At 44.2% G+C, this 57671-nt stretch carries 56 protein-coding genes, 1 riboswitch and 1 other annotated feature; of the genes, 15 read left to right on the forward strand and 41 right to left on the reverse strand.

Features of this window, described 5'->3' with window-relative positions; translation table 11 throughout:
• Genes C1T29_RS16935 through rmgP form a run of 4 tightly spaced genes read right to left on the reverse strand, consistent with a single transcriptional unit; the run spans position 1 to position 3893 of the window.
• The gene (locus C1T29_RS16935) at positions 1–1287 is read right to left on the reverse strand and encodes a Gfo/Idh/MocA family protein (protein ID WP_103749893.1); all 1287 of its coding nucleotides are present in this window, start codon (positions 1285–1287) and stop codon (positions 1–3) included.
• 11 nt (positions 1288–1298) lie between these two features.
• Positions 1299–1802 (reverse strand): lipoprotein YteS, encoded by a 504-nt coding sequence (locus C1T29_RS16940; protein WP_103749892.1) that lies wholly within the window; start codon positions 1800–1802, stop codon positions 1299–1301.
• Positions 1799–2920 carry an unsaturated rhamnogalacturonyl hydrolase gene (rmgQ, locus tag C1T29_RS16945; protein WP_142393712.1) on the reverse strand — a complete coding sequence of 374 codons (1122 nt, stop codon included), beginning with the start codon at positions 2918–2920 and terminating at the stop codon, positions 1799–1801. Before rmgQ ends, C1T29_RS16940 begins: the two co-directional genes overlap by 4 nt.
• Positions 2921–2927: 7 nt before the next feature.
• Positions 2928–3893 carry a polygalacturonan/rhamnogalacturonan ABC transporter permease gene (gene rmgP / locus C1T29_RS16950; protein WP_014665041.1) on the reverse strand — a complete coding sequence of 322 codons (966 nt, stop codon included), beginning with the start codon at positions 3891–3893 and terminating at the stop codon, positions 2928–2930.
• Positions 3894–4107: 214 nt separating this feature from the next.
• On the opposite strand from rmgP, the gene C1T29_RS16955 reads away from it, so the two are divergent.
• Positions 4108–6423, forward strand: a complete 2316-nt coding sequence (locus C1T29_RS16955) for a helix-turn-helix domain-containing protein (RefSeq protein ID WP_103749890.1) — start codon at positions 4108–4110, stop codon at positions 6421–6423.
• 40 nt (positions 6424–6463) lie between these two features.
• Here C1T29_RS16955 and C1T29_RS16960 read toward each other — a convergent pair whose 3' ends face one another.
• From C1T29_RS16960 to C1T29_RS17010, 11 genes are all read right to left on the reverse strand, one after another.
• The gene (locus C1T29_RS16960; RefSeq protein WP_103749889.1) at positions 6464–7960 is read right to left on the reverse strand and encodes an extracellular solute-binding protein; all 1497 of its coding nucleotides are present in this window, start codon (positions 7958–7960) and stop codon (positions 6464–6466) included.
• A 23-nt stretch (positions 7961–7983) separates the two neighbouring features.
• Positions 7984–8844, reverse strand: a complete 861-nt coding sequence (locus C1T29_RS16965; RefSeq protein WP_080478349.1) for a carbohydrate ABC transporter permease — start codon at positions 8842–8844, stop codon at positions 7984–7986.
• Between the two features lie 207 nt (positions 8845–9051).
• Positions 9052–9813, reverse strand: a complete 762-nt coding sequence (locus C1T29_RS16970) for an NAD-dependent epimerase/dehydratase family protein (protein ID WP_095432457.1) — start codon at positions 9811–9813, stop codon at positions 9052–9054.
• Between the two features lie 76 nt (positions 9814–9889).
• On the reverse strand, positions 9890–11077 hold the full coding sequence (locus C1T29_RS16975) for a biotin biosynthesis cytochrome P450 (protein WP_095432458.1): 1188 nt from the start codon (positions 11075–11077) through the stop codon (positions 9890–9892).
• 68 nt (positions 11078–11145) lie between these two features.
• The gene (gene bioB, locus C1T29_RS16980; RefSeq protein ID WP_095432459.1) at positions 11146–12153 is read right to left on the reverse strand and encodes a biotin synthase BioB; all 1008 of its coding nucleotides are present in this window, start codon (positions 12151–12153) and stop codon (positions 11146–11148) included.
• Positions 12154–12155: 2 nt separating this feature from the next.
• Positions 12156–12851 carry a dethiobiotin synthase gene (gene bioD / locus C1T29_RS16985; RefSeq protein WP_095432460.1) on the reverse strand — a complete coding sequence of 232 codons (696 nt, stop codon included), beginning with the start codon at positions 12849–12851 and terminating at the stop codon, positions 12156–12158.
• Entirely contained in the window at positions 12848–14017 is a 1170-nt protein-coding gene (bioF, locus tag C1T29_RS16990) for an 8-amino-7-oxononanoate synthase (protein WP_014665048.1), read from the reverse strand. Before bioF ends, bioD begins: the two co-directional genes overlap by 4 nt.
• Positions 14007–15353 (reverse strand): adenosylmethionine--8-amino-7-oxononanoate transaminase, encoded by a 1347-nt coding sequence (bioA, locus tag C1T29_RS16995; protein WP_095432461.1) that lies wholly within the window; start codon positions 15351–15353, stop codon positions 14007–14009. Before bioA ends, bioF begins: the two co-directional genes overlap by 11 nt.
• Positions 15343–16119, reverse strand: a complete 777-nt coding sequence (gene bioW / locus C1T29_RS17000) for a 6-carboxyhexanoate--CoA ligase (protein ID WP_095432462.1) — start codon at positions 16117–16119, stop codon at positions 15343–15345. The genes bioA and bioW overlap by 11 nt, the downstream gene beginning before the upstream one ends.
• Positions 16120–16308: 189 nt before the next feature.
• Positions 16309–16791, reverse strand: coding sequence for a hypothetical protein (locus C1T29_RS17005; RefSeq protein ID WP_252408514.1), 483 nt, complete (start codon positions 16789–16791; stop codon positions 16309–16311).
• A gap of 73 nt (positions 16792–16864) precedes the next feature.
• Positions 16865–17764: a dienelactone hydrolase family protein gene (locus C1T29_RS17010; RefSeq protein ID WP_095432463.1), complete on the reverse strand. Its 900-nt coding sequence runs from the start codon at positions 17762–17764 to the stop codon at positions 16865–16867.
• Positions 17765–17981: 217 nt separating this feature from the next.
• On the opposite strand from C1T29_RS17010, the gene C1T29_RS17015 reads away from it, so the two are divergent.
• Genes C1T29_RS17015 through melA form a run of 5 tightly spaced genes read left to right on the forward strand, consistent with a single transcriptional unit; the run spans position 17982 to position 23379 of the window.
• Positions 17982–19016: a LacI family DNA-binding transcriptional regulator gene (locus C1T29_RS17015; protein WP_071581115.1), complete on the forward strand. Its 1035-nt coding sequence runs from the start codon at positions 17982–17984 to the stop codon at positions 19014–19016.
• Between the two features lie 33 nt (positions 19017–19049).
• The gene (locus C1T29_RS17020; protein WP_095432464.1) at positions 19050–20330 is read left to right on the forward strand and encodes an ABC transporter substrate-binding protein; all 1281 of its coding nucleotides are present in this window, start codon (positions 19050–19052) and stop codon (positions 20328–20330) included.
• Positions 20323–21234: a carbohydrate ABC transporter permease gene (locus tag C1T29_RS17025; protein WP_069150108.1), complete on the forward strand. Its 912-nt coding sequence runs from the start codon at positions 20323–20325 to the stop codon at positions 21232–21234. The genes C1T29_RS17020 and C1T29_RS17025 overlap by 8 nt, the downstream gene beginning before the upstream one ends.
• Entirely contained in the window at positions 21231–22061 is an 831-nt protein-coding gene (locus C1T29_RS17030) for a carbohydrate ABC transporter permease (protein WP_069150109.1), read from the forward strand. Before C1T29_RS17025 ends, C1T29_RS17030 begins: the two co-directional genes overlap by 4 nt.
• 19 nt (positions 22062–22080) lie before the next feature.
• Complete coding sequence (melA, locus tag C1T29_RS17035; protein ID WP_095432465.1) at positions 22081–23379, forward strand: alpha-galactosidase MelA; 1299 nt, start codon at positions 22081–22083, stop codon at positions 23377–23379.
• Between the two features lie 21 nt (positions 23380–23400).
• Here melA and C1T29_RS17040 read toward each other — a convergent pair whose 3' ends face one another.
• The 3 genes from C1T29_RS17040 to C1T29_RS17050 form a co-directional block, all read right to left on the reverse strand.
• A complete protein-coding gene (locus C1T29_RS17040) occupies positions 23401–23712 on the reverse strand; it encodes a rhodanese-like domain-containing protein (RefSeq protein ID WP_014665058.1) in 312 nt (103 codons plus the stop codon).
• A 115-nt stretch (positions 23713–23827) separates the two neighbouring features.
• Positions 23828–26242, reverse strand: a complete 2415-nt coding sequence (gene leuS / locus C1T29_RS17045) for a leucine--tRNA ligase (protein WP_095432466.1) — start codon at positions 26240–26242, stop codon at positions 23828–23830.
• 109 nt (positions 26243–26351) lie between these two features.
• Positions 26352–26566, reverse strand: a binding site (T-box leader).
• 102 nt (positions 26567–26668) lie between these two features.
• Positions 26669–27004 carry a DUF4257 domain-containing protein gene (locus tag C1T29_RS17050; RefSeq protein ID WP_003223352.1) on the reverse strand — a complete coding sequence of 112 codons (336 nt, stop codon included), beginning with the start codon at positions 27002–27004 and terminating at the stop codon, positions 26669–26671.
• Positions 27005–27407: 403 nt separating this feature from the next.
• Here C1T29_RS17050 and C1T29_RS17055 point away from each other — a divergent pair, with 403 nt between their 5' ends.
• Complete coding sequence (locus C1T29_RS17055; protein ID WP_208945500.1) at positions 27408–28193, forward strand: YtvA family blue-light photoreceptor; 786 nt, start codon at positions 27408–27410, stop codon at positions 28191–28193.
• Positions 28194–28225: 32 nt separating this feature from the next.
• Here the strand turns inward: C1T29_RS17055 and C1T29_RS17060 are convergent, their stop codons facing one another.
• Positions 28226–29419 carry an MDR family MFS transporter gene (locus tag C1T29_RS17060; protein WP_095432467.1) on the reverse strand — a complete coding sequence of 398 codons (1194 nt, stop codon included), beginning with the start codon at positions 29417–29419 and terminating at the stop codon, positions 28226–28228.
• 188 nt (positions 29420–29607) lie between these two features.
• Between C1T29_RS17060 and C1T29_RS17065 the strand changes: the two genes are divergently transcribed.
• On the forward strand, positions 29608–30354 hold the full coding sequence (locus C1T29_RS17065; protein WP_095432468.1) for an LMBR1 domain-containing protein: 747 nt from the start codon (positions 29608–29610) through the stop codon (positions 30352–30354).
• Positions 30355–30390: 36 nt separating this feature from the next.
• On the opposite strand, the gene bceB is transcribed toward C1T29_RS17065, so the two are convergent.
• The 12 genes from bceB to C1T29_RS17125 form a co-directional block, all read right to left on the reverse strand.
• A complete protein-coding gene (bceB, locus tag C1T29_RS17070; RefSeq protein WP_095432469.1) occupies positions 30391–32331 on the reverse strand; it encodes a bacitracin ABC transporter permease BceB in 1941 nt (646 codons plus the stop codon).
• A complete protein-coding gene (gene bceA, locus C1T29_RS17075; protein WP_014477722.1) occupies positions 32321–33082 on the reverse strand; it encodes a bacitracin ABC transporter ATP-binding protein BceA in 762 nt (253 codons plus the stop codon). Before bceA ends, bceB begins: the two co-directional genes overlap by 11 nt.
• Before the next feature lie 101 nt (positions 33083–33183).
• Entirely contained in the window at positions 33184–34188 is a 1005-nt protein-coding gene (gene bceS, locus C1T29_RS17080; protein ID WP_095432470.1) for a two-component sensor histidine kinase BceS, read from the reverse strand.
• On the reverse strand, positions 34181–34876 hold the full coding sequence (gene bceR, locus C1T29_RS17085; RefSeq protein WP_095432510.1) for a two-component response regulator BceR: 696 nt from the start codon (positions 34874–34876) through the stop codon (positions 34181–34183). The genes bceS and bceR overlap by 8 nt, the downstream gene beginning before the upstream one ends.
• Positions 34877–34972: 96 nt before the next feature.
• Positions 34973–36283, reverse strand: coding sequence for an ABC transporter permease YtrF (gene ytrF / locus C1T29_RS17090; protein WP_095432471.1), 1311 nt, complete (start codon positions 36281–36283; stop codon positions 34973–34975).
• Positions 36273–36968, reverse strand: a complete 696-nt coding sequence (ytrE, locus tag C1T29_RS17095; protein ID WP_003229129.1) for an ABC transporter ATP-binding protein YtrE — start codon at positions 36966–36968, stop codon at positions 36273–36275. Before ytrE ends, ytrF begins: the two co-directional genes overlap by 11 nt.
• A gap of 14 nt (positions 36969–36982) precedes the next feature.
• A complete protein-coding gene (gene ytrD, locus C1T29_RS17100; protein WP_095432472.1) occupies positions 36983–37960 on the reverse strand; it encodes an ABC transporter permease YtrD in 978 nt (325 codons plus the stop codon).
• 29 nt (positions 37961–37989) lie between these two features.
• The gene (ytrC, locus tag C1T29_RS17105; protein ID WP_095432473.1) at positions 37990–38973 is read right to left on the reverse strand and encodes an ABC transporter permease YtrC; all 984 of its coding nucleotides are present in this window, start codon (positions 38971–38973) and stop codon (positions 37990–37992) included.
• Complete coding sequence (gene ytrB, locus C1T29_RS17110) at positions 38967–39845, reverse strand: ABC transporter ATP-binding protein YtrB (protein WP_024572828.1); 879 nt, start codon at positions 39843–39845, stop codon at positions 38967–38969. The genes ytrC and ytrB overlap by 7 nt, the downstream gene beginning before the upstream one ends.
• Entirely contained in the window at positions 39838–40230 is a 393-nt protein-coding gene (ytrA, locus tag C1T29_RS17115) for a GntR family transcriptional regulator YtrA (RefSeq protein ID WP_095432474.1), read from the reverse strand. Before ytrA ends, ytrB begins: the two co-directional genes overlap by 8 nt.
• Before the next feature lie 33 nt (positions 40231–40263).
• The gene (locus C1T29_RS17120; RefSeq protein ID WP_003229119.1) at positions 40264–40401 is read right to left on the reverse strand and encodes a hypothetical protein; all 138 of its coding nucleotides are present in this window, start codon (positions 40399–40401) and stop codon (positions 40264–40266) included.
• A 153-nt stretch (positions 40402–40554) separates the two neighbouring features.
• Positions 40555–40827, reverse strand: a complete 273-nt coding sequence (locus C1T29_RS17125; protein ID WP_014665073.1) for a YtzC family protein — start codon at positions 40825–40827, stop codon at positions 40555–40557.
• A 164-nt stretch (positions 40828–40991) separates the two neighbouring features.
• On the opposite strand from C1T29_RS17125, the gene C1T29_RS17130 reads away from it, so the two are divergent.
• Positions 40992–41957 carry a tRNA modification radical SAM protein MnmL/YtqA gene (locus C1T29_RS17130; RefSeq protein WP_069840175.1) on the forward strand — a complete coding sequence of 322 codons (966 nt, stop codon included), beginning with the start codon at positions 40992–40994 and terminating at the stop codon, positions 41955–41957.
• The gene (locus C1T29_RS17135) at positions 41954–42538 is read left to right on the forward strand and encodes a tRNA 5-(aminomethyl)-2-thiouridylate-methyltransferase MnmM (RefSeq protein WP_069840176.1); all 585 of its coding nucleotides are present in this window, start codon (positions 41954–41956) and stop codon (positions 42536–42538) included. Before C1T29_RS17130 ends, C1T29_RS17135 begins: the two co-directional genes overlap by 4 nt.
• Here the strand turns inward: C1T29_RS17135 and tbcS are convergent.
• Entirely contained in the window at positions 42528–43631 is a 1104-nt protein-coding gene (gene tbcS / locus C1T29_RS17140) for a tetraprenyl-beta-curcumene synthase (RefSeq protein WP_040082058.1), read from the reverse strand. The genes C1T29_RS17135 and tbcS overlap by 11 nt on opposite strands.
• 20 nt (positions 43632–43651) lie before the next feature.
• The gene (gene ytpA, locus C1T29_RS17145; RefSeq protein WP_071581102.1) at positions 43652–44431 is read right to left on the reverse strand and encodes a phospholipase YtpA; all 780 of its coding nucleotides are present in this window, start codon (positions 44429–44431) and stop codon (positions 43652–43654) included.
• A gap of 48 nt (positions 44432–44479) precedes the next feature.
• Between ytpA and C1T29_RS17150 the strand changes: the two genes are divergently transcribed.
• Positions 44480–44995, forward strand: a complete 516-nt coding sequence (locus C1T29_RS17150; RefSeq protein WP_095432476.1) for a gamma carbonic anhydrase — start codon at positions 44480–44482, stop codon at positions 44993–44995.
• 251 nt (positions 44996–45246) lie between these two features.
• Here C1T29_RS17150 and alaP read toward each other — a convergent pair whose 3' ends face one another.
• The 3 genes from alaP to metK all read right to left on the reverse strand — a co-directional run bounded on the left by alaP (position 45247) and on the right by metK (position 50024).
• On the reverse strand, positions 45247–46638 hold the full coding sequence (gene alaP / locus C1T29_RS17155; RefSeq protein WP_095432477.1) for an alanine permease AlaP: 1392 nt from the start codon (positions 46636–46638) through the stop codon (positions 45247–45249).
• Positions 46639–46774: 136 nt separating this feature from the next.
• On the reverse strand, positions 46775–48673 hold the full coding sequence (gene asnB, locus C1T29_RS17160) for an asparagine synthase (glutamine-hydrolyzing) (protein WP_014665080.1): 1899 nt from the start codon (positions 48671–48673) through the stop codon (positions 46775–46777).
• Positions 48674–48821: 148 nt separating this feature from the next.
• Positions 48822–50024, reverse strand: coding sequence for a methionine adenosyltransferase (gene metK / locus C1T29_RS17165; protein WP_014665081.1), 1203 nt, complete (start codon positions 50022–50024; stop codon positions 48822–48824).
• A 167-nt stretch (positions 50025–50191) separates the two neighbouring features.
• Positions 50192–50330, reverse strand: a riboswitch (SAM riboswitch).
• A 196-nt stretch (positions 50331–50526) separates the two neighbouring features.
• Between metK and pckA the strand changes: the two genes are divergently transcribed.
• Entirely contained in the window at positions 50527–52110 is a 1584-nt protein-coding gene (gene pckA / locus C1T29_RS17170; RefSeq protein WP_014665082.1) for a phosphoenolpyruvate carboxykinase (ATP), read from the forward strand.
• 37 nt (positions 52111–52147) lie between these two features.
• Here pckA and C1T29_RS17175 read toward each other — a convergent pair whose 3' ends face one another.
• Both C1T29_RS17175 and C1T29_RS17180 read right to left on the reverse strand, forming a co-directional pair.
• The gene (locus C1T29_RS17175) at positions 52148–52390 is read right to left on the reverse strand and encodes a DUF2584 domain-containing protein (protein WP_040082053.1); all 243 of its coding nucleotides are present in this window, start codon (positions 52388–52390) and stop codon (positions 52148–52150) included.
• A 51-nt stretch (positions 52391–52441) separates the two neighbouring features.
• Positions 52442–53215 (reverse strand): alpha/beta hydrolase family protein, encoded by a 774-nt coding sequence (locus C1T29_RS17180; protein WP_095432479.1) that lies wholly within the window; start codon positions 53213–53215, stop codon positions 52442–52444.
• 150 nt (positions 53216–53365) lie between these two features.
• Between C1T29_RS17180 and C1T29_RS17185 the strand changes: the two genes are divergently transcribed.
• From C1T29_RS17185 to C1T29_RS17195, 3 genes are read left to right on the forward strand one after another with little or no spacing between them, the layout of a single operon-like run.
• Positions 53366–54370 carry an ABC transporter substrate-binding protein gene (locus tag C1T29_RS17185; RefSeq protein ID WP_095432480.1) on the forward strand — a complete coding sequence of 335 codons (1005 nt, stop codon included), beginning with the start codon at positions 53366–53368 and terminating at the stop codon, positions 54368–54370.
• A gap of 12 nt (positions 54371–54382) precedes the next feature.
• On the forward strand, positions 54383–55165 hold the full coding sequence (locus tag C1T29_RS17190; protein ID WP_014665086.1) for an ABC transporter ATP-binding protein: 783 nt from the start codon (positions 54383–54385) through the stop codon (positions 55163–55165).
• Complete coding sequence (locus C1T29_RS17195) at positions 55140–55952, forward strand: ABC transporter permease (RefSeq protein WP_103749888.1); 813 nt, start codon at positions 55140–55142, stop codon at positions 55950–55952. The genes C1T29_RS17190 and C1T29_RS17195 overlap by 26 nt, the downstream gene beginning before the upstream one ends.
• Positions 55953–55981: 29 nt before the next feature.
• Here the strand turns inward: C1T29_RS17195 and ytkD are convergent, their stop codons facing one another.
• The 3 genes from ytkD to C1T29_RS17210 all read right to left on the reverse strand — a co-directional run bounded on the left by ytkD (position 55982) and on the right by C1T29_RS17210 (position 57661).
• Positions 55982–56458 (reverse strand): RNA deprotection pyrophosphohydrolase, encoded by a 477-nt coding sequence (gene ytkD / locus C1T29_RS17200; RefSeq protein ID WP_014665088.1) that lies wholly within the window; start codon positions 56456–56458, stop codon positions 55982–55984.
• A gap of 204 nt (positions 56459–56662) precedes the next feature.
• Complete coding sequence (locus C1T29_RS17205; RefSeq protein ID WP_014665089.1) at positions 56663–57067, reverse strand: phage holin family protein; 405 nt, start codon at positions 57065–57067, stop codon at positions 56663–56665.
• 156 nt (positions 57068–57223) lie between these two features.
• On the reverse strand, positions 57224–57661 hold the full coding sequence (locus C1T29_RS17210) for a Dps family protein (protein WP_003229083.1): 438 nt from the start codon (positions 57659–57661) through the stop codon (positions 57224–57226).
• Positions 57662–57671: the final 10 nt, after the last annotated feature.

The following is a 57671-nucleotide window of genomic DNA, read 5'->3' on the forward strand; positions in this document are numbered from 1 at the left end:
CTATACATTCTGCATCTGAAAAAGCTCTTTAATCCCGATCGGCCTCTTTTCGGCAACCGAGCGCCACATTCCCTCACCAACCGCGATGGAGTAGGCTCCGGCTTCAGCCCCGGCTAAAATATCATAGCGGCGAAGCGGGTCTTTCCCTAAAAAAAGATCCTCAAGCAAAAGCGGATCGCCTCCGCCATGCCCTCCCTCATTTTTGACCACTTGTATCGTCTGCTTTGATTCAAAAAGCGGATAGTATTCGATTGTCTGCTCAGGAAAAGCAAACGGAATTCTGGAAGGTTCGTGAAATTCATTTGATTCGATCCGCCCTTTTGTGCCGTTGATCGTCAGCCGGTAGCCTTCATACGGGGCCGAAAATAAAATCGAATAGCTTAATAGTGCACCGCCATCATATTTGACTGTCGCCACGTACGTATCCTCGATGTCAATTTCTTCGTCAAAAATACACGCGTCAGGCCTGTATGCAGTATATAAGCTGGACTGGTCTCCTGCTTGGAGATGATCATCCTTTACAGAAGCTTTGGAGGAACGGGGATGCCACCTAGAATAGTAATGGCACTTTTCTTTGACCCGGCACGTCCCGCAAAAACGCCCGTCTTCTTCCGGCAAGGGGTTCCACTCACTGTCCGGCCCATAGTAATTCAAGGCGCCGTAAGCAAACACCTCCTCCGGATTTTGCCCGAGCCACCAATTGACGAGATCGAAATGATGCGTTGATTTATGGACCGAAAGACCTCCGGAAAGCGGTCTCGACCGGTTCCAGCGTTTAAAATAGCTGGCGCCATGATACGTATCAATATACCAATTTAAATCAACGGAGGTGACCCTGCCTATTTTTCCTTCCAGAATCATTTCTTTGATTTTCCGATGAAACGGGCTGTAGCGATAGTTAAACGCGACGATGACTTTTCCTTCGCTTTTGGCCTCCGCTTCAAGCACCCGATTCGCATCCTGCACTGTCGTCACCATTGGTTTTTCAGTAATCACATCTTTATTCCACTGAAGGCTTTTTACAATATATGTGACATGCGTATCGTCCCTGCCTGCTACAATGACGATATCAGGCTTTGACACGCGCATCATCTCGTCAAAAGCATCTTCGTTAAACACGGGCACGTGGGCCAGCTCGGAAAATTTCTCCTTGCAAACGGCAAAACGTTTCGGATCGGCATCCAGCAATCCGGTAATCTCATAATGAGTTGAAAACCGCTCCATCAGCGGCTTGATAAACATACTGAGAGCTCTGCTGCTCACTCCGCAAATGACGATATTCTTCAATGTTCTCACCTCTATCGGGCTTCAGTTAGTTGGGAAATCAGCTGCAGCGCTTCCTCTGTTTTTTCAGCATACACAGGGATAAACGCTGCCATATCGCGATTCAATCGAAAAGAATAGCCGTTCAGCTGTTTTTCCCCTTTTTCGATCTGAACGGCATAGATTGTTTTCTCTCCTGTTTTTTTATTAACCGTTGTATAAGGAGATGTTTTTTCAGGAGACAATCCGTTTAACGGCTGAAAATTTTCCGGATCATCGAAAGCTTGAAACATGTCTTCAGGCACGATGAAAACATCTCCCTCATGGGCTGTAATTTCCGTCAGCAGTTTTTCTGGAAAAGCTGGAAGGATATCGACCTTCCCGGCATTCTGCCCAGCGGCCATTTTTATGTTTTCCTGTACGCCAGCCTTCATATCAGAAAAGAGAATGACATGCATTCCGTCCGGCCTGCTTGAGCATGATGCCAAAAAGAGTACTAAGACGATTACCCACAAAGCCGTACGTATCCTTTTTGTCATTTTCCCGCTGACCTAAATAGAGGCTCCAGTTCTGTCATGGCCAAAATAAACGCGCCGGCTCCGTGCAGATCGTTTGTGCTTCTTTCGCGGCTGACATAATAGTCATAGAAACCGGCTGATGTTCCGACACATATGTCTTTGACGAGAAACGCTCCGTCTTCTGTTGTTTCGGTTTTATGCTGAATCAAGCCTTGATACGCTTTTAGTAGTGTTGTTTCGTAAGCTCTGTCTAGATAGCCTTTATTGATTCCTTTCGCAAGTGCGTACATGTACAGGCAGGACCCTGAGCTTTCCAGCCAGTTATCAGACCTGTCTCCCTTATCAACGATCTGATACCATAGCCCTGTCTCCTTGTCTTGATAGCGGGAGATGCTTTCCATCATGTCCTGCAGCGTGTTTTTCCACACATGACGGTTCGGATGCTTCTTCGGCAGCTCTTCAATCATGTCAGCAAGAGACATGACGTACCAGCCGATGGAACGTGCCCAAAATTCCGGTGAACAGCCTGTCTCTTCATTGGCCCAAGGCATTTTTTTCGCTTCATCCCAGGCGTGATAAAAGAGTCCGGTTTTTGAATCCTTCGTATGCTTTCTCATCAATGACTCCTGCAGCACGACCTGATCAAACAGCTCCGGCTCCTGCTTCAGATTCGCGTATTTCAGTGCGAACGGCCCCCCCATGTATAAGCCGTCAAGCCACATTTGGTAAGGATAACCGTCTTTGTGCCAAAAACCATCCTCAGACGTCCGGTTCAATGTTCCATATAAGCCGCGGAGCCTTTTTGCCGCTTTGACATACCGCTCATCCTTCGTCTGTTCGTATAATGGAAAAAGAATGAGACCCGCTTGAATAGCGTCCAGCTCATCTCTCCTAAATAATAGATTGCCATAATCATCGATTAAGAGATCTGCATAAGCCTTCGCATACTCAAAATACCGCTTTTCCCCGGTTGCTTCCCATAACCGCAATACACCGCATAAGAAAACGCCTTGATGGTAATGCCAGCGGTTTGCAGGCGGCAGCTCCTCGACAGTGTACGTGTTCATAATCGTATTTGCCAATGCCTCCGCGTACGTAAGAGGCGATTTTACAGCGATTGATTGATCCATTGATCCCATCCCTTTCCTAATAAATTCCTTCCTCGCCAAATTTCTTCGCCAAACGATTCGCAAGCATGACCAAAATCAGCCCGACTGCCGCTTTAAATACGCCGACTGCTGTACTGTAGCTGAATTGGCCCTGTTTCAGCCCGGCAGTATAAACGTACGTATCAAAAATTTCCGCTACTTCCCTATTCGTTGCATTTAACAGCAAATACACATGCTCGAAGCCAAGCTCCAGCGTGTCTCCGATTTTCAAAATCAGCAAAACGACGATAACGCTTTTAATGGCGGGCAGCGTAATATGCCACATTTGCCGCAGCCGTCCCGCTCCGTCCATTTTCGCCGCTTCATACAGCTGAGGGTCAACCGCTGTAATGGCCGCCAGATAAATGATCGTCGACCATCCAGCTTCCCTCCAGATAACCTGAAGAATATACAGGGGCCTGAACCATTCTTCGTTCAGCAGAAAATTGATTTTTTCACCGCCAAAAAACACAATCAGTTCATTAATCAAGCCTCCGTCTACCGTTAAAAGCACAAACGATAGCGATACCACAATGACCCAAGACATAAAATGCGGGATATAAATCAGCGTCTGAACAAATTTTTTAAAGAGAGCAATCCGCACTTCGTTCAATAGAAGCGCCAGCAAAATCGGCACCGGAAAAAATATGGCCAGGTTCAACGCAAATAACACGAGCGTGTTTTTTAACAAGAGAAAAAATGTAGGCTCAGTAAACAGCCTGATAAAATGCTTCAGCCCGACCCACTCACTGCCCAAAATGCCGAGGAATGGCTGATAATCCTGAAATGCAATCACAATCCCCCACATCGGGACATACTTAAAAAGCAAAAAATAAATACACCCAGGCAAAATCATCAAGTACAAATATTTTTGCTGGATCAGCTTACTTAGTAAGCGCTTTCTTTTTTCTTTTTTAAAAATGACTGCATCAACAGCCGGCGCTTGCGCTTCTGCTGTTTTCATTTTTTTCAAGCCTCCTTTCACAGGTTCTTGCATTCACTGTAGCTCAGCAGGCAAAAGTCCGTCTACAATCATATGATCACATCCTGTTTTATCCCTTTATGATCAATGGTTCAGCAGTTCCACCTGAAATAAAGACACCGATATTAGAAAATGATTATTGACAATATATATCAATCTTTGGATTAATTGTATTAAGGTGAAGTGGATTTAGGAAATGGGGGGTTTTATGAAAAGAAGCCAATACAAGTTTTACTACAAGCTGATCACGTTTTTCTGCCTGCTCAGCACCATTCCGGTTATTTTGGTTGGATTGTTTTCGTACGAGCACTCTCAGAAAACGGCTATTTCCAACGTTTCGGAGGAAAAATTCGACACACTCCAGCAGACCCAGCAAAGCATCGAGCATATCTTGAAAACCGTTGATCACTCTTTGACCCACTATGTGAGTTCGCCGCCTCTCCTTCGCACTCTGTCCGAGTCTTTGCACTCTGACCAATTTCAAATCTATAACCAAGTGAACCAAGAGCTCAATTATCTGCAAAGCTTTGATACCGACCTGTCCAATCTGACGTTAGTCAGTTATACGAAAAAATGGCACATGAACAATTCCGGTTTGTACCGCTTAAACACAGACACTCTTCATGAAGCAGCATCAGCATACACGAAACACAAAGCGAGCCGCTCATATTGGACACTTGAGGAAAACAATCATTTGATTTCCACAAAAGAAGGCACATCAGAAAACTGCCGTTACAATATCAATTTAATTAAGCAGCTTCCTTTGAACAGCACAAATACAAAAGGATTAGCAGCCGCAAGCATCCCGAGCTGTTCGCTTGTCAAAAATATGCCTGACTATTCTAACGCCAAAAACCTGTTTATCATGGATGAAAAAGGCCGCATCATCCTGCATAACAATATGTCTGACGTCGGAGAATCTCTTCATAACGACGGTTTTGTCCAAAAAATGCTGGCGCAAACCGCTAATAGCGGTCAGTTTGAAACAGTTATTGACCGGATTCATTATAAAGTCACCTATCAAAAATCCGATTATAACACGTGGACTTATTTTTCTCTCGTTTCCCTGCCTGAGCTAAAAAAAGAAGCCAAGTCAATCGGCTGGATCACTTTTACAGTATGCCTTATTTTGTTAACGCTTTCATTATTGTTTTCTTGGCTGGGTTCCCGCCATTTTTACAAGCCGATCAGGGTGCTTTACGAATCATTCGCAAGGCATGGTGCCATACAAGAAAAACAGCCGCCTCAAAATGAATTTGAGTTAATTGAACAGAGCTTTAAGCAGCTGAAGGACAGAAATGATGACCTTGAAGAAACGATGAAGCAGCAAGCCACTCACCTGCAGCAATATTTTATGGTCAGGCTTATGCTCGGAAAACTGACGGATGAGGAGGTTAATAACCGCTTTGAAAGCCTCGGCTTAAAGCAAAATTGGCGGCACCTTGCCCTGCTTGTGCTCCAAATTGACACACTGAATCATACACCTTATGAGAAAAAAGATATGGATTTGCTTTTGTTTGCCGTCAACAGCCTGATTGAGCGCAGCATCCCGACAGACAAACATCTTGCCCCCGCCGTGGTGGACAAACAGCAGGCAACGATTTTGATCAATCAAAGCGGGACAAAGGAGGAATTCATGGCTGAGCTGAATGAGACTGCAAGGATGATTCAGGAAAAAGCGGAAGCTGAGCTGCAGCTGTCTGTCAGCATCGGCATCAGCCAGCCGTTTGATGCGCTGACAAAGGCGAAAACAGCCTACGCTGAAGGTTCGGAGGCGTTGAAATACCGGCTCAAAGCAGAAAACAAATCGATTATCTTTTATGAAGACCTGGACCAGAAAAAAACCTTCAAAACCCATTTTCCCAAGCAGCTTCAGCATGAGCTGTTCGATGCCGTCAAAGCAGGAGACAAGGAGAAAGCGGACAAATGCCTGCACGCGATTTTGCAAGCCATTTTCACCCAGAACACTAACCTGTACCAATTTCAGATCGCCATCGCGCGCTTTTTGAACCATGTGATTGAGCTGATGCATGTGCTCGGAATCGAATTGTTTGAGCTTGAAGAAAACAAAATGCTGTATGACCAGATTTTCGAGCTGAAAACGTTCGAGGATACCGAAAACTGGCTCAAAAATGAGTTTATTGATCCGATGACAGACAAAGTGAACGCCCGCGCGGATGCCCAGTACAAAAATATTTCCGACAACATCATTCATATCATCCACCATGAGTTTGAATCTGAGTTGACACTGGATGAAATCGCACGCAGGCTCCATTACAACCCAAACTATTTAAGCAGCATTTTCAAAAAAGAAATGGGTATTTCATTCAGCGAGTATGTCTCAAGCTACCGACATCATATGGCGAAAAGCTGGCTTGCCGAAACCGACATGGCGGTCAAGGACATTGCGGAAAAACTAAAATATAAAAACTCGCAAAATTTTATCAGGTCATTTAAAAAGCTGGAGGGAATTACACCGGGAAACTATCGCCAGCAAAAAAGAAGTATGTAAAAAACCCAAAACACGCAAGCGGTTTTGGGTTTTTCCAATGTTATTTTGATTGTTTAAACGCTTCTTCGTATTCCTGAATAATTTGTTTTCCTCCGCTTGACTCCCATTTTTCCACTTCTTTATCGAACTGGCTTTCTGTGATGTCGCCAATCATATATTTATAGGTCGCATCATCAATGATTTTCTTCAGTTCATCCCCCCGTTCCGACTCCGCCGCGGAATACAGGCTTTCAGCAGGATTAGAGACGATGATCTTTTCATTGTCCTCAGTCAGCTCCTCATATGCCGTCCGAAGCGGATCTCCCGTGTTTTTTAAGTAGGCTTTATCAATGGCTATTAAGGCGGACAGCGGCTGAATATCAGTCTGCCAGTCTTTTACCTGGCTTTCTTTGCGTGTGAACGTTTTGTCCTCTCCTTTGTTGTAGTGCACGCCGTCGATGCCATAAGTCATCAGGCTATAGACGTCTTCTTCGGCAATTCGGTCAAAAAATGCCAAGATCCGTTTAAGCTCAGCTTCCGTTTTCACGCTCGTTTTCGGGAAAGCAAACACGCCGTTATGGCCTCCTGATGCCCATACCCGCTCTTTCCCATCTGGGCCTTTTATGCGGTTGATGATCTCAAGCTTCATCGATTTATCAGAAGCATGGTCGCGCAGATTGACGGCATCTACCATATTGCCAATATAAATGCCGGCTTTTCCTTGAGAAAAAAGCTCCTGCTGCTGGGTTTTGCTTGTGACGGGAAAATCCTTATTCATATACCCGTTATCACGCAGCTTTTTCATATAATTCATCGTGTCTTTATATTCCTGTGTCATGAAATCAGGGGTGAATTTGCCGCCTGATTCCTTCCAATCTGTCGGCATGCCTTCATACGAGCCAATCGTTTTAAACGCGCCGTAAATCAAGTCATTACGGTCTGCCAGCCCGAACGTATTATCTTTCCCATCCTTGTCCGGGTCGTCCTCCGTAAATGCTTTGGCCACTTCATAAAGCTCATCTAGCGTTTCCGGCGTTTTCAAATTCAAATTGTCCAGCCAGTCCTTCCGAATGACGATCCCCTGTCTTGAAAGCGGACGCTCTCTGTATATCCCGTAGAGCTTGCCATCGATGGTTACGTTTTTATTAATGAGTTTGTTCATTTTGTTTAAGTTAGGATAATCCTTGATATAATCGCCGATTTCCCAGAACATTCCTGACCGGAAGGCATTCATGACTGACGAATTTTTAATATCCTGGATGGTCACGATTTGCGGAAGATTGCCGGCTGCAAGCGCCGCATTCAGCCTGTCTTCTTTCACCGCGTCTGGAACCCAGGTAATGTCGAGTTCTGTATTTGTCAGCTTTTCAATTTCTTTAATCGCCCTGTCTTTCGGCGGCTGCTGGTGATACAAAATCGCCATCCAAGACAGCTTGACCTTTGAATCCGATTCAGCTTTGCCTTCAGCCGCAGACTGATCAGCCCCTTTACAACCCGCCAGCACTCCGCCGAGTGCCAGTACAAGCAACATGAAAAGCACCCTCCATTTGTTTCCCATCGTACCCCTCCGTTTCATATTTTTTATCCTTTAACAGATCCCAGTAAAGCTCCTTTTGCAAAATGCTTTTGTATAAACGGATAGACAAGCAGAACCGGGATGGTCGCCACCACTATGACCGCCATTTTAATCGTTTGCTCAGGCGGCGGGCTGCCCGAACCCATCTCTGACATATCCCCCTGCATGCCGCTTGATACAATGACGATTTGGCGCAGAAGCACCTGAATCGGCCATTTTGCTGAATCATTTAAGTACAAAATCGCTGTCATATACGTGTTCCAATACGTGACCGCATAAAACAATGAAATCGTTGCGATCGCAGGCAGAGACAGCGGCAGCACGATTTTAAAGAAAATGCCCAGGTCATTGCACCCATCGATTTTCGCGGACTCTTCCAGGCTTGCCGGGATATTTTGAAAGAAGTTTTTCAGAATGATCAGGTTAAAAGCATTAATGGCTGTCGGCAAAATGAGCGCCCAGTAAGAATCGAGCAATCCAAGCGATTTGACCACAAGAAAAGTCGGAATCATGCCGCCGCTGAACAGCATCGTAAATACAACGAGAAACATGAGCGGCTGCCGTCCGATTAATTCACGGCGGGATAACCCGTAAGCCATCAATGATGATAAAAACATGCTGACTGCAGTACCTATCACTGTCACAAACACAGAAACAAGCAAACTCTTATAAATAATATCTGTTGAAAAAATGTAGCGATAAGCATCTAGCGAAAAAGTGGTCGGTATTAAAATAAATGTTTTCGACACAACTTCTTCTACTGTGGCGAAGGATGCTGCGATGACATGAATGAACGGAAGTACGCATATTAAAGCGAACATCAGCAAAAACCCGTAAATCAACATATCAAACAAGCGACTTTTCAGTGAATGTACGATAGCTCCCACCTCTCTTTTGTAAGCGTTATCATTCTTTCCTAAACAAGCTGCAGCATGTGACGATATCGTGTCTAAAATGTAGCAAATCTGTGATTGCCATGTCTATAATCATTTGAACAGAGCCCCAGGCCGGGCGGGGAACCCCGCACATGAAAGCCAATGACAAAAGAAAAAGAGCATAATCTTAGAAAATGATTATGCTCCGTTCTCCTTCTCGCTCAGAAGCTCGGCCGTATTGATTTGCGGCGAAAATCCAAGTTCATTGACAGCAGATTCAATAGACCATGGCCGGCCCGGATTATCAGAGACGGCGTAATAAGTGCCGTACCGGATATTGGTTTCAATGGCGGCTTTAAAAATTGACAGCAGATCGGCGTGAGAAAGCAGTGTCTTTTTCGTCCGTTCTTTTTCATGCAGCGTATCCATTTCATCTGTGACGACTGTTCCGATTCGAAGGTTGATCACTGAAAGCTTATTTTCCAAATAAAACAAATGGCCGATCTGTTCAGACGTCAGCTTTAATACACCGTACAAGTTTTTTGACAGCGGATAATCGCTTGTTGTGATTTCCCGTCCTAAGAGCGAGTGCCCGTCTTTTTCGTATACATCTGTGACATGATTGCTGCTGGCGAACACGAGCTTATGAATGCCGAGCTCTGCTGCTGCGCGGCACAGATAATAGCTTGCCCTATAGAAAACATCCGTCATTTTTTCAAACTCAGCGATGTCCATGACATCGTATTTGATTTTGACAGCCAGTAAATTTAAGATCACATCGGTATCTTTCGGAATCTTCTTCAAGAGATCCTCGTAATTTGCGGCGTCAGCCTGAATGAAGGAGGCTGTGCCATCGAAATGATCTTTATCAAGCACTGTCACTTCATAATCTGAAATAAGCCCTTCAGCAAGCAGTCTCCCTATCACACCATTTCCGCCGGCAATCAGCACTTTTTTCACTGTGTTCACTCCCCTTTTTTATAGATTGCCCATTTTCGGCGGGGCTGACACTTTTTTGGCACTCACATTCTTAGGCTTATTCAAAAGTCACCGGCAGCTCTTCAAGCTGCCGAAATCCAAATAGCGGCCGATATCGCCATTCAGAATCTGCGAGCTTCAGGCTGGGCATTCGCTGCAGAAGGGTGTTGATCGCAATTTGCGCTTCTAATCGTGCCAGCGAGGATCCTAAGCAAACATGATGGCCATGTCCGAATGAAAGATGCGGATTAGGGCTTCTCGTAATATCGAAGACATCGGGGCGTGTGAATATGCTTGGATCTCGATTAGCCGCCCCTAACAAAAGATAGACTTGTTCTCCTTGACGGATTGTCACCCCGCTGATGTCAATATCCTCTACCGCAACTCTGGCTGTCATTTGCGTGGGGCTTTCATATCGCAGAGATTCCTCGACTGCTGTACCAATAAGATCTGGATTTTCTCTCAGTTTCAAAAGCTGTTCTGGGTGCTGCAGCAGACAAAGGACTGAATTGCTGATGAGATTGACCGTTGTCTCATGTCCGGCGATCGCCAGCAATATGCACGTAGATGCTGCTTCCTCTTCCGTCAGCTTATCCTTTTCTTTCCCCTTCAAGAGCATGCTGATCATATCCTGTTGAGGATGGTGTTTTCGCTTTTGAATCAGCTCTCTGAAATATGCCATAGCCTGTACAGCAATATGATTGCCCTCTGTTAATCCCTTTCTTGACCGGGTAAAATCAATCGTTTGAATGAGACTCGCAGCCCATTCCTTTAATTGCTCCCGATCTTCCTCCGGCACACCTATAATGTTAGCGATGACGAAGCTTGCTAACGGAAAAGCAAAGTCCGAAATGATCTCCATCTTTTTTTCACCTTGCACCTGATCGAGCAACTGGTGAACAGCTTCAATGATGTACGGCCGATAACACTCTGTTGTTCGCGGCGTAAATGCTCCGCTAGCAAGCGTCCGCAATCGTCGATGATCAGGCTGATTCTGAAACAGCATCATTTGATTTTGCACATGTGTAAGGTCCTGATATTTGGCTGATCTTTCAGGCAGCGGTGTGCGGACTTTGAATCTCGCATCTTTCAAAATAGCTGCCGTTTCTTCATATCCCGTGACATACCAGCCCGGATATTTAAAGAAACTCCCTTTATATATAGGATGAACAGCTCGCAATGTGTCGTAAAAAGGATATGGATTTTTCAAAAACTCAGAGGATGCATGTAAAGATGCAATTGTCATGTGATCTTCTCCTTTCTGTTCAAAAATAAAAGCAATCGACATCACACCGATTGCTTTTATTGATTCTTTCAGCTTTTCGCGCTTAAACTGGCCTTCATTTCTTCGACTGATTCAACTTCAAAGCCTAAATCACTCAGCATTTTATGATCCTCCGTCTCCTCTTGCCCGGCAGTTGTTAAGTAGTCTCCGACAAAAATGGAGTTTGCGGCGTAAAGCCCTAATGGCTGCAATGAGCGGAGGTTGACCTCTCTTCCTCCGGAAATGCGAATTTCTTTTGATGGATTGATAAAACGGAACAGCGCCAGCACTTTTAAACAATACAGCGGGTTTAATTCGTTTACGCCTTCTAACGGCGTGCCATCAATCGCATGCAAAAAATTCACCGGAATGGAATCCGCGTCAAGAGCCTTTAAGCTTTTGGCGATGTCAATGACATCCTGTTTTGTCTCCTTCATTCCGATAATGGCGCCTGAACACGGAGACAGTCCCGATTCTTTGGCGATTTCAACCGTATTGACCCTGTCATCGTATGTATGTGAGGTCGTGATGTTTGAATGGTTTCTCTGCGAGGTATTCAAATTATGATTATAACGGTCTACTCCTGCCTCTTTGAGCCGCTTCGCCTGCTCTGGCTTTAACAGTCCGAGGCACGCACAAACCTTCAATCCATATGTCTCTTTAATTTCCTGTACCGCATCTACGACCTGATCTACTTCTCTGTTGGACGGCCCTCTGCCGCTTGCCACGATACAATATGTGCCGATATTCAGATCGTGCGCCCGCTTTGCGCCTTCAAGCAGCGTTTCCTTATTCACCATCCTGTAAGACTCAATTGGCGCTTTCGAAATGGCAGACTGTGAACAATAGCCGCAGTTTTCCGGGCAGAGCCCTGATTTCGCATTCATAATCATATTGAGCTTTACTTTTTTTCCATAAAAGTGCTTTCTGATGTGAAAAGCCCCGTGCATTAATAGCAAAATATCTTCATCCGGACAATTTAATATTGAAAGCGCCTCTTCGTCTGTCACTTCTGCTCCAGCCAGCACCCGGTCTGCGAGTTCCATCCATTGATTCATTCTCATACCCCCACTTGATTCATCAGTAATGATAGATTGATATGGTCTTTTACCATATGTAGAACCGTTTCTTTCGTCACGTTGGCAAGCTTTGGCGTAATCCCTAAAACCGGCACACCGCATAAGCGTTCAATCATCTCAGGATTGGTTTTTTCATCTTGATCGGGAGAATCACTGATTCCATTGATGATAATTCCGGCGATTGGAAGTCCCATGCTTTCTGCATATTTGACAGTTAAAAAGGTATGATTAATGGTTCCAAGGTGCGGACGCGCCACAATAATCATGGGAAGCTGTAACGCTTTTATGACATGACTGACCAAATAATCCTCTCCCAATGGCACAGAAATACCGCCCGCACCTTCTACGATGAAGCATTCATGTTTTTCTTTAATCCGCTCCCAATGGCTTAAAACCTCTTCCATGCTGACAGTCTTTCCCTCGAGTTTCCCTGCAACGTATGGTGCAAGGGGCGCTTTGAAGGCAAAAGGCGTAATGTCTTCATGAGAGAGACCGGTCTGCGACATGTCTTTCAGCAGACTTGTATCACTATCTGGATGATGGCGCGATATACCGCTTAGAAATGGTTTATACACCCCAACATCTTTGTTATGTTCTCGCAATAATGCGGCGATTCCGCTGGATATAACCGTTTTCCCCACTTCTGTATCTGTTCCTGTCACAAAAAAACCCCTCAAATGATGTGCAGCTCCTTTCCGATTGAATGAAATGTTTGCAGCAAATGATCAATATCACCCGTACTGTGATCCGACGTGATTGTGATTCGAATCCGGCTTTCACCTGGCGCAACGGTCGGCGGCCGAATGGCAGGAGCATAAATTCCCTTGCCCTGCAGCTTTTCAGAAAATATGACCGTTTTATGGGCATCGCCGATGACCACGGGAATAATCGGCGTATGATCTCCTTTCACGGCATAACCCATATTCTTCAGACTGGTTCTGATCATGCTGATATAAGAAAATAAAAGCTGCCGTTTTTCCCTGCTGGCTTCAATCATGTTGAAAGCCTCGTGAGCAGCCGCACAGCTGGCTGGCGGAATAGCGGTTTGAAAGATAAATGTTCTGGCATGGTTCAGCAAAAAGTCGATGGAGACCGCTGATCCTGCCGCAAAACCTCCTTCCGCGCCAACAGCCTTGCTCAAGGTGCCGATCACAATGTCGGGACAAACACCAAAATATTCACTCGTTCCTCGCCCTGAATCACCCAAAACTCCTGTTGCGTGGGCATCATCAACGACCACGAAGGCATGATAGCGTTTCGCAAGCGAGATGATCTGGTCAAGAGGAGCAATCGTGCCATCCATGCTGAATACTCCGTCTGTTACGATAAAACGGCGCTGATAACGCTGCGTTTCATTCAGCTTGTTTTCAAGATCATTCATATCAATATGCCGATAAACAACTGTATCAGCCTTAGAAAGTCGGCAGCCATCGATCAGACTTGCATGATTGAGCTGGTCACTTAAAATGACATCTTCCTTTTCTGGCAAAGATGAAAGGACACCGACATTGGCCAAATAACCGCTCGAAAACAATAGCGCCGCTTCTGTCCGTTTAAAGCAGGCAATCTTCTTTTCTAGCTTTTCATGCCAGATCGAATTGCCCGTCGTTAAACGTGAGCCGCTACTTCCTGTCCCAAATTGCTGCAATGCTGTTTGGGCTGCATCGATCAAACGTCTATCGCTTGCGAGTCCTAAATAATTGTTTGAGGACCAGACCGTTTGATTCTTGCCATCAATGTTCCTCTCCGGAACCGGCGCTCCATCCATTGACCGCAGGTTACGATGTACGCCGGCTTCCTTCATTCTGTCTAACCGCTCGTTCAGCCATGAATCAATCTTCAAGACTCGTAACCTCATGGATCGCTTGTTTCATAATGGCAACCATTTCCTCGAGCTCCTCAGCTGTACTGGCGAGAGGAGGCAGAAATGCAATCACGTCCCCAAGCGGCCTTGTCAGCATTCCCAGCTCTCGCATTTTTAAGGAAACTTTGTATCCAACCCGCCGATCAGCCGGATAAGGCTCTTTGGTATCCTTCGACTGAACAAGCTCTGCACCGCACATAAAGCCAAGCTGCCGAATATCTCCCACGTGAGGAAGAGCATGCAGATCTTGAAGAAGGAAACGAAGCTGTTCACTTTTTTTCGCTACTTGTTCCACAATGTTTTCAGATTCAAATAATGCCAGATTTTCAAGCGCAACTGCACACCCAAGCTGATTGCCTGTATAGGAATGGCCATGGAAAAAGGTTTTTAGGTTTTCATAATCATCATAGAATGCCTTATAGATGTCTTCCGTGGCAAACGTAACAGCAATTGGCAAATAGCCTCCTGTAATGCCTTTACCTGCAGCCATCAGATCAGGCTGGACATTCTCGTGCTCGCACGCAAACATTTTTCCTGTACGGCCAAAGCCTGTAGCAACTTCATCAACAATCATTAAGACATCGTATGTTGTACACAGCTCTCGCACCCCTGCCAAATATCCTTCCGGCATCACGATCATACCGGAAGCCCCTTGTACCATTGATTCTATGGAAAGCGCGGCAATTTCCTCGTGATGTTCCTTAAGCAGCTGTTCGAGCTCTTTCAGGCACTGATCACGGCACTCATCAGGATCACCGCTTTCAGAGCGATACACATAAGGAATCGGAGCCTTGTAACTCTCGAACATCAACGGGCCGTATACGTGGTGGAACAGTTCAATTGAACCAACACTGACGGCGCCAATCGTATCACCGTGATACCCGTTTTTCATGGCGATAAATTTTTGTTTTTGGGGCTTCCCGATGTTCTTCCAATACTGAAACGCCATTTTTAAGGCTATTTCCATCGCTTCTGCACCGCTGTCTGAATAAAAGACCCGCGTAAGCTTTTTTGGGCTGATGTTGATTAATGCTTCAGCAAGCTGGGTTGCAGGAACGTTGGTCATGCCTAATAACGTGGAGTGCGCGATTTTTCCGAGCTGCTTTTTTATGGCGTCATCTAATTCCTTTTTACGATGCCCGTGGACATTTAGCCAAACTGAAGAAAAACCGTCATAGTATTCCTTGCCGTTTATGTCTTTGACTTTGATTCCCTTGCCGCTTTCGATGATTAAGGGGTTTTCATCATAATCTTTCATTTGGGTAAATGGCAGCCAGAGATGTTTTTTACTTTTTTCTATCAAATCATGAGTCATAATCTTCCTCCCACTCTATTAAAATAGGCTGTTTCTCCAGATCATGTATGTACGTGGTTACATCTTTGACGCCATCAATAAAAAAGACTCGGCAGCCCGCTTCAGCTCCATATTCTTTCATTGCTGTAATACGCTGATAGCCCAGTTTTTTACCCGCAACATAGCCTGTTATGTAATCTGGATCATCCGACCAGCATAATTCTGCAATGGCTGCCGGGTGCCAGCTTACCTTTGAAGCAAGCGCAAGGGCCTCTTTTATTCTTGAATGTGCCGGCACGTGACTGCGAAGCGCCCATTTTTCAAAATTAACGTCCGGCCAGTCCATTCTGGAGACCCGCACGCCTTTTTCTTTTGTTTGATCCATTCGCCTGCCTGTGTGAATATCAAACAGCACCGCTCCCCTGACATCGGACCATTCAGGGATTTGTTCATATGCTTTGTCAATCACGTCTCGTGAAACGCCTTCTTTTTCCAATAACAATCGGGCGAGCTTTTGTCCTTCTTCCGGGGAGCTCACTTCATTCGTATGAACAGGCAATGGCTGAATGGTTTTTATCGGTTCATGAACCTCTTCAAATTGAATTTGCATAAAATCAGGTTTTCCTCTTGAATGGGATAACCCTTTTTCTAATAAGGCATTGACTGTACGCTTCATCTCATGGAAAGGAATAAGCCGTTCTCCGCCGGATATATGCTTTCCGCCGTCTTCATGAGATCCATTCACAGAAGCTCTCATTCTGACACTATAAAGTGTTTCTTCTTGCATGTTTCCTCGCCCTTTCACTGATAACTGAAGAACGTATATCACATCCTATTCTAATTGTTAACCATTTATAAATAAAAGTTAACAATTAGAATATTATTATTCACATACGATTCTGTCAATATAGGAATTGTAGGGCCGGTCCCTGAAACGAGCAAAAAAAGACCGTTTTACAGTAAAACGGTCCTAGCCTTAGATGTCTATTCCTCTGCGTTTTTTTTGATTTCGATACTTGATGAACAGGCCGATTCCATTGACCATCATCAGCCCAAAAATCGTATTGCCTAACGGTGCCCAGCCATTCTCACCTGTGAATAATAAGGACAGGGCCACCTTCCCAACAAGTGTCACATTCAATAGGATTAAACCAAATACAAGTGACCGCTTCCAGAAAGCAGCCAAAATAAAACCGAGAAAAACCAGCATGAAAGCAATTGTTAAAACAGCCGAGACCGGACTGCTTAAAAGCATTTGCTCGAATTCCAGCACTTTTTTCATTTGCAGATCAATCTTCTTAGGTTCCGGAAACCAGACCATACTGCTCATCATCAATACAAAAGTGACGAGGACACCTTTCCAGCTGCGCTTATACGCAGCATAAACCAATACTAATAAAAAAAGGGGTCGAATATACCAGCTGAATGGATTGAGATGCCGCCGGAAAGCCCAATCCATTATGTCTTGTCATTCCATTGGTTCCACTTCCCTCGCTTCAATTCTGCGCCTTTCCGCCTGTTTCCTGTAACCGTCACAGCCATGTTTGCAAAAAACGGACTGCTTTATGCCTCATGACTGCTGTTTCGAAATGTCCTGAAGCAGAACGGACCACCCGGTAGCAATCAGAAGCTCCCTGTCCAGCATATACATCTGCCAGTTCTTTTTCGATTTTGTCCACGCCCTCGGCCGGCGTTAACCGATCGTGTATTCCAACAAGACTAAGGTGCGGGCGCGGCGCGATCAGGCTTTGGATCTCCGATGCGGAAAAATGCTTTGCAAGCGATGGAACGTAATAATAAAAGCCGTGCCTGTCAAGATTCTGTGTTTTGATCAGCACGTGATGATCTACCTGGCTGCACAAATCAACACACACCTTAATCCGGTCATCGAGCGCAGCTGTCCACCACGCCATCAACCCTCCCATAGACATGCCGATGGTACCGATCCTGTCAGGCTGAATATCAGAGCGTGACTGCATATAATCTAACGCTCTTAAACTGTCATAAATCATCATCCCCCACATCACTTTTCCGGTCAGGAGCATTTCTTTAAAAATCTCGCTTTCCGCTTTTCCCCGCCGATCTCCAAATCCCCAATGATCAATCGCAAGCACGCCGTATCCGAGAGAAGTAAGCTCATCAGAAAAAGAAGGCGTTTTCAAATAATCCGCTCCCTCAATCAGTTCACTTTTCCCCCTGTCATACCGTCCCCCATGTGAATGCTGAAACAATACGGCTGGGCAAGCTCCTTCTGTTATCCTCGGCTTCACAAAATAAGCGGGCACCTTTTCAAGTCCATTTAAATCGAGCAGGAGCGTTTCAACGATATTTTCTCCTCTTTCTTCAATACGTAATGTCTCAACACTTATTGGCCTCCGGTCAGGCAAATCACCAAGCAATCGAAACAGTTGCTCTCTTCTTTCAGCTCTCATCCCATCACCCTTCCTTATTCGCTTACTTCACATTTACGAGACAGATCTGGGTTCCCCTTTATTTTTCCAAAACAATTCACATATTTTACTAAATATTTAGTAAATATAGCGAAATATTCTGAAATTAATTATTGTAACCGCTTACTTTCATATGATAGTATCAATTTATCAAAAACAGGTGAGTTAATATTTTACTAAATAGATGAGAGGGATTCCCATGGTTCGTATTAAAGATATCGCTTTGAAAGCTAATGTTTCCAGTGCAACTGTTTCCAGAATTTTAAATGAAGATGAGTCGCTTTCTGTTGCGGGCGAAACGAGACAAAGAGTCATCAATATCGCTGAAGAGCTTGGTTATCAAACCGTTGCCAAACGCCGAAAAGCCCGTGGGCAAAAACCGCGGGCCCAGCCGCTGATCGGCGTGCTGAGCTGTCTGTCCCCTGATCAGGAAAGGCAGGACCCTTATTTTTCTTCCATTCGCAAAGGCATTGAAAAGGAATGCTTTGAACAGGAAATTTTTATTACAAACTCAATTCATCTCGGCTCCTTTCAGGAACATATCTTTCGGGAATTGAATGGTGTCATTGTCATCGGCCGTGTTCATGATGAAGCGGTTAAGCATATTAGCGGAAAGCTGGAGCATGCCGTATTCATCAATCATTCTCCTGATCCGCAAGCATACGATTCGATTAGCATCGATTTTGAATCGGCTTCACGCCAGGCGATTGATCACCTTTTCGACTTAGGCTACAAACGGTTAGGCTACATTGGCGGACAGGAAAAAGAGCATACGCTGAAGGACGGCCAAAGCATTCGCAGAACCATTGAAGATAAACGCCTCACCGCTTTTTTGGAGTCAGCCGCCCCCCAGCCTGAGCATGTGCTGATTGGAGAATACAGCATGCGTGAGGGCTATCGCCTGATGAAAAAAGCAATCGCTCAAGGCCATCTGCCTGAAGCATTCTTTATTGCCAGCGATTCCATGGCGATCGGTGCATTAAAAGCGCTCCAAGAAGCCGGGCTGCAAGTGCCGCGGGATACTGCAATCGTAAGCTTTAACGGGATTGAGGAAGCTGAATTTGCCAGCACGCCTTTAACGACGGTGAAGGTATACACAGAAGAAATGGGCCGGACAGGCGTAAAACTGCTGCTTGACCGTCTTAAGGGACGAACCCTTCCCCACCATGTCACCCTGCCCACAACATTAATCGTAAGACAAAGCTGCGGATGTACAGCTAAGGAGGTGACATAAGCAAATATTCATCACGATGATAAGGAGGAAAAGATGAAACACACTTTTGTTTTATTTCTCTCTCTTATTCTGCTTATTCTGCCCGGATGCTCAGCAGAGAAAAGCTCAGAAGATACCGCAAAAAAGACGTTAACCATTTATTCCACAATGTCAACCGACAGTGAAAGAGATACGTTCAGAAAACTGGCGGCAGCATTCGAAAAGGAACACAGTGACATTCATGTCAGCCTTCATTTCCCAGGCAATGACTATGAAAATATGATGCGTGTCAGAATGGCGGCCAATGATTTGCCTGATTTATTCGATACACATGGCTGGGGGAAAATCAGGTACGGAGAATATACAGCGGATCTCCGGAAGATGGAATGGACTCAAGATCTCGATCCCAATTTAAACAGCATCCTCAAAAATAAAAGCGGAAAGGTGTATGCCTATCCGATCAATCAGGCAAAAGACGGCCTGGCGTATAACCGTAATATTTTAGACCGTTATGGCATTGCCCCGCCGGAAACCATGGATGACTTTATCAAAGCGCTGAGAACGATTAAAGAAAAGAGTAAGGGAAAGATTGTGCCCTTCTGGTTTGCCGGCTATGACAAAAGCTCATTCGCTCAATATTACGACCAATTCGCTACACCTCTTCTCATCACAGACCCTGCCCATAATGAAAAAAAACAGCTCATCAACGGCACTTTTCAATGGAGTAAATTCACTTATTTATCAGAAACCCTCAAACAAATGCAGAAGGAAAAATTGATGAATATCGACGCCGTCACGGCAAAAAAATCACAGCTTATTGAATTAATGGCCCAAAACAAAATCGCCTTTACAATGCAAGGCGGCACACTCGGCCAAGACGTTGCCCAGATCAATCCGAACGTCAAGGTCGGCATTATCCCGACACCTGCCATACATCCCGGTGATGACCCAATATGGATTGGCGGTGAACGCTACACGCTTGCAGCATGGAAAGATTCGCCTCACTTAGAAGAGGCAAAAGAATTTATCGCATTTATGGCCCGCCCGGCCAATGCCAAACAAATGGCTGAGGCCACATCGCTTCCTTCAGGGCTGACCAATGTGAAGGCTGATATTTTCTACGCAAATGATTATGAGCATTATCAAAATGTCAAAGTTGAGCCTTACTTCGACCGTTTATACTTGCCAAACGGAATGTGGGATGTCCTGGGCACGGTCGGACAGGAGCTTACGGCTGACATTTTGGCGCCTCAAGATATTTCGAAGAAGCTGGGAAGAGAATATAAACGACTTCGGGAGCAATCGGAAACACAGGGGGCTGAAAACAATGAGTGAGATCGCAAGGGACGTTCATGTGAAACAGGTTAAGCCAAAAAAGCAGTCCTCACTTTGGTGGATGTACATTCCTGCTTTGCTTTCCGTTCTGGTCTTTATGATTTACCCGTTTGTGAAAGGCACATTGATTACCTTTACAAACTGGAACGGCTTTTCACAAGTCTACCAATGGGTAGGATTCGCGCAATATGAAAGGCTGTTTTCTGACCCTGACACGTGGCACATCTTAAAAAACACCCTGCTTTATGGGCTTGGCAGCACTTTTTTTCAAAATGTGGTCGGGCTTCTGTACGCTCTCCTCTTGAATCAAAGCATTAAAACGAAAGCGCTAACAAGAACAATTGTCTATTTGCCGGTGATGATCAGTCCGCTCATTATGGGCTACATTTGGTACTTTTTCTTCTCCTATGACGGAGGCGCGCTCAACGATTTGCTCGGTGTCTTCGGCATCAGCCCTATTAATGCGCTCGCCAGCCCATCGCTCAATCCATGGATTATTGTCATGATTAACACCTATCAATATGTCGGGATCGCTATGGTTGTCTACTTAGCCGGGCTGCAAAGCATTCCGAAAGATTACTATGAAGCAGCACAAATGGATGGCGCGAAAAAAGGCCAGCAGTTTTTCACCATCACGCTGCCGCTGTTAATGCCCTCCATTACCATTAATATGGTCATTAACATTATCGGAGGCTTAAAGCTGTTTGACGTCATCATTGCGCTCACCGCGGGCGGTCCCGGAAATGCATCACAATCCATGTCCACGTTTATGTATGATTTGTATTTCAAGCGACAGGATGCCGGCTATGCTGCAACACAAGGCATATTTATGGCATTTGTCATTTTGATCATCAGCTTTTGCGCGCTTGCGTACTTTAAAAGAAAGGAGGCGGAAATGTCATGAGAGCCGCCCGTTCAAAAAACACGCGGATCATTACGCTTCTTGCCGCCATTGTAGCCTGTGCGCATTTTATTCCCTTTTATATTCTGCTGACTACTTCATTGAAAGCAAAAGGAGACTACAGTTCGAAATGGATATTTCCAGCCGACATCTCCTTTCACAATTTTTCAGAGGCGTGGGAGCGTGCTTCGCTAGGAAACTCTTTTATGAACACCATGATCATCACAGGTTTTTCTGCCTTGTTATTAATTATATTCGGCTCACTTGCCGCCTACCCGCTTGCCCGGAGGGAAACAAAACTGAATAAAGCCGTTTTTGCCTTGCTGATTTCCATTATGATCATCCCTCCGTTAACATCCATGGTCCCTTTGTACCGAATGGTCGTGGACGCCGGAATGGTCAATACACACGCCATCGCCATTTTGATCAATACAGCGGCTTACATGCCGTTAACCGTATTCTTGTATTCGGGCTTTATCCGATCGACCATTCCAAAAGAGCTTGAAGAAGCCGCAAGAATTGACGGCGCAGGGATGCTGAAAATCTTTTTTACGATTGTGTTTCCTCTGCTGAAGCCGATCACTGCAACCATCTGTATTATTTCTTGTGTTTTTATATGGAACGACTATCAATTTGCCATTTTCTTTTTACAAGATCAAAAGGTTCAGACATTAACAGTAGCCATGGCAGGTTTTTTCGGAGAAAACGCCAACAACCTGCATTTAGTTGCCGCAGCGGCGCTTATGGCAATGCTGCCAATGGTTGTTCTGTTTTTGGCGCTGCAAAAATACTTTATTGCCGGCCTGTCTTCCGGAGCAGTAAAGGGTTAACACTAAAGGAGGAAGCATTATGAAAAAGATTACATTTATCGGCGCAGGAAGCACGATTTTCGCCAAAAATGTGTTGGGTGACTGCCTGTTAACAGAGGCACTGAATGGGTTTGAGTTCGCGCTTTACGACATTGATCCCAAACGCCTGCAGGAATCCCAGCTCATGCTCGAAAATCTAAGAGACCGCTATAACCCGAGTGTGGCGATCAACAGCTATGATGACAGAAAACTTGCCTTGCAAAACGCAGGCTATGTCATCAATGCGATTCAGGTTGGAGGTTACAAACCAAGCACAGTCATCGATTTCGAGATTCCTAAACGGTATGGGCTGCGCCAGACGATCGCCGATACAGTCGGCATCGGCGGGATATTCAGATCTCTCAGAACAATCCCGGTTTTATTTGACATCGCAAGAGATATGGAGGAAATGTGCCCGGATGCGTGGTTTTTAAACTATACAAATCCTATGGCTTCTCTTACAGGCGCCATGCTCCGCTATACCAATATCAAAACAATCGGGCTCTGCCACAGTGTCCAAGTGTGCACGAAGGATTTATGTAAAGCTCTCGGGATGGAGCATGACGGAATTGAGGAACGCATTGCGGGCATCAATCATATGGCTTGGCTTTTGGAAGTCAAAAAAGACGGCGCGGATTTGTATCCAGAAATCAAAAGGAGAGCGAAAGAAAAACAAAAAACAAAGCATCATGATATGGTGCGGTTTGAATTAATGGATAAGTTCGGCTATTATGTCACAGAATCATCCGAACACAACGCAGAGTATCACCCGTACTTTATTAAACGGAATTACCCTGAACTGATCAGCGAGCTGCAAATCCCGCTCGACGAATATCCGAGAAGGTGCGTCAAGCAGATTGAAAGTTGGGAGAAAATGCGGGATGACATTGTCAACAATAAAAACCTTACGCACGAACGCTCAAAGGAATATGGTTCTAGAATTATAGAAGCAATGGAAACAAACGAGCCATTCACCTTCGGAGGAAACGTCTTAAACACAGGACTGATCACCAACCTTCCTTCAAAAGCGGTTGTGGAAGTGACATGCGTCGCCGACAGAAAAAAAATTACACCGTGCTTCGCCGGAGAACTGCCTGAGCAGCTTGCAGCCTTAAACCGGACGAATATTAATACACAGCTGATGACAATCGAAGCGGCTGTCACACGGAAAAAAGAAGCGGTTTACCAAGCTGCAATGCTTGATCCGCATACAAGTGCGGAGCTTTCCATGAAGGACATCATTTCCATGTGTGACGATTTATTTGCAGCACACGGCGATTGGCTTCCGGAATACAAATAAAAACTAGGGGACCGCTCTCCCCTAGTTTTTTGGTTTTGTTTCGCCTTCCCAGGCCATCATGCCGCCTTCAACATTGACTGTTTTAAAGCCTTGCTCATCCAGGTACTTGCAGACGTTCATGCTGCGCATTCCTGAGCGGCAGATAAATACGTATTCTTTGTCTTTATCAAGGGTGTCCATTTTTTCAGGAATATCCCCCATGCGAATATGAACGGCTTGCGGGATCATGCCTTCCGCTACCTCTTCATCTTCTCTGACATCAATTAAATATAATTCTTCGTCCGCCTCAATTTTTTCTTTCAAAGCGGCTGTGCTGATTTCTTTTATTTCCAAAGAAAACACTCCTATTCACAGTGATCATGTTCAGTATATCAAAGTCAGCTGAACGATTGCTATTCTGAGACTGATGAAAAAAATCCCCTTTTGGCAAAGGGGATTTTTTCTAGGCTTAGTTTGCCACAATATTGACAAGCTTGCCAGGCACCGCGATGATTTTCCGAATCGTTTTGCCTTCAAGCTGCTCTTTGACCTTTTCATCAGCTTGAGCAAGCTGTTCCAGTTGTTCTCTCGTTGCATCGGCAGGAACCTGTAATTTCGCTTTTACTTTTCCGTTCAGCTGAACAACGATTTCAACTTCATCATCCACAAGTTTTGTTTCATCATATTCAGGCCAAGCTTCGTAGGCAATTGTGCCGGAATGGCCAAGCTTCTCCCAAAGCTCTTCCGCTAAGTGTGGCGCGACAGGAGAAAGAAGCTTCACGAAGCCTTCCATATATTCTTTCGGCAGTTCTGTTGCTTTATACGCTTCATTAATAAAGACCATCAGCTGGGAAATACCCGTGTTGAAACGAAGGCCTTCATAATGGTCTGTGACTTTCATGACTGTTTCATGATACACGCGCTCCAATGTTTCACCAACGCCTTCAACGATTTTGCCATTAAGCTCACCGCTGTCTTCAACGAATAGGCGCCATACACGGTCAAGGAAACGGCGCGCGCCGTCTAATCCTGATTCAGACCAGGCGATTGAAGCATCAAGAGGTCCCATGAACATTTCGTACAATCTCAGTGTATCAGCACCGTGAGAGGCCACGATTTCGTCAGGATTGACAACGTTCCCTTTAGATTTACTCATTTTTTCGTTGTTTTCGCCGAGAATCATTCCTTGGTTGTACAGCTTTTGGAACGGTTCTTTCGTCGGCACTACGCCGATATCATAAAGGAACTTATGCCAGAAGCGGGCATACAGAAGGTGAAGCACGGCATGTTCTGCACCACCGATATACATATCGACCGGAAGCCATTTTTCCAATTTTTCTGGTGATGCCAGCTGATCCGGATTGTGCGGATCAATATAGCGCAAGAAATACCAGCAGCTTCCCGCCCATTGCGGCATTGTATTCGTTTCTCTTCTTCCTTTTTTCCCTGTCTCAGGGTCTGTGACTTCCACCCACTCTTTAATGATCGCAAGCGGTGATTCGCCCGTTCCGCTCGGTTTGATTTCATCCGTTTTCGGCAAAATCAGCGGCAGCTCCTCTTCCGGGACAGCTGTTGACGTTCCGTCTTCCCAGTGAATGACCGGAATCGGCTCGCCCCAATAACGCTGGCGGCTGAAGAGCCAGTCACGAAGGCGGTACGTCACTTTCTTCTCGCCGTTTTTCGTTTCTTCCAGCCAAGCGATCACTTTCTCAATCGCTTCCTGTTTGTTAAGGCCGTTCAGGAAATCAGAGTTCACATGCTCGCCGTCGCCTGTGTAGGCTGCTTCCTCAACGTTCCCGCCTTTTACGACTTCCTTCACCGGAAGGCCGAATGTTTTGGCGAATTCAAAATCACGCTCATCGTGGCCAGGAACAGCCATGACAGCACCTGTTCCGTATGATGCAAGCACATAATCAGCAATCCAAATCGGCAGTTTTTCTCCGTTTACAGGATTGATCGCATACGCTCCTGTGAATACGCCTGTCTTTGTTTTTGCAAGATCCGTACGCTCAAGGTCACTCTTTGATTGAATTTCTTTGATATAAGCTTCAACAGCTTCTTTTTGCTCAGCCGTTGTGATGTTTTCCACCAATGCGTGTTCCGGAGCAAGGACAGTGTATGTAGCGCCAAACAGCGTATCTGGTCTTGTTGTAAACACCGTAAAGGATTCATCATGCCCATCTATAGCAAAATGAACGTGAGCGCCTTCCGAACGGCCGATCCAGTTGCGCTGCATATCTTTAATGCTTTCCGGCCAATCAAGCTCTTCCAAGTCTTCAAGGAGCCTGTCCGCATAGGCTGTGATTTTCAGCATCCACTGCTTCATTGGGCGTCTCTCTACCGGATGGCCGCCGCGTTCGCTCTTGCCGTCAATGACTTCTTCGTTAGCAAGAACCGTACCGAGTGCAGGGCACCAGTTTACAGGCACTTCGTCAACGTAAGCAAGGCCTTTTTCATAAAGCTTTAAGAAAATCCATTGCGTCCATTTGTAATATTCAGGGTCAGTCGTATTGATTTCACGATCCCAATCATATGAGAAGCCAAGCGCTTGAATTTGGCGGCGGAAATTATCAATATTCTGCTTCGTAAACACAGCGGGGTCGTTCCCTGTGTCAAGCGCGTATTGTTCAGCCGGCAGGCCGAATGCGTCCCAGCCCATTGGATGAAGGACATCGTATCCCTGCATACGCTTCATGCGGGACAGAATATCCGTTGCTGTGTATCCTTCAGGATGGCCGACGTGCAACCCAGCTCCAGACGGATAAGGGAACATGTCCAGCGCATAAAATTTTTGTTTTTCATTATTATCAAGAGTGGCAAATGTTTTGTTTTCAAGCCAATATGTTTGCCATTTCTTTTCTATCTCTTTGTGCTGAAAACTCAAAGTAAAAACCTCCTTCTGATTGAATACGGCGTGTATGGTTCAAGTATTGACGGGAAGGAGAGGACTATATTCAGAATATTCCCAAACTAAAAAAAACTCCCTCATCCCTAAAAGGGACGAGAGACTTTCGTTTTCCCGCGGTACCACCCTCGTTAGCGCGGCATACACCGCACTCACTTGATACTTTTAACGCAGTTATGCGTCAGCGGCTTTTCACCGCTGCAACTCTGAGGTGAGTTCGGAAACAAACTTGATTGACTTTCACCAGCCGTCAACTCTCTGCAACAATATCTGTTTCTTACTGCTCCTCTTCATTGTTCTTATCGCAACCGTAATCTAACTGTATTTTATAGAATTCTGTTCATAAGTGCAAGCAGGTTTGTATACAATGGGAATGTACCCTGAACGGGCGAAGATTGAGGACAATTATTCGGGTGGAGTTTTGGTTTGACGTTTGGACTCGGCCGGTTCGCCGCCGCTGTTCATTTCTCTCACAAAGTCAAAACTTCTGAGAACAGCTTCACCGCCGTAGCCTGAGATAATGGATAAGATGACAAGTTGAATTCCTGAATCGGGGTCAGCGGATAGTACAAGTAAAATGGAAGCTGTCATTCCGATAAACCAATCTTCCAAAAATCCAAGGTAGATAAACCGCTTCGTCATTCTGGGCTTCTCCAGCCTGCCTCTCTTTTTAACGTGACCGAGAATCCCCATGATTCCTCCAATTACACAAGCAATAAGTACCTGATGCAGCATCTTCATCATCACCTTCCTAAAGCCCTTATTTCGTAAAGCGACTTCAGGCCATCCAGCCCCCTTAAACGATTCCGATGATTTTCGATATCTACATACTGGCAAATCTGAAAAAAGCTTGTTTCTTCCATTATATGTGAACACATGATCGGTAAGCTTGATGCATTAGATTCATTTTTCACCCAGTGACATTGACCTAGTCACCTATTTAGCATGTCGAAACCTTTCCGTTCATATGTTCAAATTCTGTTCTTATTTTTAGTGTATACGAGGACAAGCCCTAATGACAAACAACAAACTGCGCTTGCTTGAATCAGAACATGTGTTGTGCTAGGGTTACTGTAGAATTCATTTTAAAAAAGGGGAATATCAGGCTTTCGCATAGCAAGCTGACGGCCTAAGGGGGATTTATATGGCTAGTTTTCAATCATTTGGGATACCAGAACAGCTGGAAATCATCAAAAAAGCGCTTGATCACGCGCGAGTCGGTGTGGTAATTACAGATCCCGCACTTGAAGATAATCCTATTGTCTACGTCAATCAAGGCTTTGTTCAAATTACCGGCTATGAGGCCGAGGAAATTTTAGGAAAGAACTGCCGCTTCTTACAGGGGAAACACACAAACCCCGCTGAAGTAGACAACATCAGATCCGCTTTACAAAATAAAGAGCCAGTCACCGTTCAGATCCAAAACTATAAAAAAGACGGAACGATGTTCTGGAATGAATTAAATATTGATCCAATGGAAATAGAGGACAAAACGTATTTTGTCGGAATTCAGAAAGATATCACCGAGCAAAAAGAGTATGAAAAACTTCTCGAGGATTCCCTCACAGAAATTACTGCACTTTCAACTCCTATTGTCCCGATTCGCAATGGCATTTCGGCTCTTCCGCTAGTCGGAAACCTGACAGAGGAGCGATTTAATTCCATCGTTTGCACATTGACGAATATCTTATCAACATCCAAAGATGATTATTTGATCATTGATTTATCTGGATTGGCCCAAGTGAACGAACAAACGGCCGACCAAATTTTCAAGCTGAGCCATCTGCTGAAATTGACCGGAACCGAATTAATCATTACCGGCATTAAGCCTGAATTGGCCATGAAAATGAATAAACTGGATGCCAATTTTTCGTCGCTGAAAACATATTCAAATGTAAAGGATGCCGTTAAAGTGCTTCCGATTATGTAAAAAGATCCCGCTCATCCGGCGGGATCTTTTATTTATGAAGAGATTGATGCATGCTTTTTTGTTTCTTTAGCTGATTTTAGCCGTTTGTCATATAAAAGCGTAGTGGCAATACTGATCAGCAGCAATACCAATAAAGATAAAACAAGAGCCTTAATGCCGTAATGGTCGACAAGCACTCCTCCGAACAGAGGGCCAATCATTCTGCCGCCTGTCGCCGCACTATTGACAAAGCCTTGATAAAAGCCTTCTTTCCCTTTAGGGGCAAGCTGATTGGCAATCGTCGGCACTGCAGGCCAAACAAGCATTTCTCCGATCGTCAGGATCACCATCGCAGCCAGAAACATTGGAAATTGCTTTGCTGTTAACAGCATGCTGAAAGACACAATAAAAATGATAAAGCCGATGACCATTTGCGCTTTTAGCGACTCGGCCCATTTTTTCACCACAAAACCGACAAGCGGCTGGCCAAGCACAATGAGAATTCCGTTAACCGTCCAGAGCACGCTGTATAAGGAAAGAGAGATTCCAATGCTTTGCGTGTACGAAGCAATTGTGGTGGACCACTGAGAATAAGCCAGCCACCCGAGTACATAGCCCCCGCTTAAAATGATGAGCGCGGCAAATTTTGCTTTGCTGTTCACAGCATCATAATCAAGCACAGATGTTTGGGACGCATCTCCCGTCTGAATATTTCGAAATCCGAAATATACGATAAAGAAAAAGACCAGATACAATACGGCATTCGCCAAAAATACATATGAAAACGAGAAAGATGCAACGACACCGCCAAGCGCTGAACCGACGGCCACACCTGCGTTTTGCGCGACATATATCGCATTAAATGCCTTCCTTCCCCCTTCAGGCCATACCGATCCTGCCATTGCGTAGCTGGCCGGAAAAACAACACCGGAGCCAAAGCCCACAATCGTCAGCAGCACAATATAGGCTGGCCAATCATGAAAAAAGACAAGGCCCATCAGGCTTGCTAACGTAATCGCAATTCCAAGCATAATCGATTTAAAGCCGCCAATTTTATCAAACAAAAAACCGCCGCATAAATTTCCAGCTACACTGGCGCCGGAATTCAGCATCAGGACAAGTCCGGCTACTGTTAACGATTTTCCCAAATGGTTATGGATATAAATCGTATTCAGCGGCCATAAAAAAGAAGCACCCGTCACATTGATAAACATTCCAATAACTAATATTTTAAGAGCACGCGGCATACTCATCCCCCTTTCTTCCCTAAAAAAGCTCATGAAAAAAACGAAACCTAAAACGGCTCCGTATGAATCCAGTTATCATAGCACATTCATTCTATCTGTCTATCTCACATTTTTCAACTGATGAGCGTGAAAAAATCTAACAAATATGGTTCAAAAAATGTAAAATAAATAGAAAAAGGGGTAATAATATGGAAATGGTATTAGCATTCTTAGGTTTTCTTGCATGTCTCATTTCGTTTGGATACGGATTGTATCACCTCGCCAGATATGTTTTAAAAAAAGAAAAACGTTTCTCTAAAAAACTTTTTTGGCCGCTTTTGATAGGGGGCCTGGTGCTGCTCTTCACCGGGGCAGGCTTGTCAGAACCTGATGCTGCCGCAGCAAATGCTGAGAAAAAATATTCAGCGCTAAACGCCGAATATAAAAGTCTCACAAAAGAGCATGAGGAACTTGAAAAAGAATATAAATCTGTCAGCTCTGAAGCAAAGAAATTAAAAGACAATACAGAAGATCAAGACAAGCTTGAGAAGCTTGAAAAAGAAAATCGCGAACTAAAAAAGACTCAGAAATCATTAAAAACTGAGTTGAAAGAGCTTCAAGAAAATCAAAAGCAGCTCAAAGAAGATACAAAAACAATAAAAACTGAAAATGAAACACTCCGACAAGATAAAACAAAGCTTGAAAAGCAATTAAAAGAGGCAAATAGCCAAACTGCCAGTTCTCATGAAGACGCTGGAAGTTCTTCAAGCAATACGAATAAAAGTGATGAAACCAAGACAGCTGACAAAGCAGAAGGCTGTCATATCAAAGGAAGCAAAAACGGCATCTACCACACGCCAGGCAGTACATACTATGACCGGACAACCGATCCGGCGGAAATGTTTTGCTCAGTTGAAGAAGCTGAAGCCGCCGGTTACCGGGCGCCAAAACGATAAACAAAAAGCTCCAGAATGTCTGGAGCTTTTTCTGTTTCACAACGACGATTTAATGACCTTCTTATAATAAAGAACTGACAGAAAACCAAAAATGGAATAGAGCGCAGTATATAATACCATCACCATAATCATAGGCGTCCACACCTCTGATCCAAATAAGAACCAGCCGGATTGGACGGCAAAGTAACTGTGGAAGAGGCCGACAACCAGCGGAATGCCGAAGTTGTACATTTGTTTAATGCGTATCCCCTTTATCAGGTCGCCTTGCGTAAAGCCGAGTTTTCTTAAAATTGTATAGCTCGGTTTTTCATCTTCACTTTCTCCCATTTGTTTAAAATAAAGGATACATCCTGATGTGATCAGGAACGTTAACCCTAAGAAGCCAACGATGAACATCACGATACCAAACAGTGATTTTTGCGCAATGCTTGTATCCAGTCTTGATAAATGCTCGTTTTTCTTGTTTACCTGTTGAAAAAGTTCATTTGCTTTTTCCATTTGATCTTTATGTTTCACATTGATGCCAATAAATCTAGATTGCGCCAGCTGAATGCGGGGGTCTTTATCCTTGTCCAGCTGTTGAAACAGGCTGTCATCCACAATGACGGCAGGCATGCCCCCGCTTGTAAACGTATAGGACACAAGAAACTCTTCTCTTAATCCTTTATATTTTAATGGTTCCGTCTCATGCTTGCTTTTCACTTTAATAACACCAGAGTCCTTGAAGACCATTATTTTTTTCAGCAAGTCGGTGTATCCTGAGAAAACGGCTTCTCCAGACGCCACATCGACACCTTTTACATCTTTGTCGCTAACAACAGCAAGCTGCATGTTGCTAGGATCACCCTGCATCTCTTTCGGAGTTCCATCCATGATATTTGCAATGTCAACATTTGCTTGCAGGACAGGGGTTACTTTTGTAACAAACGAGATGTTGCTTTCACTCAAACTGTTTTCAAATAACTTGGCATCTTTCTCGTTCATGAATGAAAAATCAGCCGCTACATTTTGTTCAGCGGTCTTTTCTGACGAGTAATACGAGATGTAAGCAAGAGATAACAGCCCGATCGCGAGCGCTGAAACGGTTGTAATAATCGTCAGCAGCAACGCGTTCGATTTCATTCTGAACATGATCGATGACAGTGACAGGACCTCAGAAATATTTAAGTAGCCGCCCTTGCTTTTTCGAATGATGTTCGAGATAAATGTAACCGAACCTTTATAAAACAAAAACGTCCCGATAATGACGCTCCCCAGAATAAAGCTCATCGCACCAAACAGTTCATTAATGCTCTTGAATTTTCCGCCAAACAGCTCAGAAGACACATAGTATCCTGTCAAAATCAGCACGATGCCTAAAGCGCCGATTATCATTTGGAAAAATGATATTTTCTTCACTTTGTCTTCAGTGGAGGACGTTACTTTAAACAAAGATAAAATACTCTGTTTTTTGATAAACGTATAATTCATGATCATAATCAAAAGGTAAATGCCGCAGAACACAATGACCGTTTGGACCAAGGCCTGCTCAGAAAAATGCAGCTTCGCATCCGCTTTGACATCGACAATTTTGAACAGAATCATCAAGACCAGCTTCGATATCGAAAACCCGGCCGCGACCCCGATCGCTAATGAACCGAAATACAGCATGACATTTTCTGCGCTTAAGATGCGAAAAATTTTATGCTTTGTCATTCCAATTAATTGAAACAGCCCGATTTCTTTGCTCCGTCTCTTAATAAAAATCGTATTGGCATATAAAATGAAGATCGCCACTACAGCCACAAGCAAAATCGAAGCGGTTTTAATAGCCGCGGCTCCCTTGATTGAACCCTTCACTTCGTTAATTGCTGGATCATACTGCAGCGTGACAAAGGCGAAATAAAGCGCCACGCTAAAGATGAGCGCAAACACATACAGATAGTAATTCCGAAGATTCTTTTTCAAATTTCGCAGGATGAGCTGATTAATGTTCATGCTGCACCCCGCCTAACACGCCTTGCGTTTTCATAATATCCTGGAAAAACGTTTGCCTGTCCTGGCCCCCTTTATTCAGCTGTGTATACATTTGCCCGTCCTTAATGAAAATGACTCTGCCGCAGTAGCTGGCCGCGACAGGATCATGGGTGACCATAATAATCGTGGCGTTGCGTTTTTGGTTGAGCTGACTCAGCTTGTTTAATAAATCGGAGGCCGATTTCGAATCGAGCGCACCCGTCGGTTCATCAGCAAAAATAATACTCGGGTCATGAATAAACGCTCTTCCGGCGGATGTTCTCTGCTTCTGGCCGCCGGAAATTTCATTCGGGTACTTATCCCGCAATTCATATATTCCCAGTTCCTTTGCAACTTCCTCAAACTTACGATTGGCTTCCTTTTTTGACAGTTTCGTGATTGATAATGGCAGAAGGATATTTTCTTTCACTGTCAATGTATCCAACAAATTGTAATCCTGGAAGATAAAGCCTAAATGCTGTTTTCTGAATTCAGCCAGCTGCTTTTCCTTCATAGCCGTCATGTCATTTCCATTAATATGAATGGTTCCGTGACTGACCTGATCGATTGAGGACAGTACATTAAGCAAAGTGGTTTTTCCTGACCCGGAAGCACCCATAATACTGACGAATTCGCCCTTTTCAATGTGAAGATCAATGCCCTTCAGCACTTCCTGTTTATTCAGCTTGTTTCCATAACTTTTTCGAATTTTATTCGCTTCTAAAATCATCATTTATGCAGTCTCCTTTATATTGGATAATCTCATTATAAAAAGGAATGCCGGGCTTTTCCTTCGATACGGCGAACAAAAAAGAAAAGCATGTGACATTTTCGTCACACGCTTATGACCCGTTCAAAATGATTCCGTTTCGGAAAGGTTAATGTAAAAACTGTCCCCGCACCGAACTCCGACTCAACATCAACATGAATCAATAACGGCGCCGCTGCTTTTTTCACCAAGTACAGCCCCATGCCAGTGGACGCTTGATTATGGTGATCTGTTGTGGATGTAAACCCTTTATCAAAAATACGAGGTACATCCTTTGGATCAATGCCCCTGCCACAGTCTTTCACTTGGAGCTGCGTCTGTTCCCCTTTTTGAAAGCTTTTGATTTCAATTTCAGAGGCTTCGCTGTATTTCACCGCATTTGTCAGCAGCTGCCTGATGATAAACGCCAGCCATTTTGCATCGCTCAGCACTTCTTCAGCCTCAAGCTGTATGTCAAAACCGACCCCTTTTTGGATACACCACGATTGTAAATCTTTGATTTCCTTGAAAATCAAAGGCTGAAGCTGAATAAATTCTACAGACAGATCGTTTTCAATAAATGAAATGCGTTTTTGATGAAGCTGTTGATCAAGAAGCAGGTGAATACGCAGCCATTCATATGACAGCTGGGATTTCAAAGCTTTTTCTTCCATTCTGTCAATGATTAAATGCATTGCTGTTAATGGGGTTTTGACCTCATGAATCCATGCCATCAGCTCATCTTTTTCATTTTCCAATGCTAAGCGATGCTGTGTTGCAGTCTGCTTCAAGTGTTCCGTTTGCCCGGTAATGCTTCTTTCAACGATTGCTTCAAATGGCGTTTCCGGTTCATTTATGGCAGTCACATCGAGATTGTTTTCCCATGTTTTCAGGCTTTTATAAAACGCGGTTTCTTTCCGATAGCGAAACCATAGGAATATAACAAAAAACAAGATGCACAAATACACCATATAAAAGACATTTTCAAATGATATGGAAGGATCAACAAAAGCTACGACCAGCATTAAAGCCTGCTGAAACAAAAACGCGGCAATCCAGCTTCGCCTTTCGGTAAGGAATGCTTTAATCATAGAACTGATCCTCTTCCTTCGCGATGTAGCCCTGGCCCACCTTTGTCTCGATATATACGCCAAGCTGCAGGGCGTCCAGTTTTTTTCGCAGGCGATTGACATTGACGGTCAGCGTATTATCACTTACAAAACGCTCATCGTTCCACAAGTTTCTGATCAGTTCTTCCCGGCTGACGATCTTGTTTTTTTGCTCTATTAATTGTTTAAGAATGAACATCTCGTTTTTGGTCAGCTCAACAGATCCTTTGTCGTTGCTGACGAGGTTTTGCTCCGCATCTATAGCAGCGCCACACCATGTTTTAATTGCGCTCGGTTCCGTATTATAATGGTGTACACGCCGGAACATCGCTTGGATTTTCGCTATCAGCACATCAAAATGAAACGGCTTTTGAATAAAGTCATCTGCCCCGAGCTGCATGGACATCACCATATCAGCAGGATGATCCCGAGAGGATAAAAAGAGAATCGGAACATTTGACCGGGAGCGGATCAGCCGGCACCAATGAAAACCGTCAAATTTAGGCAGCTGTACATCAATAATGACACAATCAGGATTAACTGCCGCAAATTCCTGCAGCACTTGACTGAAATCCTGAATGCCGTATACATCATAGGACCATCCCGTTAAACGATCCTTGATTTCCTGAAACAGCGATTCATCATCTTCAATCAGCAAAAGTTTAAACAATCGACTCACCGCACTTTTTCCTTTTTTATCAAGTGTATAGCAAAACGCCATCATGCGCTATAGAGAAAGCCGGCTGTCTCAGCCGGCTCGTTTGCATTATAATTCTCTTCTCAACGCTGTCAGCACGTTGGTTTTGGTTGCTTTTCTCGCCGGATTCATTCCGGAAATAACTGCGACCCCTCCGCAAATTACAACGGCAATGATCACTAGGCTCGCCGGGATGTAGGAGAATGTGTAATTCAAATCGCCCGCATCGCTTCCGCTTGTGGCCGCAAGAATCATCGGAACGGCCAGGTTGACAAGGTAGCTCACGCCGTAGGAAATGATAATTCCAATCACACAGCCTAAAATCCCGATATATGCGCTTTCCATCAGGAACATTCGGCGAATGATAGACGGACTTGCCCCAATCGCTTTCATAATGCCGATCTCTTGCGTTCTCTCTGTCACCGCCATCGTCATCGTGTTAAAAATGCCGATCGCTGAAATGATAACCGCGATACATCCGACAAAGATCAGTCCGATTTTGAAGACCATGAAGAAGGTGTTGGCTCCCTCAAGTTCGGTAGTCACTGATGTGACATAGTATCCGTCATCTGTTAGATCCTTTGTCAGCTGTTCCACGTTCTCAAATTTATCAGCAAAAACGCCAATGTTAGTTTCAACGTTCCCGCCTTTAAAATCTAAGAATTCCGAAAAATCCTTTTTGAATTGATCACTGATGAAAATGTTTGAGTCCTCCATCCAGTCTTGAGATGGTTTTTTTGTAATACCGACAATTTTAAAGTCATATGTTTTTGTTTTTGTAACATCGCCTGTTTTAGGATCTGTCTTCGATACACTTAGTTCAATTGTTTTGTTCAGAATGTCTTTCGTATAGCCCTTTGGTTCTTTTATATCTTCTGGATTGCCTTTTGCCTCTTCGATTTTTTTGTTATATTCTTCCGATTCTTTTTTCGTCAATAATCTCTTTGCGAAGTCGTATCCTACTACGATTTCATTTTCCGACTTTGCGACTCTTCCCTTTTCCAATTCCATATTGGCCTTTAATTCATCATTCATATTAGTAAAAATGAGATTTGAGCTTTCATTTGTGCGATTGCCTAAAGTAGCTTTGTTTGGTTCATATACTTGCGTTCTTTCGACAACTGACCTTACGTGATCGTACTTCTCTAAATCAGCTTTTTTAATCGGCTTGTCTCCTTCCTTGCCCATTACACTGACTTTCGTTACAATCTGCTGGCTCATTGTCATATCTGTAATCGTCTTTTGAATCCCAAATCCAACCGACGACAGCACAACCAAAAACGCACACGCCATTGTTGTCGCAAGAATCGTCATAAAGACGCGAAGCCTGTTTTTCTTCATATTTCTTCTGATAAAATGAACCTGATCCTTAAACCTCAACGGTAATTCCCCCTTTTAGCACACCATCATGGAGCTGAAATTTTGAATGCCCGATAGAAGCGACTTCATCATCGTGAGTAATGATCACAAATGTAATGCCGCGCTCGCGATTCAGCTGCTGGATCAATTCCAGCACTTCATGTTCCGTTTCCGAATCAAGGCTTCCCGTCGGCTCATCCGCTAAGATAATCGAAGGATTTAAAATCAACGCTCGAGCAATACTGACACGCTGCTGCTGGCCGCCTGACAGTTCATTCGGATAATGAGCGGCGTGGTTTTCCAGACCGACGCGTTTCAGCATGTCCTGCACCTTTTGCTTCCGCTCAGAAGGCTTGATTCCTTTTAACGCCAACGGCATTTCAACATTCTCATACGTCGTTAAACCCGGAATGAGCTGAAAGCTTTGGAAAATAAACCCGAAATGGTCAAGCCGAAATTGCGCCCATTCCTTTTCATTAAACCCCGTAACATCAGTGCCATTAATGACAATCCGCCCTTTTGTCGGCGATATGTAGCCGGAAATCAAATTCAAAAGCGTTGATTTCCCTGATCCGCTTCGCCCGACAATACAGGCGATTTCCCCTTTCGCCACGCTTAATGAAACATCCTTCAATACTGGAACTTCATTCTCACGGCCCTTTTTTCCGATCGTGAAAGAATGGTCGATATGCTGAACATCTATCATATGTTCTCTCTCCCTTACAAAAGTTTTGTTTTTTTATAAATCGCAAAATAACTAATCAAGAAACCGATTACCGCACCGGCAGCCATGCCAATGAGATAGCCTGTAAAGCTCTCGCTGGCGGAAAATCCAAAGTACCCAAAGCCCATGATTCCTATGATAATAACGATGATCTGCACCGGACGGTCAAGCGGCTTCCATAAGAAGAAGTACCCGTTTCTTTCATTAGATAGTTTGACAAAACTAATATAGCCGATGATGTAGAAGATGATAGTCATGATAGCCGGAATCACTAAATAATATGGTGAATTCTCAACCCATTTCGCGTCTACATAGATTATCGGAATGAAATACTGCACCCATTTGGGTACTGGACCATGGATAAAATCTATTGATCCGCCAAAAAGGATCTCAAGGTTGATCGCAGGCAGGCTGATGAGCAAAAATGGCGAAATGGCCACGGTAAATGAGACCAAAAGCTGGGCAAAAATATTGCCTGTCAGAGCTCCACCCGCCATAACAAGCGAATAAGCCAGCATGCTGACAATGATCATCCCAAGGCTGTAATTGTGAAAATAAACGGCCTGATCTGGCTTCAAAAGCATGATCAGCAAAACAGACAAAACGTAACCTATGAGCTGCGGCACCACAATCACCATTCCGCCGGTAAAGAACTTCGCATGAAATATCTGCCCTCGTGTATATGGAAGGCTTAATGTAAAATCAAAGAAGCTCTTGCTACGTTCAATCCCAAGCTGGCTAACTGCCAAAACGACTCCCCAAATCCAAAAAAATGAGATAAATGTGCCGTTTAAATAATCAACACTGAATACGCAGGGACCAACCCAATTTTCTTTTGAGGTGACACAGCCTTGATAGATGAGATACATATTTATAATTGATAAGGGATTACCTAGTATAAAAACCAAAATGGTGATAACTAAGGCGACTTTATTTTGTTTCCACTCTTTATAAAACAGTCCGGAATCCGGCAACTCACTTCCCTCCAAACCTAAGGCATTTCTTACACTTTTGTTTTCTTAAATATAGAGAAGTAGCTCACAAAGAATCCAACTACAGCTCCAATAATCATCCCAAAAATATAACCAATAATGGAATGTCCGGCAGAATATCCAAACAAACCAAATCCAAGAATGCCAAAAATGATAACCAAAATTTGTACCGGACGGTCTAATCTCTTCCAAAGAAAAAAGTATCCGTTTCGCTCACTTGGATGCTTTTTAAAGCTTATATAGCCAATCAAGTAAAACAGAATGCTCATGGCAGCCGGAATGAATAAAATATATTTACTGTTGGTAAGCCAGTCATTCGAAACATAAACAAGGGGAAATAAATACATGAGAGCATTTTCCAATCCATAATAAGATTCCATCGAAGAGAAAATCTCATATATATGAAAATCAAAAACAATTTCCAAATTGGTAAGCGGCAATGCAAGGATTAAATACGGCAATATCCCGGCAGAAAGTGCAGTTAATAGCTGGGCAAAAGCATTTCCAGTTAACGCTCCGGCGGCCATTACCAGTGAGTAAGCCATAAAGCTAATCACGATTACTCCAACGCTGCTGTGCTCAAAAAAGTAGACGTGTTCAGGGTTATAGACAAGAATCAGCAGCCACGCAAATAAAAAGCCAATTAATTGCGACACCACAATGACAAAACCGCCTAACCAAAATTTCGTCTGAAAAATTTGGCTTCTGTTATATGGAAGGCTTAAAATAAAATCCATCGTGCCTTTTGAACGTTCCATTCCCAGGAGACAGACCGCCAATATGACACCCGGCATCCAGTTGATATCCATCAGATTACTTTTATAATTCACAATAAAATTACAATATTGCGTGTATTGGTGATCAAGACATCCTTGATAAGACAAATACGTATTCACAATAGAGAGCGGATTTGCCAACACTAAAAACACGATACTTAACAAAATCACCACTTGATTCTGCTTCCACTCTCGATAGAGGAGACCTCGGTCTACCATCTCCGCTTCCCTCCAAACTTCGCAATGAACACTTCTTCTAAGTTGACAGGAAGCTCATTCCATACTTTTGGCTTCAGCTCTCTCAAAAAGCTCTTTTTCTCCTCGTCGCTTTTCGGAATCAGCACCGTATAGAACACGCCGGCCTGATCGAGCATCGGAATGTTTTGCTCCCTGATCGCCAGATTGACATCTGTGTCAAACGCCATTTGAATTTTGATGTATTCTTCTTTTAATTCATCAAGATCCATTACATTTGTCAGCCTGTTATCTTCGAGAAAACCAATTCGGTTGCACATCCGCTCTATGTCCTCAAGCCGGTGGGAAGTGATCAGGATGCTCGTATCACGCTCTGCCACTTCATCGACCATAAGCTGCAGCACATCATGCCTTGTCACTGCATCTATTCCGTCCGTCGGCTCATCCAGAAGAATCAGCGCCGGTCTCGCCGCAAACGACAGAACGAGCGATAGCTGTTTTTTTAAGCCCGTCGACAGTTCGCGATATTTTTTCGTTTCCGGAATTTCGTACCTGTTCATCAGCTCATTCGCGTACGTGACATCAAATTTCGGATAGATTCTTCTCAAAATATCGACTAACTGCTTGTATGTATACTTATCGTAAAACGGATTTTGAACAGGCATGTAGATGATATTTTGTTTGACCTTCGGATGCTTTTTGATTTCTACGCCGTCAAATAAAATTGTCCCGCTGTCTGCGAAAATGATTTGCTGGATTAAGCGGAGCATCGTTGTTTTTCCTGATCCATTGCGTCCAAGCAATCCGAAGATTTCTCCTTTTTCGATTGTTAATGAAACATCTTTTAATACTTGATTGCCGTCAATCGTTTTTGACAGCTGCCGCAGTTCAATCATTTTCTTTGCCTCCCTTCACATCAGCACTGATTTCCTTTATCCATTCTTGCAGTTTTTCCAGCTCAACCCCTGCATAGTGTGCATCGATGATGAGCTGTTTGAGTTGCTCTTTAATCATCGCCATCTTCCCTTCAACCAGTGTCGTTTTTGCATTCTCCGATATATAGGTTCCTCTGCCCCGCAGCGTCTCAATAATTCCCTCTCGCTCAAGCTCTTTGTACGCTTTGCTGACAGTGTTCGGATTCGCAATAATGATCGTCGCCAATTCTCTGACAGAAGGAAGCTTATCACCAGGCTTCATGATCCCTTTCAAACAAAGCTCTTTCATTTGCTGAATAATTTGTTCGTAAATGGGTGTTGAGCTTCTTGGATCGATTTGAATCATTTACTTCCCTACTTTCTATACGATCTGAACCTTTTACAGATAAAAATGATCAATGATACTTTTTTGCCATTCAAAACCGATCATCACGAGAACAAGAAAAAAAGAACAAGCGATCACAGATGCCGCAATCAGCATTGGCACGTTACGTTTGTTTCGTTTTTTATGTTTCATAACTGCCTCCCTTAATTTCAATATATAATGGTGTTACATCAGTGTCTATAGTGTATTACTTCAATTAGTACACTTAATACAATAAATACTTTGGCACTTAAAGTCAATCCTTTTTTTACAAAAAAACGGACCCTTATGAAAAGGGTCCGTTTCCTACACATCAAGAGGGTGCTGCAGGATCATATTATTTTGCAAAGCTTGAAGCTGAAGCCTCATTCTGTACAGCTGTTCTCTCTGCTGATCATTTGACGACAGCCATAACTTATTCAAGGCATTTACCGCATCTTCAAGCTGCATTTGCGCATCACTATATTCTTGATCATTATAATGCTCTTGTTTAGAAGCGATTTTCAGCTGTTCTTCAGCATAATCATACGCCTGCATACATTGCTGGAGATGTTCATCTACTGATTGTCTTGTTGCCACAGTAACCCCTCCTCTTGGTAATGGAAGTCATCCATCATTCTTATTGTAGCCTCATCTGACTTTGTTCAATAAAGTAATTTATGGTCGATATTCATTTGTTCTCTTGTGAAATGCGTGCTACAATTTTAGGATGCAATCGTACGCAAGGAGGCACATGAATTGTAATGCAGAACAATCCTTTTCCTTATTCAAATACGGAAAAACGCTATCATACATTGAATTATCATCTTAGAGATCATTTCGGCCATAAGGTGTTTAAAGTGGCGCTTGACGGCGGCTTTGACTGTCCAAACCGAGACGGCACCGTTGCCCACGGAGGCTGTACTTTTTGCAGCGCAGCAGGCTCCGGTGATTTCGCCGGGAACCGGGCCGATGATTTAATAACGCAATTCCATGACATCAAAAACCGCATGCACGAAAAATGGAAGGACGGCAAATACATCGCTTATTTTCAGGCTTTCACAAACACTCACGCCCCGGTTGAGGTGCTTCGTGAGAAATTCGAATCTGTCCTCGCCTTAGATGATGTGGTCGGCATTTCGATCGCCACACGCCCGGACTGTCTGCCTGATGATGTCGTGGACTACTTGGCAGAGCTGAATGAACGCACGTATTTGTGGGTGGAGCTTGGGCTTCAAACGGTTCATGAACGGACTGCACTTCTGATCAACCGCGCACATGATTTTAATTGCTATGTGGAAGGCGTCAATAAATTAAGAAAACACGGCATACGTGTCTGCTCGCATATTATCAACGGACTGCCTTTGGAAGACCGGGACATGATGATGGAAACGGCAAAGGCCGTCGCAGATTTGGACGTCCAGGGCATTAAAATCCATCTGCTTCACCTACTGAAAGGCACGCCGATGGTCAAGCAATATGAAAAGGGAAAACTGGAATTCCTTTCTCAAGATGATTATGTGCAGCTCGTCTGCGATCAGCTTGAGATCATTCCGCCGGAAATGATCGTCCACCGCATTACAGGTGATGGACCGATTGAGTTGATGATCGGGCCAATGTGGAGCGTCAACAAATGGGAAGTGCTTGGCGCCATTAATAAAGAGCTGGAAAATCGAGGCAGCTATCAAGGAAAGTTCTTTCAGCGGCTTGAGGAGGAATCAGCGCTATGATATTGAAGAAAATTCTTCCTTACAGCAAAGAACTGCTGAAAATGGCCGCAGGAGAAGGAGATATCGTTGTAGATGCAACGATGGGCAACGGACATGATACACAGTTTTTAGCGGAGCTTGTCGGTCAAAACGGCCACGTGTACGCTTTTGACATTCAAGAATCAGCCGTGGCCAATACACAGGAACGGCTCGGTGAGACTTATCAAGCGCGAACAACATTATTTCACAAAAGCCATGACAAAATCGCTGAATCCCTTCCGCCTGAAACACATGGCAAAGTGGCGGCCGCGGTATTTAACCTCGGTTATTTGCCGGGCGGGGACAAATCAATTACAACAAACGGCAGTTCTACGATCAAAGCAATTGAACAGCTTCTCAGCATCATGAAAGACGAAGGCCTGATCGTTCTCGTCGTCTATCACGGCCACCCGGAAGGCAAAGCGGAAAAAAATGATGTGCTTGAGTTTTGCCGGGACTTGGACCAGCAAACAGCCCGTGTATTAACATACGGATTTATCAATCAGCAAAATGACCCGCCATTTATTGTCGCCATCGAAAAAAAAGCTCAGATCAGCAAATGATTTGAGCTTTTTTCTTTGAGTTTTTCATCCAGGACATTTTTTGAAATTTCCGGTAGGCTCTGCCGTTGATATAAAAGAAAAAGGAAGTTTTTCCGCTGGCTTTGATCAGCTTCCTTGCGAGCCGGCCCATTTCCTTTTGGCCCGCCACTTTATCATCCGACAAATAAACGCCAAGCAAGCCTCGATTGATTAAACGATGGAAGTTTTCATGCGGAATGCCTTGTAAATGCTCGTCGGCTTTATGGATAAAGTGTTCAAGCCGATTCATCATCTCTTCATGAGACTGATAATACGAGCAGAAATTCAAGTCTCCTTCCAGCAAGTCCTCCTCTTGATCAATCAAATAATCAAGCAGAATATGAAGGCCCTGTATGTAAGGAAAATAACTGTCGCGGATTTTTTTAGCGGTGCTTTCTGTGAAATCAGGCTGGAACGAATACGCAACTAGACAGAAAATGCCTAATGTTGAACCTGCACAGGCTGAAAATTCATACCATTCCATCTCAGGGAGCTCTGATTCATATTGAGTAAACCACTTTTCAAGCCGCGGAACACGTTCATGCTCAATGACATGCTTATGCACCTGCAAATCGCAATAATAGCCGCACAGTTCAAGCAGATAAGGTTTAATCATGTCATAGTGCTCAATGGAGCCGAGAACACGCTGGCACGTTTTGACCAGTTCATGCAAATATCCGCTGTCATCCTGTTCTTCTCTGAATTGATAATAGTTTTGGAGTTCAGCCCCCACTGTCAGTGCGTCCTGCATTGAGGCATGAAGCATCCGAAAGTCCTGCGGGTCAAGTGAGGTGCTGCGGTCACACAGATTGTCCAAATAATCACTAATCGTTTGATACGCGATGATAAACTCGACACATTTCTGTTTTTGGCTGCCTGACAATAAAGCCAGTATTCCGCCGCCTTCACAGTGAAACGTTTTGTCTCGAATACTTGCGGTTGCCTGCGCTTTTAACTCACTGTTATGAATCGATTCTGATTTTTGCTTCCATATGTCCAGCTCTTGATGAACGAGCGGAAAAATATCTCGATATACCTTTGCCATCAATCCAAAAGGATGTTCCGGTACTGTCAACACATGCACCCCCAACTAGTTCAAATATATTGATCAGTAAACGCTCTCGCTGCTTTAAAGACTTCTTCTCTTTCGGGTTCATTAAAGATCTCATGGTAAAGCCCTTCCCACTCTCTGTACGCTTTATTATGAGAAGCAACTCCATTAAACCACTTGATGACCATCGTTTTATCAACAAGCTTGTCATCACCGGCCTGCATCACAAGAAGCGGCACTTTCAAAAATGCATCTGTCGGCACCATCGCTGACTCAATTGTCTTTAAAAGCTCTCTGTACCATCTGACAGAAACTTTCCTGACGTATAACGAATCATTTTGGTCAGCCTCGATGACATCCTCATTGCGCGTCGCCATATCAATTGATAATCCCGAATCAACCTTAAGCGACGGAGCGATGACATTCAGGCCTCTTGATGCAAGGTCAAGCGCTTTATTGACTTTAATTTGCAGTCCGAGACACGGTGATGATAAAATAATTCCCGTAATGCGGGGATTTCTTTGTTGTTTAAACCATTCAATCGCGACCAGACCGCCCATGCTGTGACCTAAAAGAAAAACCGGCAGATCAAAGGTTCGCGCTTTATCTATCCAAGCATCTACTTCATCAATGTATTCTTGAAAAGAGCGAATATGCCCTCTTGCCCTTGTCGTTGTTCCCTGTCCAGGCAAATCGCCCATGACAACGTGATAACCCGAAGATCGCCACATTTCAATCAGCCATTTATATCGTCCGTGATATTCACTTGCCCCGTGAATGATTACAATCACTGCAACAGGTCTGTCTGCTTTCCAGGTCCACATGCTCTTCACCTCATACGAAATTTAAATAGAGAAAGAAGGATGAATCTTATGATCTACCCTTATAAGGAACACATGCCAGATATCCACCCAACAGCCTTTATAGCTGACAATGCAACAATTATCGGTGATGTCGTGATCGGAGAACAGTCCAGCGTTTGGTTTTCTGTTGTCATAAGGGGAGATGTTGCGCCGACCAGAATCGGAAACAGAGTCAATATCCAAGATTTGAGCTGCCTCCACCAAAGCCCGAACAAGACGCTGCTCATTGAAGATGACGCCACGATAGGCCATCAGGTTACACTTCACAGTGCTGTCATCCGCAAGAACGCCTTAATCGGCATGGGCTCAATCATTTTAGACGGAGCCGAAATTGGCGAAGGCGCCTTTATTGGTGCCGGCAGTCTGGTCCCGCCCGGAAAAATTATTCCGCCTGGCCATCTCGCCTTCGGCCGCCCTGCAAAAGTCATCCGCCCTTTGACGGAAGAAGACCGAAAAGATATGCAAAGAATACGGTCAGAATATGTAGAAAAGGGCCAATATTATAAATCACTTCAACAAACATAAGACCTGCTTCGTCTTACTTTACCATTTTTCAAATTATATTTGAAAGCAATAACCATCGTTAACCCGGACGTCATGACGGTTCGGGTTTCAATTTTTCCATAAAACGTTCACATGTCGCATTAAACATATAAACGTATGACTTTTATCTTATCACAAAACTGTAAAAAGCCTCTGCAAAAACACATACCTATTCTTTCCTGTTCTCTATTTTCTATGAGCACACAAAAAGAGCCCACTGGGAGCTCTTTTTGTCAGCTGATATTTCGTTCACTGTCATTAGCCGCATTTTTTTTATGAAAACCTTTTCCATAGTACACGGCAAGCAAGATGAGAAACCATATCGGCCCGATAATCACGGCTACTCTTGTATCAGGGCTGTAAGCCATAAGAATGACGACGAATGCCAGAAATGCCAATGACACATAAGACGTAAACGGAAAGAAAGGCATTTTATACTTTAAGTGTTTCTTTTCTTCGGGCTTCAAACTTTTCCTGTATTTGATTTGAGAAAGCAAAATGATTGCCCACGTCCAAATCGCTCCGAACGTCGCAATACTTGTAACCCAAGTAAATACCTTCGCAGGGACAACGTAGTTTAACAGCACTCCGACTAATAAAGCGCCCGCTGAAGCCAGAACAGCTTTACCCGGGATGCCGCCTTTTGTCAGCTGACCGTATGCTTGTGGCGCCTCTCTCTGTTCCGCTAAGTTAAACAGCATCCGCCCTGTGCTGAAAATACCGCTGTTGCATGAAGACAGCGCGGCCGTCAACACGACAAAGTTAATGATGCCTGCAGCTGATGGAATACCCACTTTTTGGAATGTGAGAACAAATGGGCTTCCCTGGGAGCCAATTTCCTGCCACGGATAAATAGACATAATGACAAATAAAGCGCCTACATAAAAAATCAAAATCCGCCAAAATACTGTATCGATTGCTTTGGCTAACGATTTTTGCGGGTTTTTTACTTCGCCAGCCGTCACCCCGATCATTTCAATCCCTAAATAGGCGAACATCACCATTTGAAGCGACAATAAAACCCCTTTTATTCCATGAGGGAAAAATCCTCCGTTATTCCATAAATTGCTGATTCCGGTTGCAATGCCCCCATTGCCGACTCCTGCAATAATCATCAATAAACCGACAGCAATCATAGATAGGATCGCGACAATTTTAATCAATGCGAACCAAAATTCCAGCTCGCCGTAAGCTTTGACAGCCAGGAAATTAACACCCGTCATAATGATCAGCGCCGATAATGCCCAAATCCAGTTTGGCACATCAGGAAACCAGAACCCCATATAGATGCCGACAGCAGTAATTTCAGCCATACAGGTGACAACCCATAAAAACCAGTAGTTCCACCCTGTTAAATAGCCTGCAAGCGGTCCCAAATAATCACGCGCATACCTGCTGAAGGAACCGGCAACCGGTTTTTGAATGGCCATTTCCCCAAGCGCTCTCATAATAAAAAACATGACCAGGCCGCTTGCGGCATATGCTACCAAAATACCTGGCCCTGCTAACTGAATAGCTGATGCGGAGCCGAGGAACAACCCCACTCCTATGGCAGCTCCTAAAGACATTAAAGAAATATGCCTTTCTTCGAGTCCGCGGTGCAGCTCTTGTTTTTGTTTTTGCATGCTTTCTTCTCCCCTAGAAAAAAATATCATTAAATCATTTTTCTGAATATTGCGTGTGGATTGGGTAAATCAATGATGATGGAGAAATAAAAGGATAATAACAAGGCTTTCGACTAATCGAAAGCCTTGTTGTCTGTTACACAAAGATGACTTCTTTAGGCTGATGGCTCAGCTCTTCAGGCATATACCGTTTTTCAATATTAATGCTGTGCCAGATCATAAAGATCAGTACAGTCCAGATTTTACGGCTGTTATCAGCCTTGTCCGCACAATGGTCTTCAAGAAGCTGAAGGACATAATCCTTATGGATATATGCATCCGTTTGGCTTTCTTGAATAATATTTCGCACCCATTCGTTCATTTCGTTTTTCAGCCAATGACGGATCGGTACAGGGAAACCAAGCTTTTTGCGGTTTAATACGTGCTCAGGCACAATTCCTTCAGCGGCTTTGCGAAGAAGATACTTCGTCGTGCCGTTTTTCGTTTTCAGCTCATCAGGAATTTTTGAAGCGACGTCAAATACGACTTTATCTAAGAACGGCACACGCAGTTCCAAAGAATTTGCCATCGTCATTTTATCCGCTTTTAACAAAATGTCGCCGCGCATCCAAGTGTGGATATCGACATACTGCATTTTGTTGATATCGCTGTACGAGCTGCTTTCTGTAAAGTAAGTCTTCGTCACATCGCGATATGAAAGGTTCGGATTATAATGCTTCAACAGCTGCTTTTTGACAGACTCTTCAAAGATTTTCGCGTTACCGATATAACGATCTTGAAGCGGAGTACAGCCGCGCTCAAGAAGGCTCTTTCCTCTCATCCCTTCAGGCATAACGGCAGCAACGTGCAGAAGCATTTTTTTCAGGCCGGACGGAATGCGTTCAAATGGTTTGAGCGAAAGCGGTTCACGGTAAATGTTATATCCGCCGAAGAGCTCATCCGCTCCTTCACCTGATAAAGCAACCGTTACATGTTTTTTCGCTTCTTTTGCAACAAAGTACAACGGAATCGCTGCCGGATCAGCAAGCGGGTCATCAAAATGCCATACGATCTTCGGAAGCTCATTCATGTATTCCTCAGGCGAAATGACTTTGCTGATATTTTCAATGCCCAGCGCCGCTGCAGTTTCTTTCGCTACATCGACTTCACTGAAGCCCTGCTGTTCAAAGCCGACTGAGAATGTTTTTAAGCTTGGATGAAATTCCTTCGCAACAGACACAATAAAGGAAGAATCAATTCCGCCAGACAGGAATGAACCGACAGGAACGTCACTTCTCATATGAACGTTTACAGAGTCATAGATCGCGTCTCTGACTTCTTTTACAAGCTTGTCTTCTTCAGTCTGAACCGGCTTGAAGTTCGCTTTGAAATACGTCTTGAATGTGATATCGCCGTCCGGGCGGATTGTGAACTGTGAACCCGGCTCTACTTTTTTCACATGGGCATCAAGCGTGTTTGGTTCAGGAACAAATTGGAAAGACATGTACTGCTGCAATGCCTCTTTGTCTATTTCAATATCATTCTGAGCAACCATTAAACTTTTTCTCTCTGAGGCAAAATAAACCTGATCATTGATCGTTGTGTAGTACAACGGTTTAATGCCGAATGGATCTCTTGCTCCATAAAGCACATGATCGTTTTTATTCCAAATCAGAAAGGCAAACATACCGCGCAATTTGGACGCCGCTTCTTCTTTATAATGACGGTAAGTCGCAAGAAGAACCTCTGTGTCCGAATCCGTGTTGAATGTGTACCCCTTTGCTTCAAGCTCTTCTCTCAGTTCAATATAGTTATAGATTTCCCCGTTAAAGATAATCCAATATGTTTCATCTTCATATGATAAAGGCTGTCCGCCATTTTCTACATCAATAATGCTGAGACGTCTGAATCCGAATCCGACGTGCTCATCATGGAAATATCCATCACTGTCAGGACCGCGGTGAACGATCATTTGGTTCATTTGTTTGATTAGTTCTTCTTGATCAGCGGTTTGAGCTAACGGATGCTTGTTAAAAACCCCGACAAATCCACACATAGTATTGCCTCCATAATTAAAATTGTCATCATTGAACCCCTATTTATAGACGCTGTGAATAGTATTTGGTTTCACAGTTATGTAAAAAAATAAACATGAATACAACGATAAAAAAGGAAAGCCGCTTAACCAGTAAGCGGCTATAAAATTATTCTCCTAACGCTTCTTTACGCAGCTGCTCCGCTTTGTCTGTACGCTCCCATGGAAGGTCAACATCGTGACGTCCAAAGTGGCCGTACGCAGCAGTTTGTTTGTAGATCGGACGGCGTAAATCAAGCATTTTGATAATGCCGGCAGGTCGTAAATCAAAGTTATTGCGGACAACTTCAATCAGTTTTTCCTCAGAAGCTTTTCCGGAACCGAACGTGTTGATTGAGATTGACACAGGCTGTGCAACACCAATCGCGTAAGCAAGCTGTACTTCGCAAGAATCAGCAAGCTCAGCCGCAACGATGTTTTTCGCAACGTATCTTGCTGCATAAGCCGCAGAACGGTCTACCTTCGTCGCATCCTTTCCTGAGAACGCGCCTCCGCCGTGGCGTGCATAGCCGCCGTACGTATCAACGATGATTTTGCGTCCTGTAAGTCCCGCATCCCCTTGAGGGCCTCCGATTACGAAACGTCCTGTTGGGTTGATGAAATATTTTGTTTCTTCATCAATCAGCTCTTTAGGAACAACCGGATTGATGACATGTTCTTTAATGTTACGCTGAATTTGCTCAAGTGTAATTTCAGGGTGATGCTGAGTTGAAATAACAATCGCGTCAATGCGGACAGGCTTGTTATTTTCATCGTACTCAACCGTTACCTGTGTTTTGCCGTCAGGGCGAAGGTACGGAAGAATATCTTCTTTACGGACTTCACTTAGGCGGCGGGCTAATTTATGAGCAAGTGAAATTGGAAGAGGCATAAGCTCTTTCGTTTCGTTGCACGCATAACCGAACATTAAACCTTGGTCACCAGCACCGATCGCTTCAATTTCTTCTTCGCTCATTGTGCCTTCACGGGCTTCAAGCGCTTGGTCTACACCCATTGCGATATCAGCAGACTGCTCATCAATTGATGTTAAAACCGCACAAGTTTCCGCATCAAATCCGTATTTCGCACGTGTGTATCCGATTTCTTTAATGGTTTGGCGCACTGTTTTTGGAATGTCAACATACGTAGATGTTGTGATCTCTCCGCTGACAAGAACCAAACCAGTTGTCACAGATGTTTCACAAGCAACACGCGCGTTAGGGTCTTTCTTTAAAATTTCATCTAAAATGCTGTCAGAAATCTGGTCACAGATTTTATCTGGATGCCCCTCCGTAACAGATTCTGATGTAAATAAACGACGATTTTTACTCATGATTTGCTTCCTCCTGCACAAGGTCTCCCGATAGACCTTGCATATATGATACGGAACTCGCTCCCTCTTATACAATGTAACGTTATATTAGAGAATGTTAATTGGCATATTTATGAAATAAAAAAACCTTTTCCATCGAGGAAAGGGTTTGGTCTTTGTGCCTTTCACTCTTATCGCTCAAGGAATCATACAACCTTGCAACAGGTTAGCACCTTGGTTGTCTCACTCAGTTCAACATAATAAATAACAGAGAAACCGGTTGCTGGGCTTCATAGGGCCTGTCCCTCCGCCAGCTCGGGATAAGAGTATCCGCTCAATGAAATATCTTATCGTAAAAGGGTTTGCAATGTCAATATGATTCAGAAGAAATAGGCACCTATATTGAGGGAAAACAATGGAAATGCACACACAAAAAATGATAAATAGTATAGACTATTTGAAAATATATGTTATACTAATTCACAATTAGCAAAACACAAAAAACGATAAAGGAAGGTTTCATATGAACTCAGTTGATTTGACCGCTGATTTACAAGCCTTATTAACAAGTCCAAATGTGCGTCATAATTTATCAGCAGCACAGCTAACAGAAAAAGTACTCTCCCGAAACGAAGGCATTTTAACATCCACGGGTGCTGTTCGCGCGACAACAGGCGCTTACACAGGACGTTCACCTAAAGATAAATTCATCGTGGAGGAAGAAAGCACGAAAAATAAGATCGATTGGGGCCCGGTGAATCAGCCGATTTCAGAAGAAGCGTTTGATCGACTTTATACGAAAGTTGTCAGCTACCTGAAACAGCGAGATGAGCTGTTTGTTTTCGAAGGATTTGCGGGAGCAGACGAGAAATACAGGCTGCCGATCACTGTCGTAAATGAGTTCGCATGGCACAATTTATTTGCGCGGCAGCTGTTCATCCGTCCGGAAGGCAATGATAAGAAAACAGTTGAGCAGCCGTTCACCATTCTTTCTGCTCCGCATTTCAAAGCGGACCCAAAAACAGACGGCACTCATTCCGAAACGTTTATTATTGTCTCTTTCGAAAAACGGACGATTTTAATCGGGGGAACAGAGTATGCCGGAGAAATGAAGAAGTCCATTTTCTCCATTATGAATTTCCTGCTGCCTGAAAGAGATATTTTATCCATGCACTGCTCCGCCAATGTCGGTGAAAAAGGTGATGTCGCCCTTTTCTTCGGACTGTCAGGAACAGGAAAGACCACTCTTTCAGCCGATGCTGACCGCAAGCTGATCGGTGACGATGAACATGGCTGGTCTGATACAGGCGTCTTTAATATCGAAGGCGGATGCTACGCTAAGTGCATTCACTTAAGCGAGGAGAAGGAACCTCAGATCTTTAACGCAATCCGTTTCGGATCAGTTCTCGAGAATGTCGTTGTTGATGAAGACACACGTGAAGCCAATTATGATGATTCCTTCTATACTGAAAACACGCGGGCAGCTTACCCGATCCATATGATTGATAACATCGTGACTCCAAGCATGGCAGGCCATCCGTCTGCAATTGTATTTTTGACGGCTGATGCCTTCGGAGTCCTGCCGCCGATCAGCAAACTGACGAAGGAACAGGCGATGTATCATTTCTTGAGCGGTTACACGAGCAAGCTTGCCGGAACTGAACGAGGTGTGACGTCACCTGAAACGACGTTCTCCACTTGCTTCGGCTCACCGTTCCTGCCGCTTCCTGCTCACGTCTATGCTGAAATGCTCGGCAAAAAGATCGATGAACACGGCGCAGACGTTTTCTTGGTCAATACCGGCTGGACCGGGGGCGGCTATGGCACTGGCGAACGAATGAAGCTTTCTTACACAAGAGCAATGGTCAAAGCAGCGATTGAAGGTAAATTAGAGGATGCAGAAATCATAACTGACGATATTTTTGGCCTGCACATCCCGGCTCATGTTCCTGGCGTTCCTGATCACATCCTTCAGCCTGAAAACACGTGGGCCAACAAGGAAGAATACAGAGAAAAGGCATTCTACCTTGCAAATGAATTCAAAGAGAATTTTAAAAAGTTCGCACATACAGATGCCATTGCACAGGCAGGCGGCCCTCTCGTTTAAAAAGCAAAAGCCAAGAGCAATTAGCTCTTGGCTTGTTTTAATTGACAGAATGCAAAGAAGTCAGCTTGTACGTAATGAGCGTCCGGCCGTCTTCCCATTGAAGCTTCTGCACTTCAGCTGTGCCCGACTTTTCGCCAAGCTTTGTTTTGCGCACATCCATCGGAATCTCCATCGGATATACACGGTATCCGTCCTTCTCTAACGTGAATATATTTTCATCTATGCGAACTTCTTTTCCTTTTGTCACAATCAGTGTATTAAATTCAACAGGCATTCCCAAAGTGAGATCCCCTTTCGTTCTCTTTTTTCTTTATCATACCATATTTCATTGTCAGCGGTTTTTCATCCATTGTGTAAGCTGCCGAACGATACGCCGGTTTTCTTTTGGCGGGAAATAATGTGTGAATGTACTGTAATACCACGTCTCAACCGGCTTATGCAATTGTTTTAGCCTCTCTTCAAATAAATAGGAATGCTGAATCGAAACATTTTGGTCTTTTTCTCCATGGATTAACAGCACGGGAGCCTGAATTTTGTTTACTTGATCAAACGGTGTTCGCCACTGATATTCCTCAGGCACCTTTTTCGGTGTTCCGCCGATGACTCTTTTCATCATTCGCCGCAAATCCTGCCGCTCCTCGTATGTAAGGATCATATCACTGACGCCTCCCCAGGAAACAAATGAAGCCGCATGCCTTCCCATTTCGATTGCCGTGAGCATTCCCATAATCCCGCCGCGGGAAAACCCGAAGATATGAATTCTGTCCTTCTTGACATTTGGGTGCTGCTGAAGAAGGTGAAAAGCAGAAAATGCATCCTCCCTGTCTTCTCCGGCAAAATCCTCATTGCCTTCTCCTCCTTGATTTCCTCTGTAAAAAGGAGCAAACACCACAAACCCTTGGGATGCAAACTGGATAATCCGGCCCGGCCGAACCATGCCCACGCTTTTAATCCCGCCGCGCAAATATAAAAATCCGTCATATTGTCCCGGTTCCGCCGGCTCAGCCAGAAGCCCCTTTACCCGTAATCCATTTGACAGATAGCAGACCGTATACAAACGCACATGCTGGCTTGGCGACGGAAATCTTCTTTTCTCTACAATCAAAACAGCCGCCTCCTTTTTTCTATATGCTTTCCTTACTCCAAAATTACATCCGGTGAAACTGATTAGGCATTCACACATTTTTATACCCATCATACGATATGTAAAGCAAAAAAGGATATTAACTTGATGCTAAATAAGGAGGTTGTCTATGTGAACAAATCGTTAAGGCTGGGCTTCGCCTGTGTCGGCAGTATCTTTCTGATGATCGCCCTGGCAGCTTGCAAGCAAGAAGAAACGCTGACCAAAGTTAAAGTGGCTGAAGTGACCCATTCTATTTTTTACGCACCTTTATATGTTGCCGAGTCTAAAGGATTTTTCAAGGAAGAAGGGCTTGATGTCGATGTGAATACGACCTGGGGCGGAGACAAAACGATGACATCACTTCTTTCAAACGGCTCCGACATCGCGCTTGTCGGGTCAGAAACATCTATTTATGTCGAGGCGCAAGGGGCTAAGGACCCCGTTATTAACTTCGCCCAGCTGACTCAGACAGACGGGACGTTCCTTGTCGCGAGAGAAGATGTTGAACACTTCAACTGGGATCAGCTGAACGGAAAAACGTTTCTCGGCCAGCGAAAAGGCGGCATGCCTCAAATGGTCGGCGAGTATGTGCTGAACAAACATAAGATTGACCCGCATAAGGATATAGACCTCGTCCAGAACATAGATTTCGCCAATATTGCCAATGCGTTTGCTTCTGGAACCGGTGAGTATGTACAGCTCTTTGAACCGCAGGCTTCTCTCTTTGAGAAAAAAGGCATCGGCCATATCGTGGCTTCATTCGGAGAAGAATCAGGCGAGGTTCCTTACACGACCTTTATGGCGAAACAAAGCTACCTGAAGAAAAATGAAGACACAGCCGTCAAGTTTACAAAAGCCATTTACAAGGCGCAGCAGTGGGTTGAAAATCATTCTGCGAAGGACATCACAGATGCCATTAAAGATGAATTTGATGATACCGACCCAGACGTCATCGAAACATCCATTGAACGCTATAAAAAGCAGCATTCATATTCGCCAGATCCTCTGCTTAACGAAAAAGAATGGGAGCTGCTCCAAGACATTATGGATCAAGCGGGAGAACTGCCGAAGCACATTCCATACAATCAGCTTGTAAATAAAGAAATTGCTGAAAAAGTCACCTCGGAGAAATAGGAGGCGCCATCTATGTCTTTCTTACATGTCGACCATGTAACCCATACTTACTTTTCTATCAAAGAAAAAACAACGGCTGTGCGGGATATTCATTTCGATGCCGAAAAAGGTGATTTCATCTCATTTCTCGGCCCAAGCGGCTGCGGAAAAACAACACTGCTTTCCATTATTGCCGGTTTGATTGAGCCATCGGAAGGCAGAGTTCTGATTGAAGGCCGTGAGCCGAATCAAAAAGAACATAACATTGGCTATATGCTTCAGCAGGATTACTTATTTCCCTGGAAATCTATCGAGGAAAATGTGCTTCTCGGTTTAAAAATCGCCGACACGCTGACAGAAGAAAGCAAGGCCGCTGCACTCGGCCTATTGCCTGAGTTCGGCCTCATAGATGTGGAGAAAAAATATCCGAAAGAGCTGTCAGGCGGGATGCGCCAGCGGGCCGCGCTTGCAAGAACTCTTGCGCCAGATCCAAGTCTGCTTTTGCTGGATGAGCCATTTTCCGCGCTTGATTTTCAGACAAAGCTGTCATTGGAAAACCTGGTATTCCGCACATTAAAGGAATATCAAAAAACAGCAGTGCTTGTCACTCATGATATAGGGGAAGCGATAGCGATGAGCGATACGATCTTTTTATTTTCGAATCAGCCGGGCACCATCCATCAGATTTTTACCATTCCTAAGGAATTGGCCTCGATGATGCCTTTTGACGCCCGCCAGGAGCCATCCTTCCAGACGCTGTTTCAAACGATATGGAAGGAGCTGAATTCTCTTGAGAAACAGCAAAGAAACCATTGATCTGCTTCATGAGCAGTATCAATTCAAACAAAAAAAGGAAAAGTGGAATGTCCATTCCTTTCAGCTTGCCATATTTATTCTCTTTTTCTCAGGCTGGGAAATCTCCAGCAGGCAAGGCTGGATCGATCCGCTGATCTTCAGCTCTCCATCAGCTGTATGGCGTTTATTGCTGGAGAAACTCGGTGACGGTTCATTACTGTCACACATCGGCGTCACTTTATTCGAAACGGTGCTAGGCTTTTTGCTTGGAACGTTTATGGGCACGTGCCTCGCCGCTTTGTTATGGTGGTCCAATCGGCTTGCCAGGATTTTAGATCCGTATCTTGTAATTTTGAATGCAATGCCGAAAGTGGCCCTGGGCCCGATCCTGATTGTCGCACTCGGTCCCAGTTTTATCAGCATTATTGCGATGGGAGCCATCATCAGCGTCATTATCACAACCATCGTTGTGTACACCGCCTTTCAGGAGGTCGACGAAAATTATATGAAAGTCATGAAAACATTCGGCGCAAAAAAATGGGTTATTTTTAAAGAAGTCATACTGCCCGCATCCTCTCCCGCGATTATTTCAACATTAAAAGTAAACGTCGGTTTATCATGGGTTGGCGTCATTGTAGGGGAATTCCTCGTTTCGAAGGTTGGATTGGGATATATGATTATTTACGGATTCCAAGTCTTCAATTTTACACTCGTCTTCTTAAGCCTGCTGATCATCGCCATCTTTGCCACTCTGATGTATCAGGGTGTCGAGCTGCTGGAAAAGAAATGGACGAAGGGCAGGACATAATAAAAAATCCGGCATATGTGCCGGATTTTTTATTCGATCCATCCAGATTCTTTCAGTTTTTTCAAACTGATCGGAAGAACGGAATCCTTCATAATAAAGCTGAACTTTTTATTGCGGGAAAGGTTCTCCGGAAGCTCGTGAAACAAAACCGGGCCTTTCGTTTCAAAGTAATCAGCTTGCTCTTCAAGCTTTTCTATATCTGCAAAATATATATTTTTCACAATCACTTTTTCTTTACCGAGAACCTTATACTGTCCGAGATACTTGAGGCTTTTGACTCTCGCGCCCGTCTCTTCCTTTACTTCCCGGAGCGCAGCCTCTTCCGCGCACTCCATCGGCTCTACTTTCCCGCCTGGAAACTCATAGCCTCTGTCCTCATGTTCTGTTAAAAGCCATTTGCCGCCAAAACGGCAAATCACCCAGACATGCTTCGGGCTGTCCGAGAAAGGCTGATTGTCAAAGGAAAGCTGAACAGTATTCTGATAATAATCTTTAAACTCGTACATGTTTATCCCTCAAATCCGTTCCTAGCTATCTTCCATACATCATACCACAGTTACGTTTCTGCGGAAGCCTTTTATCAAAAAATAAGGGAAACCCAGCACGCCGTCAGGTTGTGCATACTAGCTCGTACAGTTTTTTGCGATACCTATTGCCGAAAAGTGCGACTGACGCTCTGGGCTTTATTATGACCCGCGAACAGGGAAAAGTTACGGTTTGCGTTTAAATTTATTTTTTAACGTTTCTAAAAGATCGACAAGCACCTGGGGAACCGGTATGCCGAGAGAACTGGCTGTCACAACAATTTGCACAGATTCATAAAGAATATAAAACATAATAGCCAAGTCACGAATGGACCCCTGTGTATTCAGCAGCTGATCAAAAAAGTGGCATACAGAGATCAGAGCCAGCGTGACTAATTTTTTGACAAGCCGGGCAAATATCTTCTTAAACGACAGTTTGTGAATAATTGTTTCCTTCAAAGTCGTACTGATAAATTCAATTGCCATAAGAGAGAGCAAAATCAGAAATGAATACTGAAAACCTCCGAAGAAAAAACCCGCTGCTGAAACGCTGACTGCTATTAACGAAAAGATGCCAAAGTCTCTATCCATTTATCCCAACATCCTTTCACAGAAACGGCCTTACGATATTCTATGGAAAACAAGCCGACCGGATTGGATTTTTCAGAAAAATGGACTGGTTGTCGCCTATTTTTCAGATACAAAAAGAAAAGCCGGACATCTGTTTTTAGACGTCCGGCCGTTCTTTTACCCCAGGTAAGCTTTTAGCATCCAGTTATGTTTTTCAATATTTTGATGGATCGCAAGAAGCATGTCCCCTGTTGTTTCGTCACCGACTTCATCAGCTAAATCCATGCCGTTTTTCAGCTCTTCCGCGATGACCGTAAAATCATCGTATACGCTTTGAACCATTTGTTCAGCTGTTTCATTTCCAGCCGCTTCTTTGACAGAAGCCGTTTCTAAGGATTCCTTCATTGTTGCAATCGGTTTTCCGTTCAGCGCCAAAAGACGTTCTGCTAAGTCATCAATATAAGTTGCTGTTTCGTTGTACAGCTCCTCAAACTTTTCATGAAGAGTGAAGAAATCTTTCCCTTTCACATACCAGTGATAATTATGTAGTTTCACATACATGACCGTCCAGTTGGCTACTTGTTTGTTCACTGCTTGAATCAATTGTTCTGACATGGTATCTCCT

The sequence above is a fragment of the Bacillus sp. MBGLi79 genome (assembly GCF_002953915.1).

Coding starts and splice junctions, on each gene's coding strand:
- C1T29_RS17190 (WP_014665086.1), top strand. CDS start 54,383: ATGTCTTTCTTACATGTCGACCATGTAACCCATACTTACTTTTCTATC.
- C1T29_RS17010 (WP_095432463.1), bottom strand. CDS start 17,764: ATGAGAGCTGAAAGAAGAGAGCAACTGTTTCGATTGCTTGGTGATTTG.
- bioB (WP_095432459.1), bottom strand. CDS start 12,153: ATGAATCAATGGATGGAACTCGCAGACCGGGTGCTGGCTGGAGCAGAA.
- rmgQ (WP_142393712.1), bottom strand. CDS start 2,920: ATGGGATCAATGGATCAATCAATCGCTGTAAAATCGCCTCTTACGTAC.
- ytrE (WP_003229129.1), bottom strand. CDS start 36,968: ATGATAGATGTTCAGCATATCGACCATTCTTTCACGATCGGAAAAAAG.
- ytrB (WP_024572828.1), bottom strand. CDS start 39,845: ATGATTGAACTGCGGCAGCTGTCAAAAACGATTGACGGCAATCAAGTA.
- C1T29_RS16960 (WP_103749889.1), bottom strand. CDS start 7,960: ATGGGAAACAAATGGAGGGTGCTTTTCATGTTGCTTGTACTGGCACTC.
- bceA (WP_014477722.1), bottom strand. CDS start 33,082: ATGATGATTTTAGAAGCGAATAAAATTCGAAAAAGTTATGGAAACAAG.
- ytpA (WP_071581102.1), bottom strand. CDS start 44,431: ATGTGGACCTGGAAAGCAGACAGACCTGTTGCAGTGATTGTAATCATT.
- C1T29_RS17120 (WP_003229119.1), bottom strand. CDS start 40,401: ATGAAACATAAAAAACGAAACAAACGTAACGTGCCAATGCTGATTGCG.
- C1T29_RS17150 (WP_095432476.1), top strand. CDS start 44,480: ATGATCTACCCTTATAAGGAACACATGCCAGATATCCACCCAACAGCC.
- C1T29_RS17210 (WP_003229083.1), bottom strand. CDS start 57,661: ATGTCAGAACAATTGATTCAAGCAGTGAACAAACAAGTAGCCAACTGG.
- C1T29_RS16955 (WP_103749890.1), top strand. CDS start 4,108: ATGGGGGGTTTTATGAAAAGAAGCCAATACAAGTTTTACTACAAGCTG.
- C1T29_RS17030 (WP_069150109.1), top strand. CDS start 21,231: ATGAGAGCCGCCCGTTCAAAAAACACGCGGATCATTACGCTTCTTGCC.
- bceB (WP_095432469.1), bottom strand. CDS start 32,331: ATGAACATTAATCAGCTCATCCTGCGAAATTTGAAAAAGAATCTTCGG.
- C1T29_RS16940 (WP_103749892.1), bottom strand. CDS start 1,802: ATGACAAAAAGGATACGTACGGCTTTGTGGGTAATCGTCTTAGTACTC.
- ytrC (WP_095432473.1), bottom strand. CDS start 38,973: ATGGTAGACCGAGGTCTCCTCTATCGAGAGTGGAAGCAGAATCAAGTG.
- bioA (WP_095432461.1), bottom strand. CDS start 15,353: ATGACTCATGATTTGATAGAAAAAAGTAAAAAACATCTCTGGCTGCCA.
- asnB (WP_014665080.1), bottom strand. CDS start 48,673: ATGTGTGGATTTGTCGGGGTTTTTAACAAGCATCCGTTAGCTCAAACC.
- bceS (WP_095432470.1), bottom strand. CDS start 34,188: ATGATTAAAGCATTCCTTACCGAAAGGCGAAGCTGGATTGCCGCGTTT.
- C1T29_RS17055 (WP_208945500.1), top strand. CDS start 27,408: ATGGCTAGTTTTCAATCATTTGGGATACCAGAACAGCTGGAAATCATC.
- C1T29_RS17005 (WP_252408514.1), bottom strand. CDS start 16,791: ATGGATTGGGCTTTCCGGCGGCATCTCAATCCATTCAGCTGGTATATT.
- melA (WP_095432465.1), top strand. CDS start 22,081: ATGAAAAAGATTACATTTATCGGCGCAGGAAGCACGATTTTCGCCAAA.
- metK (WP_014665081.1), bottom strand. CDS start 50,024: ATGAGTAAAAATCGTCGTTTATTTACATCAGAATCTGTTACGGAGGGG.
- C1T29_RS17020 (WP_095432464.1), top strand. CDS start 19,050: ATGAAACACACTTTTGTTTTATTTCTCTCTCTTATTCTGCTTATTCTG.
- ytkD (WP_014665088.1), bottom strand. CDS start 56,458: ATGTACGAGTTTAAAGATTATTATCAGAATACTGTTCAGCTTTCCTTT.
- C1T29_RS17130 (WP_069840175.1), top strand. CDS start 40,992: ATGCAGAACAATCCTTTTCCTTATTCAAATACGGAAAAACGCTATCAT.
- C1T29_RS16975 (WP_095432458.1), bottom strand. CDS start 11,077: ATGACAATTGCATCTTTACATGCATCCTCTGAGTTTTTGAAAAATCCA.
- C1T29_RS17135 (WP_069840176.1), top strand. CDS start 41,954: ATGATATTGAAGAAAATTCTTCCTTACAGCAAAGAACTGCTGAAAATG.
- C1T29_RS17050 (WP_003223352.1), bottom strand. CDS start 27,004: ATGAAGATGCTGCATCAGGTACTTATTGCTTGTGTAATTGGAGGAATC.
- C1T29_RS17060 (WP_095432467.1), bottom strand. CDS start 29,419: ATGCCGCGTGCTCTTAAAATATTAGTTATTGGAATGTTTATCAATGTG.
- C1T29_RS17065 (WP_095432468.1), top strand. CDS start 29,608: ATGGAAATGGTATTAGCATTCTTAGGTTTTCTTGCATGTCTCATTTCG.
- alaP (WP_095432477.1), bottom strand. CDS start 46,638: ATGCAAAAACAAAAACAAGAGCTGCACCGCGGACTCGAAGAAAGGCAT.
- C1T29_RS17205 (WP_014665089.1), bottom strand. CDS start 57,067: ATGGATAGAGACTTTGGCATCTTTTCGTTAATAGCAGTCAGCGTTTCA.
- rmgP (WP_014665041.1), bottom strand. CDS start 3,893: ATGAAAACAGCAGAAGCGCAAGCGCCGGCTGTTGATGCAGTCATTTTT.
- pckA (WP_014665082.1), top strand. CDS start 50,527: ATGAACTCAGTTGATTTGACCGCTGATTTACAAGCCTTATTAACAAGT.
- ytrA (WP_095432474.1), bottom strand. CDS start 40,230: ATGATTCAAATCGATCCAAGAAGCTCAACACCCATTTACGAACAAATT.
- C1T29_RS17025 (WP_069150108.1), top strand. CDS start 20,323: ATGAGTGAGATCGCAAGGGACGTTCATGTGAAACAGGTTAAGCCAAAA.
- C1T29_RS17015 (WP_071581115.1), top strand. CDS start 17,982: ATGGTTCGTATTAAAGATATCGCTTTGAAAGCTAATGTTTCCAGTGCA.
- bioW (WP_095432462.1), bottom strand. CDS start 16,119: ATGCAAGAAGAAACACTTTATAGTGTCAGAATGAGAGCTTCTGTGAAT.